The 55,325-nt window shown below is 64.1% G+C and carries 53 protein-coding genes and 1 tRNA gene (2 of these 54 running past the window's edge); 24 read left to right on the top strand and 30 right to left on the bottom strand.

Annotated features, from left to right (window positions below; all coding sequences use genetic code 11):
• On the top strand, positions 1 to 480 hold the 3' portion of the coding sequence (locus tag AB2B41_RS05300; protein ID WP_367876708.1) for a peptidoglycan-binding domain-containing protein. It extends 78 nt beyond the left edge of the window; only the last 480 of its 558 coding nucleotides appear in the window; its start codon lies beyond the left edge, outside the window; the stop codon is at positions 478 to 480.
• Between the two features lie 53 nt (positions 481 to 533).
• On the opposite strand, the gene AB2B41_RS05295 is transcribed toward AB2B41_RS05300, so the two are convergent.
• The 6 genes from AB2B41_RS05295 to rpiA form a co-directional block, all read right to left on the bottom strand.
• Positions 534 to 2,042, bottom strand: coding sequence for a DegQ family serine endoprotease (locus tag AB2B41_RS05295; protein ID WP_367876707.1), 1,509 nt, complete (start codon positions 2,040 to 2,042; stop codon positions 534 to 536).
• 257 nt (positions 2,043 to 2,299) lie between these two features.
• Positions 2,300 to 2,494 (bottom strand): DUF2065 domain-containing protein, encoded by a 195-nt coding sequence (locus AB2B41_RS05290; protein ID WP_367876706.1) that lies wholly within the window; start codon positions 2,492 to 2,494, stop codon positions 2,300 to 2,302.
• Positions 2,491 to 3,390, bottom strand: coding sequence for a protease modulator HflC (hflC, locus tag AB2B41_RS05285; RefSeq protein WP_367876705.1), 900 nt, complete (start codon positions 3,388 to 3,390; stop codon positions 2,491 to 2,493). Before hflC ends, AB2B41_RS05290 begins: the two co-directional genes overlap by 4 nt.
• Positions 3,390 to 4,595 (bottom strand): FtsH protease activity modulator HflK, encoded by a 1,206-nt coding sequence (hflK, locus tag AB2B41_RS05280; protein ID WP_367876704.1) that lies wholly within the window; start codon positions 4,593 to 4,595, stop codon positions 3,390 to 3,392. The genes hflC and hflK overlap by 1 nt, the downstream gene beginning before the upstream one ends.
• Before the next feature lie 91 nt (positions 4,596 to 4,686).
• Positions 4,687 to 6,162 carry an FAD-dependent oxidoreductase gene (locus tag AB2B41_RS05275; RefSeq protein ID WP_367876703.1) on the bottom strand — a complete coding sequence of 492 codons (1,476 nt, stop codon included), beginning with the start codon at positions 6,160 to 6,162 and terminating at the stop codon, positions 4,687 to 4,689.
• Positions 6,163 to 6,173: 11 nt separating this feature from the next.
• Positions 6,174 to 6,962, bottom strand: coding sequence for a ribose-5-phosphate isomerase RpiA (gene rpiA / locus AB2B41_RS05270; RefSeq protein WP_367876702.1), 789 nt, complete (start codon positions 6,960 to 6,962; stop codon positions 6,174 to 6,176).
• 282 nt (positions 6,963 to 7,244) lie between these two features.
• Between rpiA and AB2B41_RS05265 the strand changes: the two genes are divergently transcribed.
• Genes AB2B41_RS05265 through AB2B41_RS05255 form a run of 3 tightly spaced genes read left to right on the top strand, consistent with a single transcriptional unit; the run spans position 7,245 to position 9,832 of the window.
• A complete protein-coding gene (locus AB2B41_RS05265) occupies positions 7,245 to 7,940 on the top strand; it encodes a glutathione S-transferase family protein (protein WP_367876883.1) in 696 nt (231 codons plus the stop codon).
• Entirely contained in the window at positions 7,940 to 9,313 is a 1,374-nt protein-coding gene (locus AB2B41_RS05260) for an L-serine ammonia-lyase (RefSeq protein ID WP_367876701.1), read from the top strand. The genes AB2B41_RS05265 and AB2B41_RS05260 overlap by 1 nt, the downstream gene beginning before the upstream one ends.
• Before the next feature lie 3 nt (positions 9,314 to 9,316).
• Positions 9,317 to 9,832 carry a Pycsar system effector family protein gene (locus AB2B41_RS05255; protein ID WP_367876700.1) on the top strand — a complete coding sequence of 172 codons (516 nt, stop codon included), beginning with the start codon at positions 9,317 to 9,319 and terminating at the stop codon, positions 9,830 to 9,832.
• Between the two features lie 22 nt (positions 9,833 to 9,854).
• Here AB2B41_RS05255 and AB2B41_RS05250 read toward each other — a convergent pair whose 3' ends face one another.
• The 4 genes from AB2B41_RS05250 to AB2B41_RS05235 all read right to left on the bottom strand — a co-directional run bounded on the left by AB2B41_RS05250 (position 9,855) and on the right by AB2B41_RS05235 (position 12,993).
• Positions 9,855 to 10,043: a hypothetical protein gene (locus tag AB2B41_RS05250; protein ID WP_367876699.1), complete on the bottom strand. Its 189-nt coding sequence runs from the start codon at positions 10,041 to 10,043 to the stop codon at positions 9,855 to 9,857.
• A gap of 9 nt (positions 10,044 to 10,052) precedes the next feature.
• A complete protein-coding gene (locus AB2B41_RS05245) occupies positions 10,053 to 11,687 on the bottom strand; it encodes a methyl-accepting chemotaxis protein (protein ID WP_367876698.1) in 1,635 nt (544 codons plus the stop codon).
• The gene (locus AB2B41_RS05240) at positions 11,684 to 11,983 is read right to left on the bottom strand and encodes a hypothetical protein (protein WP_367876697.1); all 300 of its coding nucleotides are present in this window, start codon (positions 11,981 to 11,983) and stop codon (positions 11,684 to 11,686) included. The genes AB2B41_RS05245 and AB2B41_RS05240 overlap by 4 nt, the downstream gene beginning before the upstream one ends.
• A gap of 65 nt (positions 11,984 to 12,048) precedes the next feature.
• A complete protein-coding gene (locus AB2B41_RS05235) occupies positions 12,049 to 12,993 on the bottom strand; it encodes an NAD(P)-dependent oxidoreductase (protein ID WP_367876696.1) in 945 nt (314 codons plus the stop codon).
• 230 nt (positions 12,994 to 13,223) lie between these two features.
• Here AB2B41_RS05235 and AB2B41_RS05230 point away from each other — a divergent pair, with 230 nt between their 5' ends.
• The 4 genes from AB2B41_RS05230 (at position 13,224) to AB2B41_RS05215 (ending at position 16,698) form a co-directional block, all read left to right on the top strand.
• Positions 13,224 to 14,396 carry a reductive dehalogenase gene (locus AB2B41_RS05230; RefSeq protein WP_367876695.1) on the top strand — a complete coding sequence of 391 codons (1,173 nt, stop codon included), beginning with the start codon at positions 13,224 to 13,226 and terminating at the stop codon, positions 14,394 to 14,396.
• Positions 14,393 to 14,800 (top strand): FosX/FosE/FosI family fosfomycin resistance hydrolase, encoded by a 408-nt coding sequence (fosX, locus tag AB2B41_RS05225; RefSeq protein WP_367876694.1) that lies wholly within the window; start codon positions 14,393 to 14,395, stop codon positions 14,798 to 14,800. Before AB2B41_RS05230 ends, fosX begins: the two co-directional genes overlap by 4 nt.
• A 102-nt stretch (positions 14,801 to 14,902) precedes the next feature.
• Positions 14,903 to 15,814: a pirin family protein gene (locus tag AB2B41_RS05220; RefSeq protein ID WP_367876693.1), complete on the top strand. Its 912-nt coding sequence runs from the start codon at positions 14,903 to 14,905 to the stop codon at positions 15,812 to 15,814.
• Between the two features lie 182 nt (positions 15,815 to 15,996).
• Positions 15,997 to 16,698 (top strand): hypothetical protein, encoded by a 702-nt coding sequence (locus AB2B41_RS05215; RefSeq protein WP_367876692.1) that lies wholly within the window; start codon positions 15,997 to 15,999, stop codon positions 16,696 to 16,698.
• A 65-nt stretch (positions 16,699 to 16,763) separates the two neighbouring features.
• Here the strand turns inward: AB2B41_RS05215 and AB2B41_RS05210 are convergent, their stop codons facing one another.
• On the bottom strand, positions 16,764 to 17,360 hold the full coding sequence (locus AB2B41_RS05210) for a TetR/AcrR family transcriptional regulator (RefSeq protein WP_367876691.1): 597 nt from the start codon (positions 17,358 to 17,360) through the stop codon (positions 16,764 to 16,766).
• Between the two features lie 76 nt (positions 17,361 to 17,436).
• Here AB2B41_RS05210 and AB2B41_RS05205 point away from each other — a divergent pair, with 76 nt between their 5' ends.
• From AB2B41_RS05205 to AB2B41_RS05180, 6 genes are all read left to right on the top strand, one after another.
• Positions 17,437 to 17,724 (top strand): hypothetical protein, encoded by a 288-nt coding sequence (locus tag AB2B41_RS05205; RefSeq protein WP_367876690.1) that lies wholly within the window; start codon positions 17,437 to 17,439, stop codon positions 17,722 to 17,724.
• A 71-nt stretch (positions 17,725 to 17,795) separates the two neighbouring features.
• On the top strand, positions 17,796 to 19,082 hold the full coding sequence (locus AB2B41_RS05200) for a homoserine dehydrogenase (protein WP_367876689.1): 1,287 nt from the start codon (positions 17,796 to 17,798) through the stop codon (positions 19,080 to 19,082).
• Positions 19,083 to 19,748: a ceramidase domain-containing protein gene (locus AB2B41_RS05195; protein ID WP_367876688.1), complete on the top strand. Its 666-nt coding sequence runs from the start codon at positions 19,083 to 19,085 to the stop codon at positions 19,746 to 19,748.
• Positions 19,745 to 20,713: a class II fructose-bisphosphatase gene (gene glpX, locus AB2B41_RS05190; RefSeq protein ID WP_367876687.1), complete on the top strand. Its 969-nt coding sequence runs from the start codon at positions 19,745 to 19,747 to the stop codon at positions 20,711 to 20,713. The genes AB2B41_RS05195 and glpX overlap by 4 nt, the downstream gene beginning before the upstream one ends.
• Before the next feature lie 106 nt (positions 20,714 to 20,819).
• Positions 20,820 to 22,568: a single-stranded-DNA-specific exonuclease RecJ gene (recJ, locus tag AB2B41_RS05185; RefSeq protein WP_367876686.1), complete on the top strand. Its 1,749-nt coding sequence runs from the start codon at positions 20,820 to 20,822 to the stop codon at positions 22,566 to 22,568.
• A gap of 76 nt (positions 22,569 to 22,644) precedes the next feature.
• Positions 22,645 to 22,719, top strand: a tRNA-Glu gene (locus tag AB2B41_RS05180).
• A gap of 58 nt (positions 22,720 to 22,777) precedes the next feature.
• On the opposite strand, the gene AB2B41_RS05175 is transcribed toward AB2B41_RS05180, so the two are convergent.
• Complete coding sequence (locus tag AB2B41_RS05175; protein WP_367876685.1) at positions 22,778 to 25,339, bottom strand: sensor domain-containing protein; 2,562 nt, start codon at positions 25,337 to 25,339, stop codon at positions 22,778 to 22,780.
• 127 nt (positions 25,340 to 25,466) lie between these two features.
• Entirely contained in the window at positions 25,467 to 27,647 is a 2,181-nt protein-coding gene (locus AB2B41_RS05170; protein ID WP_367876684.1) for a DUF4214 domain-containing protein, read from the bottom strand.
• A gap of 347 nt (positions 27,648 to 27,994) precedes the next feature.
• On the opposite strand from AB2B41_RS05170, the gene AB2B41_RS05165 reads away from it, so the two are divergent.
• The 3 genes from AB2B41_RS05165 (at position 27,995) to AB2B41_RS05155 (ending at position 31,003) form a co-directional block, all read left to right on the top strand.
• Positions 27,995 to 28,906 (top strand): MBL fold metallo-hydrolase, encoded by a 912-nt coding sequence (locus tag AB2B41_RS05165; protein ID WP_367876683.1) that lies wholly within the window; start codon positions 27,995 to 27,997, stop codon positions 28,904 to 28,906.
• Positions 28,907 to 28,908: 2 nt separating this feature from the next.
• Positions 28,909 to 29,856, top strand: a complete 948-nt coding sequence (locus tag AB2B41_RS05160) for an MBL fold metallo-hydrolase (protein WP_367876682.1) — start codon at positions 28,909 to 28,911, stop codon at positions 29,854 to 29,856.
• 82 nt (positions 29,857 to 29,938) lie between these two features.
• On the top strand, positions 29,939 to 31,003 hold the full coding sequence (locus AB2B41_RS05155; RefSeq protein WP_367876681.1) for a YeeE/YedE family protein: 1,065 nt from the start codon (positions 29,939 to 29,941) through the stop codon (positions 31,001 to 31,003).
• Between the two features lie 103 nt (positions 31,004 to 31,106).
• Here AB2B41_RS05155 and hemA read toward each other — a convergent pair whose 3' ends face one another.
• The 13 genes from hemA to AB2B41_RS05090 all read right to left on the bottom strand — a co-directional run bounded on the left by hemA (position 31,107) and on the right by AB2B41_RS05090 (position 42,816).
• Entirely contained in the window at positions 31,107 to 32,324 is a 1,218-nt protein-coding gene (gene hemA / locus AB2B41_RS05150) for a 5-aminolevulinate synthase (protein WP_367876680.1), read from the bottom strand.
• Positions 32,324 to 32,758: a DUF302 domain-containing protein gene (locus tag AB2B41_RS05145; RefSeq protein ID WP_367876679.1), complete on the bottom strand. Its 435-nt coding sequence runs from the start codon at positions 32,756 to 32,758 to the stop codon at positions 32,324 to 32,326. Before AB2B41_RS05145 ends, hemA begins: the two co-directional genes overlap by 1 nt.
• Positions 32,759 to 32,844: 86 nt before the next feature.
• Complete coding sequence (locus AB2B41_RS05140) at positions 32,845 to 34,113, bottom strand: FCSD flavin-binding domain-containing protein (protein WP_367876678.1); 1,269 nt, start codon at positions 34,111 to 34,113, stop codon at positions 32,845 to 32,847.
• Positions 34,114 to 34,135: 22 nt separating this feature from the next.
• Complete coding sequence (locus AB2B41_RS05135; protein WP_367876677.1) at positions 34,136 to 34,840, bottom strand: c-type cytochrome; 705 nt, start codon at positions 34,838 to 34,840, stop codon at positions 34,136 to 34,138.
• A gap of 5 nt (positions 34,841 to 34,845) precedes the next feature.
• Positions 34,846 to 36,177 carry a c-type cytochrome gene (locus AB2B41_RS05130; RefSeq protein ID WP_367876676.1) on the bottom strand — a complete coding sequence of 444 codons (1,332 nt, stop codon included), beginning with the start codon at positions 36,175 to 36,177 and terminating at the stop codon, positions 34,846 to 34,848.
• Positions 36,161 to 37,429, bottom strand: a complete 1,269-nt coding sequence (gene soxC, locus AB2B41_RS05125; protein ID WP_367876675.1) for a sulfite dehydrogenase — start codon at positions 37,427 to 37,429, stop codon at positions 36,161 to 36,163. Before soxC ends, AB2B41_RS05130 begins: the two co-directional genes overlap by 17 nt.
• Before the next feature lie 19 nt (positions 37,430 to 37,448).
• Positions 37,449 to 39,146: a thiosulfohydrolase SoxB gene (gene soxB / locus AB2B41_RS05120; RefSeq protein ID WP_367876674.1), complete on the bottom strand. Its 1,698-nt coding sequence runs from the start codon at positions 39,144 to 39,146 to the stop codon at positions 37,449 to 37,451.
• A 95-nt stretch (positions 39,147 to 39,241) separates the two neighbouring features.
• Positions 39,242 to 40,099 carry a sulfur oxidation c-type cytochrome SoxA gene (soxA, locus tag AB2B41_RS05115; RefSeq protein WP_367876673.1) on the bottom strand — a complete coding sequence of 286 codons (858 nt, stop codon included), beginning with the start codon at positions 40,097 to 40,099 and terminating at the stop codon, positions 39,242 to 39,244.
• Positions 40,100 to 40,120: 21 nt separating this feature from the next.
• A complete protein-coding gene (gene soxZ / locus AB2B41_RS05110; RefSeq protein WP_367876672.1) occupies positions 40,121 to 40,450 on the bottom strand; it encodes a thiosulfate oxidation carrier complex protein SoxZ in 330 nt (109 codons plus the stop codon).
• A gap of 21 nt (positions 40,451 to 40,471) precedes the next feature.
• Positions 40,472 to 40,894: a thiosulfate oxidation carrier protein SoxY gene (gene soxY, locus AB2B41_RS05105; RefSeq protein ID WP_367876671.1), complete on the bottom strand. Its 423-nt coding sequence runs from the start codon at positions 40,892 to 40,894 to the stop codon at positions 40,472 to 40,474.
• A 24-nt stretch (positions 40,895 to 40,918) separates the two neighbouring features.
• A complete protein-coding gene (gene soxX, locus AB2B41_RS05100; protein ID WP_367876670.1) occupies positions 40,919 to 41,389 on the bottom strand; it encodes a sulfur oxidation c-type cytochrome SoxX in 471 nt (156 codons plus the stop codon).
• A 107-nt stretch (positions 41,390 to 41,496) separates the two neighbouring features.
• Complete coding sequence (locus tag AB2B41_RS05095) at positions 41,497 to 42,057, bottom strand: thioredoxin family protein (protein WP_367876669.1); 561 nt, start codon at positions 42,055 to 42,057, stop codon at positions 41,497 to 41,499.
• 18 nt (positions 42,058 to 42,075) lie between these two features.
• On the bottom strand, positions 42,076 to 42,816 hold the full coding sequence (locus AB2B41_RS05090) for a cytochrome c biogenesis CcdA family protein (RefSeq protein ID WP_367876668.1): 741 nt from the start codon (positions 42,814 to 42,816) through the stop codon (positions 42,076 to 42,078).
• A 78-nt stretch (positions 42,817 to 42,894) separates the two neighbouring features.
• Between AB2B41_RS05090 and AB2B41_RS05085 the strand changes: the two genes are divergently transcribed.
• The 6 genes from AB2B41_RS05085 to AB2B41_RS05060 all read left to right on the top strand — a co-directional run bounded on the left by AB2B41_RS05085 (position 42,895) and on the right by AB2B41_RS05060 (position 48,467).
• On the top strand, positions 42,895 to 43,263 hold the full coding sequence (locus AB2B41_RS05085; RefSeq protein ID WP_367876667.1) for a hypothetical protein: 369 nt from the start codon (positions 42,895 to 42,897) through the stop codon (positions 43,261 to 43,263).
• A gap of 5 nt (positions 43,264 to 43,268) precedes the next feature.
• Positions 43,269 to 43,655 carry an ArsR/SmtB family transcription factor gene (locus AB2B41_RS05080; protein ID WP_367876666.1) on the top strand — a complete coding sequence of 129 codons (387 nt, stop codon included), beginning with the start codon at positions 43,269 to 43,271 and terminating at the stop codon, positions 43,653 to 43,655.
• A gap of 42 nt (positions 43,656 to 43,697) precedes the next feature.
• Positions 43,698 to 44,753: a YeeE/YedE family protein gene (locus tag AB2B41_RS05075; RefSeq protein ID WP_367876665.1), complete on the top strand. Its 1,056-nt coding sequence runs from the start codon at positions 43,698 to 43,700 to the stop codon at positions 44,751 to 44,753.
• A 489-nt stretch (positions 44,754 to 45,242) separates the two neighbouring features.
• Complete coding sequence (locus tag AB2B41_RS05070) at positions 45,243 to 45,995, top strand: sugar transferase (protein ID WP_367876664.1); 753 nt, start codon at positions 45,243 to 45,245, stop codon at positions 45,993 to 45,995.
• Positions 45,996 to 46,043: 48 nt separating this feature from the next.
• The gene (locus AB2B41_RS05065; protein ID WP_367876663.1) at positions 46,044 to 47,000 is read left to right on the top strand and encodes a CpsD/CapB family tyrosine-protein kinase; all 957 of its coding nucleotides are present in this window, start codon (positions 46,044 to 46,046) and stop codon (positions 46,998 to 47,000) included.
• Positions 47,001 to 47,168: 168 nt separating this feature from the next.
• The gene (locus AB2B41_RS05060; protein WP_367876662.1) at positions 47,169 to 48,467 is read left to right on the top strand and encodes a GumC family protein; all 1,299 of its coding nucleotides are present in this window, start codon (positions 47,169 to 47,171) and stop codon (positions 48,465 to 48,467) included.
• Here the strand turns inward: AB2B41_RS05060 and AB2B41_RS05055 are convergent.
• Positions 48,464 to 49,810: an oligosaccharide flippase family protein gene (locus AB2B41_RS05055; RefSeq protein ID WP_420014280.1), complete on the bottom strand. Its 1,347-nt coding sequence runs from the start codon at positions 49,808 to 49,810 to the stop codon at positions 48,464 to 48,466. The genes AB2B41_RS05060 and AB2B41_RS05055 overlap by 4 nt on opposite strands.
• 103 nt (positions 49,811 to 49,913) lie before the next feature.
• Between AB2B41_RS05055 and AB2B41_RS05050 the strand changes: the two genes are divergently transcribed.
• The gene (locus AB2B41_RS05050; RefSeq protein WP_367876660.1) at positions 49,914 to 51,098 is read left to right on the top strand and encodes a glycosyltransferase family 4 protein; all 1,185 of its coding nucleotides are present in this window, start codon (positions 49,914 to 49,916) and stop codon (positions 51,096 to 51,098) included.
• Positions 51,099 to 51,207: 109 nt separating this feature from the next.
• Here AB2B41_RS05050 and AB2B41_RS05045 read toward each other — a convergent pair whose 3' ends face one another.
• The 3 genes in view from AB2B41_RS05045 to AB2B41_RS05035 are tightly spaced (each overlapping or abutting the next) and all read right to left on the bottom strand, a layout consistent with a single transcriptional unit that may run on beyond the window.
• Positions 51,208 to 52,041, bottom strand: a complete 834-nt coding sequence (locus AB2B41_RS05045; protein ID WP_367876659.1) for a glycosyltransferase family 2 protein — start codon at positions 52,039 to 52,041, stop codon at positions 51,208 to 51,210.
• The gene (locus tag AB2B41_RS05040) at positions 52,038 to 54,554 is read right to left on the bottom strand and encodes a hypothetical protein (protein WP_367876658.1); all 2,517 of its coding nucleotides are present in this window, start codon (positions 54,552 to 54,554) and stop codon (positions 52,038 to 52,040) included. Before AB2B41_RS05040 ends, AB2B41_RS05045 begins: the two co-directional genes overlap by 4 nt.
• Positions 54,551 to 55,325, bottom strand: the 3' portion of a protein-coding gene (locus tag AB2B41_RS05035; protein WP_367876657.1) for a hypothetical protein. The gene runs 170 nt beyond the window's last position; the window shows 775 of its 945 coding nt (coding positions 171-945); its start codon lies off the right edge, out of view; the stop codon is at positions 54,551 to 54,553. The genes AB2B41_RS05040 and AB2B41_RS05035 overlap by 4 nt, the downstream gene beginning before the upstream one ends.

Genomic DNA, 55,325 nt, shown 5'->3' with positions numbered 1-55,325 from the left:
AGCGCGTCACCGACCGCGCAGGCACCCGCAGCGGAGCCCGGCGTCTTCACGCCGACGCGCAACGGGCCGGAGGGCGCGGCAGCCGGCACTTGCTGGGGCCGCACGGTCAGCCCTGCGGTCGTGGAAAGCGTCAGCCAGCGGGTGCAGGTCAAACCGGCCAAGGTCAACCCCGACGGCACGGTGGCGGAATTGCCGGTCTACCGCACGGAGAACCGCCAGGTGATCGTCACTCCCCGCCGGGACAACTGGTTCGAGACGCCCTGCCCCGACGTGCTGACACCCGAGTTCATCTCGTCGCTGCAACGTGCGCTGCAGGCGCGCGGCACCTTCGGGGGCATCGTGACGGGGGTGATGGACGCGCCCACCCGCGCCGCCGTGCAGCGGTTCCAGAAGCCGCGCGGGCTGGACAGCGGTGTGCTGTCGCTCGACAGCGCGCGGGCGCTTGGTTTGGTCGCTGTCGACCGCGCCACGTCGGGCTGAAAAAAGAAGGGCGCCCACGGAGGGCGCCCCACTTCAGAAAATCGCTTACCGGATCATTCTTCGAGCGAGAGCGCCACGAACCGCGGATCGCCCGCGCGGCGCACCAGCAGCAGAAGCGACTTGCGCCCGGCGTCGCGGGCCGCCTTCACCCGTGCCTCGAGGTCCGAGATGCTGGCCACCTGCTGCTGACCAGCCTCGGTGATGATGTCGCCGGTGCGCAGGCCCTTCTCATAGGCCTCGGACGCCTCGTCCACCGCCGTGACCGCCAGGCCGACCGTGTCGCCGTCAACGCCCAGCTCCTCGCGCAGGCTGTCGGTCAGGGGGGCCAGCGTGAGGCCGAGCAAATCTTTGGTTTCTGGCTCTTTCTCCTGCTCGGGCTCATCGCTTTCGCCAGGTTCGGCCCCGTTGGCGTCCTCGCGGCGCCCAAGGGTCACCTTGAAGGTCTGGCTCTTGCCTTCGCGCATGACGGTCACGCGCACGGTTGCGCCCACCGGGCTGTTGCCCACCTGGCGCACAAGCCCGCGGGTATCCTCGACCTCGACCCCGTCGAAGGACATGATCACATCGCCAGTCATCAGCCCGGCGTCCTTGGCCGGGCCGTCCGGCACATCGGTGATCAGCGCGCCCGCGGCCTTCTCAAGCCCCATGGCGTCTGCCACGTCCTCGGACACGTCCTGAATGCGCACACCCAGCCAGCCGCGCCGGGTCTCTCCGTACTCCTTGAGCTGATCGACGACCCGCGTGACCACGTTGGAGGCCATCGAAAAGCCGATGCCGATTGAGCCGCCGTTGGGCGAAAGGATCGCGGTGTTCACGCCGATCACGTCGCCGTCCATGTTGAAAAGCGGCCCGCCCGAGTTGCCGCGGTTGATCGCGGCATCGGTCTGGATGTAGTCGTCATAGGTTCCCGACAGCGCGCGGTTGCGGGCCGAAACGATGCCCGCGGAAACCGAAAAACCCTGACCCAGCGGGTTGCCCATGGCGATCACCCAGTCGCCCACACGAGCGGAATTGCTGTCGCCAAATCTGACGAAGGGCAGCGGGCCGTCGGCCTCGACCTTGAGAAGCGCGATGTCGGTGTTGGGATCGGTGCCAACGACAGTGGCCTTCAGCTCGTCGCCCGAGAAAAATTCGATGGTGATTTCGTCCGCCCCGTCGATCACGTGGTTGTTGGTGACCACAAAGCCGTCTTCCGAAATCACAAAGCCGGAACCCAGTGCCGAGGACCGGCGCGGGCGCGGGCCCTCACCATCGCGGTTGCGGTCCTGGAATTCGCGGAAGAAATCCTCGAAGGGCGAGCCCTCGGGCACGATGCCACGCGGTCCGGTGCGACCCTCGACCACAGTCGAGGTGGTGATGTTCACCACCGAGGGGCTGATCTTTTCGGCAAGCGGCGCAAGGCTTTCGGGCTTGGCGAAGGCCGCAACGGCCTGCGCGACGACAAAGGCGAGTGCCAGCAGGGCCATCGCCACGGCGCGCATGGTGCGATCAGACTGCTTTGATCTGGTGACGGCCACGGCCTTTGCCCGGTGCCGCGACGGCATGAAGCCCCGTGATTGCATGGGTTTTCTCCTGCTTTGGTCTCTTGGGGCCGGTCGGCCCGGAATGCTTGGGTAGCAGAGTGCATCGCGGACGCCCCTGCCGCAACAGATAAGATGTGGGCGATCACGCGCATTTCAACGATTGCACAAGCAGCAATCCGCTCTTTCCCGGCAACTCTTCACTCTTTCTGGCCAAATCAAGTCCCGGGGTTTGGGGCAGCGCCCCAACCAATAATGTAGTGCGGGCTTGCCCGCGCAATCAGGTCACTTTCGGACCCCTAGACCCCGATCTGGAAGGCGACCCAGACGAGGATCAACCCCATCACAATCACCAGCGCGCCGATCTGCCGCACCGCGCTTTCGGGCATCGCGCGCAGAACCTCGAGCATCCGTTCCAAAAGCGAAGGGGCCAGTGCGTACACCAGCCCCTCGAAAATCATCACCAACCCGAGGGCCAGCAGCAGAAGGCTCACTGGCTTTCCCCTTCTGCCGACCGGCTGCCCTGATCCGAGCGCAGGTAGTTGAAGAACTCGCTGTCGGGCGACAGAACCATGGTCGAATTCTGACCGCGCAGTGCCTCTTCGTATGCGGCAAGGGACCGGTAGAATTCAAAGAACTCCTGATCCTTGCCATAGGCTTCGGCGAAGATGCGGTTGCGCTCGGCGTCCGCCTCACCTTCGATGATGCGCGCGTCTCGGCGGGCCTCTGAGAGGATTTCCTCGTAGGTCCGGTCCGCCAGCGCGATGACCCGCTGCGCGGCTTCCTGACCGCGGGCGCGTTCGTCTGTCGCTTCACGGTCCCGCTCGGCGATCATACGCTGCAGCGTCGCATCAAAGTTCTGCTCCGGCAGGTTGGTCTGGCGCAGCCGCACCTCGACCACGTCCAGCCCCAGTGCCTGGGCACGTGCGTCGGCCTGTTCGCGGATTTGCCCCATCAGGCGCGCACGTTCCGGCGACAAGATGGTGTTCGAGGTCACACCCTGCGAACCCAGAACCGCCCGGATCTGCGATTCCATGATACCAGCCAGATCGTTCTCAGCCTGGCGCTGACCGCCGACACCGATGGCCTGGCGGTATTGAACGATGTCGCCGATGCGGTAGAGCACGAAGGCATCGATCACCAGACGCCGGTCATCGGCGGGGGTGACCTCGATCAGCTCGGTCTCGAGGCTGAGGATACGGTCCTCGAAGCGCACCACCTCGTCGAGCAGCGGCACCTTGAAGCCGATGCCCGGCTCCGTCACGACCTGCTTGATCTGGCCGAAACGCAGCACAAGGGCCTTCTCACGCTCGTCCACCACAAAGATCGCAGAGAGCGCGGCCACCACGGCCACCACGACAACGGGCAGCAAAAATCCCATCTTACGCATCAGTTGTTCCCTCCCGACCGGCGCAGTTCATTGAGCGGCAGATAGGGGACAACGCCCTGTCCACCGGCAGCACCCGTCTGACCTTCCAGAATGATCTTGTCCACGTCACCCAGAACCTTCTGCATCGTCTCCAGGTAGAGACGTTTGCGCGTGACCTCGGGTGCCTGTTTGTACTCGTTCAGCACCGCTTCGAAGCGGCTGGCCTCACCGACGGCGTCGTTGACGACACGGGCACGGTAACCTTCTGCGGCTTCGAGCAACTGCGCGCTTTCCCCGCGCGCTTCGGCCGTCCGGCGGTTGGCGTAGGCGTCGGCCTGACGTTCCACACGGTCACGCTCCTGTTCGGCCGCCTGCACGTCGCGGAAGGCATCCACCACGCTGGCCTGTTCGGTCGTGCCGTCGGCCTTGGTCACGATGACCGACTGGCTGGGCGGGTCCACCTTGTTGAGGTTGACACGCAGGATGTTGATGCCGGTCTGGCGGTCATCCAGCGTGGTCTGGATCAGATCCTTCACGCGGTCGGACACAGCCCCCCGGTCCCGGCTGAGGATCGGTGCGAGTTCGGACTGCGCGATCACCTCGCGCATGGCGGATTCGGAAATCGCGCGCACCGAGGCGTCGGGATCACGCAGGGAGAACTTGAAATCCTTGGCGTTCTTGATGTTCCAAACGACCTGGAAGTCGATGTCGACGATGTTCTCGTCCGTGGTCAGCATCAGACCGTCGTTGTCGCTGCTGCCGCGGCCCACACCGATTTCCTCGGTGCGGTTGGTGGTCACGTCGAAGACCTCCGCGGTGACCAGCGGCCAGGGGGCGAAGTTCAGACCTTCGGTGCCGATCTCGGAGAACTCGCCGAGGAAAAGCTCGATCGACTGCTGTTCGGGACGGACGGTATAGAAGCTTGCGAAGGCCCAGGCCACCACGGCCGCCAAGAGGCCAAGGCCCACGGTGCCACGGGTCAGCACCGGGCCGCCGTTGCCCTGTCCGCCGCCGCCGCGACCGCGATCACGGCCACCGCCGCCCATCAGGACGCGCAGCTGCTCCTGGCCTTTTCTTACCAACTCGTCGATTTCGGGGATCTGCGGCTTGTCGCCGCCTGGGCCGCGCCCGCCGCCCGGGCCACGCGGGCCGGGGCCGTCGTCGCGGGGGCCGTTGCCTCCTGAATTTCCACCGCCGCCCCAGGGGCCACCATTGTTACCAGCCATGTAGTCCTTTTCCCTTGCTGTGCCGCGATCCTGCCGCGACCGTCTTGTCGTCTTCGTCCGTGCCTGTGATGTGTGTGCAAAACAAGCGAATTCAAGCAGTCCTGAGCGGATTACGCATGGTGACAAGCTCTTCGGACATGGTGGGGTGAACCGCGCAGGTCGCGTCGAACTGTTCCTTGGTCAGCTTGTTCTTGACCGCGATCCCCGCCATCTGGATCAGCTCGCCCGCGTTCGGTGCGACGATATGACAACCCAGCACCACGCGGGTTTTCTTGGACACCACCAGCTTCATCAGCACCCGGTTGGACTTCCCCGCGAAGGCGGTCTGCATCGGCTTGAAGGACGTGCAGTAGATGTCCACCGGTTCCGCATCGCGCGCGTCTTCCTCGCTCATCCCCACGGTGCCCATCTCGGGCTGGGTGAAGATGGCGCTAGGGATCAGCTCGTGATCGACCGGCGTCTTGTTGCCGCCGAACACGGTTTCGACAAAAGCCATCCCCTCGCGGATCGCGACGGGCGTGAGGTTCACCCGGTCTGTCACATCCCCGATCGCGTAGATCGAGGGCACGTCCGTCTGGCTGTATTTGTCGACCACGATCTCGCCCCGCCGGCCCAGCTTCACACCGACCTCTTCGAGCCCCATGTCCTTGGTCGAAGGATCGCGGCCCGTGGCGAAAAGCACCATGTCGAAGACCTTCTCGCCGCCGTTGGTGGATTTCACCCAGATCGGTCCGGTTTGCCCCGCCTTCGCCCCCGCCGATTGCTTGCGCAGGACTTCGGCCTGCTGCGCGGAGGCCCCCATGGAGGCGTCCGAAGCCGTGGGCTGCGGTCCGTCCTCGTGGTCGGAGGCCAGCGACATTTCCACGATGTTGCTGCCCACGTGCAAATCAATGCCGTTGTCACGCATGCTTTCGGCGACAAGGCCCCGCGCCTCGTCATCAAAGCCGCGGAGGATCTGCGCGCCCCTGTAATACTGCGTCACCTCGACGCCCAGCCCGTTGAAGATACAGGCGAATTCGCAGGCGATATAGCCGCCGCCGATGATCAGGATCGACTTTGGCAGCCGGTCGAGGTGAAAGATATCGTCCGACACGATCCCAAGATCGGCGTTTGGAATGTCGGGACGGACCGGATGACCACCCGTCGCCACGAGGATGTGCTTGGCGGTCTTGGTGCTGCCATCGGCCAGTTCGACCGTATGGGCGTCTTTCAGTACCGCGCGCTGGTCAAAACGGTCCACACCGGAGCCGTCGAGCAGCTTCTTGTAGACACCTTCCAGCCGGTCCAGTTCATCGCTGAGCTTGGATTTGAACTTGTGCCAGTCGAAGGGCCCGGCCTTGAGATCCCAGCCATAGGCGGCCGCCTCTTCGGGCACATGGGCGTATTCGGAGGCAAAGACCATCAGCTTTTTCGGCACGCAGCCCCGGATCACGCAGGTCCCGCCATAGCGGTTGTCCTCTGCCAGGGCGACCTTGGCGCCGTATTCCCCCGCCGCGACCCGCGCGGCCCGAACCCCGCCGGAGCCTCCCCCGATGACGAAGAGGTCGTAGTCGAATGCATCAGCCATGAAGAATGTCCCTAGTCACTGAGGTCGGAGAACAGGTTGTCCGTCTCCACGAAATCCAGCCGCTCGGTCGCGACCGTCCCCTCGTTGATGTCGCGCACCTCGACCCGCCCGTCACCGTAGCCGATGACCACCGCGTCGCAGATGTCGATGAAGAGCCCGTTTTCGACGACCCCCGGCATCTGGTTGAGCACCAGCGCCAGCTGCCGCGCGTTGCTGATGCGGTTGAGATGCAGATCGAGGATGTGATTGCCTTCATCCGTCACGAAAGGCACCTCGCCGTTCATCCGCAGGGTGGAGGTCCGGCCCAGCACGTCCATTGAAATGAGCGTCTCCTCCACCAGCGCCTGCGTGGTCTGCCAGCCGAAGGGGATCACCTCGATGGGCAGTGGGAAGGCGCCGAGCGTCTCAACCTCCTTGCCCACGTCGGCGATGACCACCATCTGATCCGAGGCCGTCGCCACGATCTTTTCCTGCAAAAGCGCGCCGCCGCCACCCTTGATCAGATTGAGATCGCCGTCGAATTCATCCGCGCCGTCGATGGTCAGATCGAGCCATTTCGCCTCGTCCAGCGAGATCACCTCGATCCCCACTTCGCGCGCAAGCTGTGCGGTGCGGGTCGAGGTCGGCACGCCCTTGATGCGCAGCCCGTCGTCGCGCACCATCTCGCCCAGGCAGCGCACCAGCCAGGCCGCAGTGCTGCCGGTGCCAAGCCCCACGCGCATGCCGTCCTCGACGAATTGCGCGGCACGCTTGGCCGCGACGAATTTCGCCTTGTCGATGGGGGACAATTCTCCGGCCATGGGCAGCTCCGATCGAGATGGGTCTCGGGGCGTTATAGGCAGATTCCCTTAAACGTGCGAGACCGCCGCCGGCTTTTTTTCCCGCTCCCCGACACGGCACGCTCCCAACCTCCAGAACTGCTGGTTTTGGTGAGCCCGCAGCCCCCGCGACAGGCTGTGCGGTGCCAACCGATTGCCCAAGGGTCCCGGCGGAGAGCGGCAGCGATGAGCCATGCCCGAAACATGCCGAAACCGGTCGCTTTCGGCGCCTGTAGCAAGGCTCTGCGGGAGTATCACCCCACCATGACCTACGTGCTGCATTACGCCCCTGACAACGCCTCGCTGATCGTGCGCCTCGCGCTTGAGCATCGCGGCCTGCCCTACCGCACGGCGCTGGTGGACCGTGCCGCGCGGGCGCAGGACAGCGCGGCCTATCGCCGCCTCAATCCGAACGGTCTGATCCCGGTGCTGGAAACCCCGCAAGGCCCCCTTTTCGAAACAGCCGCGATCCTGCTATGGCTCAACGACACCCATGGCGGCCTTGGACCCGACCCCGATGCCCCCGGGCGGGGGGCCTTCCTGAAATGGCTCTTCTACCTGTCGAACACCACCCACGCCCTGTTCCGCCAGCTCTTCTATACCCACCGTTACATCGGCGCAGACCACGTCGCGGCGCTGCGCGACGGGCTGGCAAGACAGATCGCGCGCAGCTTCGCGACGCTCGACACGCTCGCGGACGATCCTGCCGCTTGGCCCGGCACAGACATGCCCGGCGCGCTCGACTTCTATCTCTCTGCCCTGCTGCGCTGGTCGGCGCTCTACCCCCGCGACTGGGACCGTGCCTGGTTTGCCCTCTCCGATTATCCCGCTCTGCACGATCTTTGCACCCGGATCGAGGCGCTGCCCTGCACCGCCGTCTTGCAAAGGGCCGAAGGTCTGGGCGATACCCCCTTTACCGCCCCGCAACCTCCAAACCCGCCAGAAGGGAGTGCCACCTGATGTTCCTCTCGGTCTTCGACATGTTCAAGGTCGGCATCGGCCCCTCGTCATCGCACACGATGGGTCCGATGGTGGCCGCCGCGCGGTTTCTCGACCTGATGCGCGCCTCGCCCTTTCATTTCGCGGGGGTCCGCGCCTCGCTGCATGGCAGTCTCGCCTTTACCGGAGTGGGCCATGCCACAGACCGCGCCACGATCCTTGGGCTTGCGGGCTTCACGCCCGAGACTTACGACGCAGAAGAGGCCGAACGCACGCTGGCGGGGATCAGGGAAAGCCACCGGATCGAGGTCGATGGTCTGGCACCCCTCACCTTCAATCCTGAAACCGACCTGATCTTCGATTACGACACGCGCCTTACGGGTCACGCGAACGGCATGATGCTGATGGCCACCGACGCGCAGAGCGACGTGACCCTGCGCGAGACCTATTACTCCATCGGTGGCGGCTTCGTGATGACCGAGGCGGAGCTTGCCGCGGGCAAGGACACCGACGAGGGGGCGCCGGTACCCTTCCCGTTCAAGACCGCCGCCGAAATGCTTGAAATGGCAGCCCAATCCGGCAAGACCATCGCGCAGATGAAACGCGCCAACGAGATCAGCCGCAATGGCGAGATCCGGCTCAGAACCGGCACCGCGCGGCTTTGGCAAGTCATGAACGACTGCATCGACCGGGGGCTCAGCACCGATGGCATCCTGCCCGGCGGGCTGAGCGTGAAGCGCCGCGCAAAGGGTATCCACGACGCGCTTCAGGCTGAACGCGGCATGAACCTGAACGCGCCGCATACCATCAACGACTGGATGAGCGTCTATGCCATGGCGGTGAACGAGGAGAACGCCGCCGGTGGGCAGGTCGTGACCGCGCCGACGAACGGGGCCGCAGGCGTGCTGCCGGCGACGCTGCGCTACTACCTCGACCACGTGCCCGGTGCCTCCGAGGCGCATGTCGAGGATTTCCTGCTGACCGCTGCCGCCATCGGTGGGCTGGTCAAGTTCAACGCCTCGATCTCGGGCGCGGAAGCGGGCTGCCAGGCCGAGGTCGGCTCCGCTGCCGCCATGGCCGCCGCGGGCCTTTGCGCGGTCATGGGTGGAACGCCCGAGCAGGTGGAGAACGCCGCCGAGATCGCGCTGGAGCATCATCTCGGGATGACCTGCGATCCGGTTAAGGGGCTGGTGCAGGTGCCCTGCATCGAACGCAACGGGCTGGGGGCGATCAAGGCGGTCTCGGCGGCGAGCCTCGCGCTCAGGGGCGATGGCACCCATCTCGTCCCGCTCGACGCCTGTATCGAGACCATGCGCCAGACCGGCGCGGACATGAGCGAGAAGTACAAGGAAACCTCGCTCGGCGGTCTGGCCGTGAACGTGCCGAACTGCTGAGCCATGGCGGATCGTGACGAGGCCCTGCGCTTTCTGGAACTGACGCTGGCGGAGGCGCAGGCCACCGTGCGCGGCTATGACACCAAGGCGCAGATTGTGGGCATCGGCTATACTTTCGCGCTGAATATCGTGGCCAACGTGGGCCAGGGTTTTCCACGCTCCGCCGACGGATCGCTTTTGGCGTTGGTCATCTTCTGGGGCATCGTGATGGCGCCGCTCTTCCTGTTTGGCGCGGTGCTCTACCCCTCGCGCAAGCTTGCCCCGAAAATTCACGCGGGCGACGCGGAACCGCGCCGCCTGATGTATGTGGAGACGGCCCGTTTCGAGGATGTCACGGCGCTCAGCAACGCCACGCAGGGGGCCGACTGGCTCAATGAAATCAGCTATGAAGTGCTCAAGGTCTCGCGTCTGCGGGAAAAGAAGCGCGGCCGCTTCATTCGCGCGCTGGCCGCCACCGCGCTTTCCTTCGTCGTGCTCTGCGCGCTGGAGCTTTCGGTGATCCTGGCCGCCGCGCCGTAAACTGACCTCCGCCCCGGGCCTCTCAGAACTCCTCCCAGCCCTCTGTGTCGCCCGCCGGTCCCGGATTGGCAATCGCCAGCGCCGTATTCCCCGACACCGCGCGCGGCAGGGCGGTGACCGGCGCCTTGCGGCGGGCTGCGGCCCGCTGGCTCCCCGTCGGCTCACCGCGTCCGCCCGAGCCGATATCGAACTTGCCGATGGCCTCGGACAATTGCTTGGCCTAAAGGGCCAGGGATTGCGTGAAGGAATTCGTTTCCTCGAACATCGCGGCGTTCTGCTGGGTCACCCCTTCCAGATGCTGCATCGCTTCGCTTGATTCGGTGATCCCGTGGGCCTGTTCCTTGGCCGAGCTTTCGATCAGGGCGACATGTCGCGCAATGTCCTCTACGGCAGCAACGATGCCGTCGAGCGCATCGCCGGTTTCACGCACCAGCCGGACGCCGTCGGTCACCTGCTCGCGGCTTGCCGAGATCAGCGAGGCGATCTCCTTGGCCGCCTCGGAAGATCGCAAGGCAAGTGCGCGCACCTCCGATGCCACGACGGAAAAGCCGCGCCCGGCCTCGCCCGCGCGGGCCGCCTCGACCCCGGCGTTCAACGCCAGCAGGTTGGTCTGGAACGCGATATCCTCGATCAGGCGCACGATCTTGCTGATCTCGCCCGAGGAGTCCTCGATCTTCGACATGGTTCCGATGGCGTTCTGGACCACCTGCTCGGAACGTGCGGCCTTTTCCTTGGCGTCTCCCACCGACCTGCTTGCTTCCTGGGCGCTGCGGGAGGTGGTGCGGGAATGCTCTGCGATCTGGGAAATCGCGGCGGTCGTTTCCTCGAGCGTCGAGGCCTGGGATTCGGTCCGGCGCGCGAGGTTGTCGGCGGCCTCCTCGATGGCGAAGACATCGCTGATGATGGTGCCCGCCCGTGTATCGACCAGCGCCATCGCTGACAGCAGGGCTTCGCTGGCCTCGTTGAAGTCGCGGCGCAGATCTTCGTATTCCTCCGGGAAAACGGCCTCGATCCGGTTGACAAGCTGGCCCTGCGACAGCTGATGCAGGGCGGTGCCCAGCGCCTTGACCACCCGCGCGATCTCGGCCTCTGACTTGGCCTTGCGCGCGCGCTCCTCCTCTTCGAGGGATCGCGCGCGGCGGTCCGCCTCCCGCGCCTTTTCCGTCTCGGCCTCCGCCGCCCTGCGCGAGGCCTCTGCGGCCTCCTTTGCCTGCCGCGCATCGCGTAGCGCCGCTTCCGTCTCGGCGGTGGCTGCCTTTGTCTCGGCCAATGCATTCTGCGCTTCCTCCGCCGAGGCGGCCGCGCGGGCGCCGGACTCCGCTACCGATTCTTCCGCCGCGATCTGCCGCCGCAGCGCGGACCAAATCACCGCCGCCTCGACCACGACGATGATCCCGTGCAGTGCCGTACGTTCGAGGCTGACGAAAAGATCACCGGTTGGATAGACAAGACGCGGCATCAGCAGGGCAAGGCTGAGGTGATGGGCGGCAATCATCCCCGCCGCAGCGATGATGACAACTGGTTCACCGAGGTAGAGGCACATCGCCAGAAGCGCGAAGAACAGCATGTGGCTGTCGATCTGCAGCGGATGGCCTGACAGGGCCGCCGTGATGCAGATTGCCTGGCCGATGAGGCCCATCCCCACATAAATGCGCCCGGCGACGGAGCCGAGCCGCGCGCCCCAGAGTGCGAGGAGCGCGAAACAAAGCGCGGCGCCGCCCGCAAGCAAGACCGCGCTGTCGGCGATCAAGGCGGCGAACACGGCAACCGGAACCAGTGCAAGGCTGCCCCAGGCGATCTGCCAGGCGTCCCGCGCCTGCCGTGCCGCGCGTCCCTCTGCAACCGCGCCGATCATGTGGCGGCCCCGCACAGCAGCGCGGCCCGGCGACCGTCAGCGACCCACCAGGCACCCGCCGCGCGCAGCCGGTCGGCAAAGGCCGGGTCGTCCGAATGCGCAAGCATGGCGAAGGGGACCGCGCCCGGTCCGATGGCCCGGCCACCGGCATCGGCAAGCATAGCCTCCCTGGCGGTCCGGGGGGACAGAAGGATGAGGACGATCTCGCCCGGAAGCGGCCGACTGACCGCAAGGGTCAGGACCGGCGCCGCCGCACCGAGGAAGATGGCCAAGAGAAAATGAATGGACAGGGGCACGGTGAAGCTCTCCTTGATGCCTCTCCGCCATAGGCCCTATTCCTTAAGGACAAGGTAACACGCGACTAACGGCGCACCGGCACCTCGTAGCCGCGCTCTTCGGGTTCGTCGTCGATCAACTCCGTCGGAAAGCCCGGTGCGGTGATGGAGAGCCCCGTCGCCTCTTCCAGCCGCTCGATCATCCGGTCGGACTGCGCCTTGTCGCCGTAGCGGCGCTGGCCGTCAGTCAGCATCTCGATCACCAGGGGCGACAGTTCGAGCGGCACGTTGTGATCGTCCGCCAGCTTCTGGAAAAGCCCCACATCCTTCTGCACTAGGTCGAGCGTGAAGTTCACGTCGCGTGAGCCCGAAAGGATCAGCTGGCTTTCGGTTTCATGGACAAAGGAGTTTCCGGAGGACGCGGCAATGGCCTCGTAGGTGACACCGAGGTCCATGCCCGCGGCTTTCATCACGGTCAGAGCCTCGCATAGGCTCAGCAGGTTGATCGTGGCGAGGTAGTTCGTCATGACCTTGAGCGTGCTCGACACCCCCACATCGCCCACGTGCAGGATGCGGCGGCCCATGTGCGTCAGGATCGGCAGCACCTTTTCGAAGGTCGGACGCGTGCAGCCGGCGTAGATCGAGATGTTGCCGGTGTCCGCCCTGTGACAACCGCCCGAGACGGGGCAATCCACTGCCTCGCCTCCCTTGGCGATCACGGCCTCTGCATGGGCCTTGATCTGGTCGGCGTCAGTGGTGGACATCTCCATCCAGACCTTGCCGGGGCCCACATGCGGCAGCATCTCGGCCAGCACGGCGGCACAGGCGGCGGGGCTGGGCAGGCAGGTGATCACCACGTCGCAGGTCTGCATCAGCTCTGCGGCTGAGCTGCCGGCCCGCGCGCCGCGTGCGGTGAAACCCGCGACGAAATCGGCGTTGAGATCATAGACCGCCAGGTCGACCCCGTTGCGCAACAGCGATCCTGCGAGCTTGCCGCCCACGTTTCCCAATCCGATAAAGCCGACTTTCATGGCCATTCTCCCCGTTCGTTTGCGCCATGAGCGGGGACCGGGCGCGACATGTCGCGTTCAAACGCGACCTCTGGGCCTAGGCGCCCGAATTCTTCTAAGAATTCTGTCCGGACCCTGCGCAGGGTCCGACCGCCGGTTGCAACCGGGCGCCTCCAAATTTCTTGCAAGAAATTTGCCAAGGCCTTTGCAAAAGCCTTGCCCCGCCCGGCCGCAACAGTTCAACTCCGCCCATGGCCTATCCCTCTAACCAACCGCCCCAGCGCCCCGGCGACGCCGCCGCCGGGATCGAGGTCACCGACGACTTCGAACGTTTCATCCAGCGCAACGACATCTTCACCCGCGCCTTCTGGGACGACCGCATCCGCAACAAGAAAACGGACGCCTTTTTCGCCTCCTACCGGATGGAGGCCACGCCCCGGCGCGGTGACGGCTTCACCCAGCGCGACTTTGCGCTCAGGAACGCCAGCTGGCTCATCTCCGACCTGATCTCGGAGCGTGACGCCGAGAATGGCAGGCGCGAGGGCTTTCAGTCAGCGATCCGCAATGACACGCCCGTAGCCCCTATGCGGCAGGAGGTCGAGGATCCCGCGCGCATGGCCGCCGAGATCAAGCGCATCGCATTGTTCTTCGGTGCGGACCTCTGCGGGATCACGGAACTGGACGAGCGTTGGCTTTATGTCAGCCGCGTGGACACCCGCGATTTCTCGGAAGCGCCGAACACGCTGCCCGACGGGATGACCTCGGTTATCGTGATGGGGCACCAGATGGAGGAGGAACTCGTTGCCACCTACCCTTCGGCGCTGGCCGGGGCCGCCACGGGGCGAGAGTACAGCCACGAGGCGGCCATCGTGATGCAGCTTGCCGCCTATATCCGCAACCTCGGCTACGAGGCCGTGGCGAGCATGAACGACACGGGCCTCGTGATCCCCTACGCCATCAAGGCGGGGCTGGGCGAATACGCGCGCAACCAGATGGTGATCACGCCCGAGTTCGGACCCCGGCTGCGGTTTTCCAAGATCTTCACCAACCTGCCGCTGGCACATGACGCACCAAAACCTCTCGGCGTCCGGGCCTTCTGCGACATCTGCACGAAATGCGCCGATGCCTGCCCGGTGAAGGCGCTGCCCTACGGCCCACCCCAGACCAGCACCGATATCTCAGCCATCAAGGGCGTGCGGAAGTGGACGTCGGACGCGGAGAAATGCTTCGGTTTCTGGGCCAAGCTCACCTCGGACTGCGCGATCTGCATGCGGGTCTGCCCGTTCAACCGCGACTTCTCGCGCTGGTACCACCGGCTTTGGCTGAAACTCGCGCTCTCGCCCTGGCGCAGGCTTGCGCTCTGGCTCGACCGCAAGCGCGGCGGACGCCGCAAGCCGGCCGACTGGTGGAAGGCTGCGCGATGAGCCAAGGCCTCAGCCACATCACGTTCATCGTCCGCGACCTTGACAGGATGGAAGAGATCCTGACCACGGTGCTGGACGCGCGCAAGATCTACGACAGCGGAGAGAACACCTTCTCCCTCTCGCTCGAACGCTTTTTCGACATCGGCGGTGTCTGGGTCGCCACGATGGAGGGCGATCCGCTGCCCATGCGCAGCTACAATCACGTGGCGTTCCGGATGGCCCCGGATGAGTACGACGACCGGCTTGCCCGGATCAGGGCGCTTGGCCTCGACGTTCGCGAGGGGCGGTCCCGCGTCGCGGGCGAAGGTCATTCGATCTACTTCCACGATCACGACAACCACCTGTTCGAACTGCACAGCGGGACGCTTGAGGACCGGCTGAGGCGCTACGCCCAAGGGCGCTGATCATCTTTGTGCGCCATTGCACAATACCCGTGTTGCGGCGGGCCTTGGTCCTGTGCATCGAAACGCCTATCTCTGGGCCAACGCAACGCAAGGAGACACGACATGTCCCTCAGACCGACCCTTGAGACCCGCCGCGCCATTCCCACGCTTGAGGGCGCGGGCGTCAAGCTGCATCGCGCCTTCGGGTTTCAGGACCCGTCCGAACTCGACCCGTTCCTGCTCTTCGACGATTTTCGCAACGAACGGCCCGAGGATTTCGAGCGCGGCTTTCCGTGGCACCCGCACCGTGGGATCGAGACCATCACCTACGTTCTGGAAGGCACCGTCGAACATGCGGATTCGCTTGGTAACACCGGCACGCTGGGCGCGGGCGACGTGCAGTGGATGACCGCCGGGCGCGGCATTCTGCATCAGGAGATGCCGCATGGGAATACCAAGGGTCAGATGCACGGCTTCCAGCTTTGGGGCAACCTGCCGTCAAGCCAGAAGATGACCGCGCCGCGCTACCAGGACGTGACGTCCAAGGACATTCCCGAGGTGATCGACGACGACGGCACCAGGGTGCGCGTGATCACGGGTGAATTCTGGGGCAAGACCGGCCCGGTCGATGGCATCGCCGCCGATCCGCAGTATCTCGACGTGACGGTGCCCGCGGGCGTGAAGAAGACCTTCAAGATCGACACCTACCGTCGTGCTTTCGCCTATGTCTTTCAGGGGGCAGGGGCGTTTGCCGATGCCTCCCAGCCCACCGGCGTCCTGCTGGAAAAGGAAGTGGCCGGCGAGGAGGTCAACATCCGCGACCTCTCGGGCGACCGGACGCTCATTCGCTTCGGGACCGGTGACGAGGTGACGGTGCAGGCGGGCGAGGAAGGCGTGCGCTTTCTTCTGATCTCGGGTGCGCCGATCGAGGAGCCGGTCGCCTGGCACGGTCCGATCGTGATGAACACCCGCGCCGAGCTTGAACAGGCCTTCGCCGAGCTGCGCAACGGAACCTTCATCAAGCCCGCCCATTAGGCACGACATTGATCCGCTGCAGGCCGGGCCGGATGGTTCGGCCTGCTTTCGTTTGCGTTAACCGGCTTACCTTTTAACCACCTGTTTAAATTCAACTTTCCACAAATTCTCAAATCAGCGATACCGGCCCGGACAGTCATCGGGGCCCGGTACAATCGTGATCTCGCGAAAGGAAAGTCTCCATGTTTAGAACGCCCCTCCAGGCCACCGCCCTTGCCCTTCTGACCGCCCTGCCCGCCACCGCTGACACCCGCCTCGGCATCATCGGTACGGAACTGCGGCTGGGCTTCTCCGATCAGGAGAGCGAGGGCGGTTTCGTCTCGCGCACCGTGGACGTGGCGATCACGCCGTATCACGGGGCTCAGTTCGATCTGCAGTACGAGGAACGCAGCACCGGCGGCATCGGACGCGTGGGCACGGTTCTCTACATGACCCCGCGCGCCGGGCAGAAATACGGGCTATCGCTGATGGTCGCCGATAAGAACGACGCCTCCGCGACCTACGGTCAGGTCGGGGCTGCGGGAATGGTGGCTCTTGCCCGGGACTGGACGCTTGAAGGACGCCTCTCGGCGGGGCTGTCGGCGGACAACGATCTGGACTGGCTCGGCACGGGTGCCGGGCTGCACTTGCAGGCCGGCAGGGCGACACGACTTTACGCGCATTACGACATCGCCCATTTCGACGAGCAGGATTTCGGAGCCATGGCCCACGAGATAAGCTTGGCCCTCAGACCCGGCTGGGCGACAGTCCTGCATCGCTTTTCGCGGAGGTGTCGCGCGATTGGCTCAACGGACGCGATGCCTCTGGCGCTGACACGACGATCCGTGCGGGGATTTCAATCGCCTTGGGCCACACCGGCAACGACATGCCCGCCTTCCGGATGAGCGACCCGATGCGGCAGCTTCTGCGGCGCGGTTTGTACTAGGGCTGGGCGCTGGTAGGCCGCCTATCATCGTTCGACCTGCGCCCCCACGGCCCGGCGCACCATGTCCCAGTACTGGCCGACCACCTGGTCGAGGGAAAGCCGCCCGCCCGTACGGAACCAGGTGTTGACCCCGGTCAGCATGGCGATGATCGCCAGGGTCATGATCTTGCTGTCCTCCACCGCGAAGACCCCGTCCCGCGCGCCGTCTTTCAGGATCGCCTCAAGCCCGTCCTCGTACCGCCGACGCAGGGCTTCGATCTCGGCGAAATTCGCGGGATCGAGGTTGCGCAGTTCCATGTAGGCAATGAAAACCTCGTCGGGCCGGTCAGCGTGAAAGCGGATGTGGAATTCGACGAACCGTCGCAGCCGGTCTAGCGGATTGCCCGCGCCCGAGAAATCGGCCTCGCTCAGCAGTTCTGTCATATGCCCGCGCATCAGGTCGAAGAGCAGCGATTGCTTGTCCGGCGTGTAGTTGTAGAGCGCACCGGCCTGCACCCCGACCTCGGCCGCGATGGCGCGCATCGACACCGCCGCGTAGCCCTTTTGTGCAAAGAGCCGCAGCGCGGCCTGCCGCACCCGTGGGCCAGTGATATCGGCGTGTGAACCGGTTGTCCGTGCCATGGATGCAGATTAATGAACAAGCGTTCAAAAGCAATGCCCGCTTGCGCGGTCGGCGGGGCTGGTGCAGGAATGTCCCATGACACGCCTCGCAGCTCTTCTTGCCCTTACAGCGCTCGGCGCGGCCTGCACGCAGTTTCCCGAACTGGATTTCACGCAGACGCCAGAGCTTGAAGCGGCAGAGTATCCCGCCCTCGTGCCGATCGAGCCCATTCTCGCGCGCGACGCTGTCCCTGGCCCAGATCCCGAGGCGCTGGAGGCCAATACCGCGGCACGCCTCGCGGCCCTGCGCGGCCGCGCCAACCGTCTGCGCAGCGCGGTGCTGAGCGAAGACGAGAAGAAACGGCTGGAAGACGGCGCGGGCTAGGCCTTTCGCGCGTTGCGCGCGCGCTTCGAACCGGCTACATCGCCCCCGAACAGCCACGAAAGGACCCCTCCATGTCTGATCCGCTTCGCCTTGGTATTGCAGGTTTGGGCACCGTGGGTGTCGGCGTGGTGCGCATCATCCGACAGCAGGCGGTCCTGCTTGAGGCGAGGACAGGGCGCAAGATCACCATCTCCGCCGTCTCCGCCCGCTCGCGCGGGAAGGACCGTGGCGTGTCGCTGAAAGACTACGCTTGGGAAGACGACCCCGTCGCCCTGGCCACACGCGACGACGTGGATGTCTTTGTCGAATTGATGGGCGGCGAAGACGGCCCGGCCAAGGCCGCGACCGAGGCGGCGCTGAAGGTGGGCAAGGACGTGGTGACCGCCAACAAGGCCATGCTGGCAATCAACGGTCAGGCGCTGGCCGAACTCGCGGAGGCCGAGGGCCGCAGCCTGCGCTACGAGGCGGCCGTCGCGGGTGGCATTCCGGTGATCAAGGCGCTGATGGAAGGGCTTGCCGGCAACGAGATCACCCGCGTCATGGGCGTGATGAACGGCTCTTGCAACTACATCCTCACGCGGATGGAGAACTCCGGCAAGACGTATCAGGAGATCTTTGCCGAGGCCGACGGGCTGGGCTATCTCGAAGCCGATCCGCAACTGGACGTGGGTGGCATCGACGCCGCGCACAAGCTGGCGATCCTGTCGGCCATTGCCTTTGGCACCAAGGTCGACTTTGACGGCATCCAGCTTGAAGGGATCGAGCGGGTCAGCATCGAGGACATCCGCGCGGCCGCCGACATGGGCTACAAGATCAAGCTGCTGGGCGTCGCACAGAAAACCGGCCGGGGGCTGGAACAGCGCATGCAGCCCTGCCTCGTGCCGGACACCTCGCCGCTGGGCCAGCTTGAGGGCGGGACCAACATGGTCGTGCTCGAAGGCGACGCGGTGGGGCAGATCGTGCTGCGCGGGGCCGGGGCGGGCGAAGGCCCGACCGCCAGCGCCGTGATGGCCGATGTCTGCGACATCGCGCGCGGGCTGCGGCTGCCGGTCTTCGGTCAGCCGGCCACCAGCCTCCAGACATCGACCGCCGCGCAGTCCCAGACCCCTGCCCCCTATTACCTGCGCATGGCGCTGGTGGACAAACCGGGCGCGCTGGCCAAGATCGCCGCCGTTCTGGGCGAGGCGGGCGTGAGCATCTACCGAATGCGCCAGTACGAGCACGACAGCGCCTCGGCGCCGGTGCTGATCGTGACCCACAAGACCACCCATGCCGCCCTTCGCGACGCGCTGTCGAACATGGACAAGACGGGGGTGATGGCGGGGGAACCGGTGGCGCTTCGGATCGAAGAGCTCTGAATGGACTGGTCCGCGCCGGTCGACATCTATTGCGAACGCACCGATGCGTCCTTCTGGTCAGAACCGCTGAACGCGGTCTCGAACCTTGCCTTCATTCTGGCTGCGCTCTGGGCCAGCCGCGAGGCGTGCCGGCGGGGGATCGGGCGCGCGTCAGTCTGGCTGTTGATCGCCCTGGCCTTCGTGATCGGCACCGGCTCGTTCCTGTTCCACACCTTCGCGACACGCTGGGCAGGCATGGCCGATACGCTGCCGATCCTCATTTTCATCCTTGCCTATGCGGTGACCGCGCTGGCGCTGATCGGCCATGCGACGCCCGAACGGGTCACGCTATATACCGTCACGATGGCGGGCTTTTTCACAGCAACGGGCTTTGGGATCGCGCAACTCAACCTCGATCTCAACGGCACCGAGGGCTATTTGCCCGCGCTGGCCGCGATGATCGTCATCTCGGCACTCACCTGGTCACGCAGCCATCCCGCGACACCGTGGTTCGTTGGCGCGACGCTCACCTTTGCGCTCTCGCTCACCTTCCGCAGCTTTGACATGGCCCTTTGCGATGTCTGGCCCTATGGTACCCACGTCTTTTGGCATCTGCTGAACGGCACCGTGATCGCCCTGCTGCTGCAGGCGCTCATCCGCAATACGACAAGGACTGAACACCCATGACCGCCACCGCCAAATTCGAAGACCGCATGCTCTCACTCGGCCTTGCCCGTGTGTCCGAGGCGGCTGCCCTCGCCTCCGCCAAGCTGATTGGCAAGGGAGATGAGAAAGCCGCCGACCAGGCCGCCGTGAATGCCATGCGCACTCAGCTCAACATGCTCGACATCGCGGGCGTGGTGGTCATCGGCGAGGGCGAGCGGGACGAGGCTCCGATGCTCTACATCGGCGAAGAAGTGGGCACCGGCAAGGGGGTCCCCGTCGACATCGCGCTCGATCCGCTTGAGGGCACGACCCTGACGGCCAAGGATATGCCCAATGCGCTGACCGTGATCGCCATGGGCCCGCGCGGCTCGATGCTGCATGCGCCCGATACCTACATGGACAAGCTGGCCATTGGGCCCGGTTACGAAAAGGACGTTGTCACGCTGGAGATGTCGCCCGGCGAAAGGGTCCACGCGCTCGCCAGGGCCAAGGGCTGCGATCCGGCGGACATCACGGTCTGCATTCTCGAACGCCCCCGGCACGAACAGATGATCGCCGAAGTGCGCGCCACCGGGGCCGCGATCCGGCTGATTACCGATGGCGACGTGGCGGGCGTCATGCATTGCGCCGATCCCAAGACGGGCATCGACATGTACATGGGTGCGGGTGGCGCGCCCGAAGGCGTTCTCGCCGCCGCCGCGTTGAAATGCATGGGCGGCCAGATGTACGGACGGCTCCTTTTCCGCAACGACGACGAGCGGGCCCGCGCGACCAAGGCCGGGATCGAGGATTTCGACCGTATCTACACCCGTGACGAGATGGTGACCGACGACGTCATTTTTGCCGCGACCGGCGTGACCGACGGCGCGATCCTGCCCGGCGTGCACCGCGAGCCCGGCTGGCTGACCACCGAGACGCTGATCATGCGCTCCAAGACCGGATCGGTGCGGCGGATCAACTACCGCACACCGGTGGACAACGGCTAGAATGGCGCACCGCCCGGGCGGCAGATCACCGTGGCTGGGGTGGCATTGAGTTGTAGTGGAAAGATGAAGCAAGAGGGCGGCGCGCAGGGGGCTGCCGAGGGGCGACGTGGCTGAGGCAGCTTTTCTGGGGGTAGATTCCTCTCTGACCGGACGGCGTTGGGTCGGCCCCGGCGTGGAGGTGGAGCGCGCGGCGGAACTGCTGGTGCAGCGCACCGCCCTGCCCGCCCCGGTGTGCCAGGTCCTCGCCCGGCGTGGCGTGGCACCCGATGAGGCCGAAGCTTTCCTCGTCCCCGCCCTGCGCGACCTGCTACCCGATCCGCGATCCCTGAAGGACATGGAGAAGGCCGCGTCGCGGTTCCTGCACGCGCTCGACCGGCGCGAACATATCGCGGTGTTTGCCGATTACGACGTGGATGGCGGCTGTTCCGCCGCGCTTCTGCTGATCTGGCTGCGCGAGATGGGGCACCGGGCGACACTCTACGTGCCCGACCGCATCGACGAGGGCTACGGGCCCAACGAGGAAGCCATGGCAAACCTCGCGGCCGCGCACGACCTGATCGTCTGCGTCGATTGCGGGACGCTGTCTCACAGGCCCATCGCGGCGGCTGAGGGGGCGGATGTGATCGTGCTCGACCACCATCTGGGCGGCGAGACCCTGCCCGAGGCCCTGGCCGTGGTGAACCCCAACCGGCAGGACGAGGACGGCGCCTGCGCCCATCTTTGTGCGGCTGCGGTGGTCTTCCTGATGCTGGTGGAGGCAGGCCGCCAGCTGCGCGAGGCGGGCAAGCGCGGACCGGACCTGATGGGCCTGCTGGACCTCGTGGCCCTTGCCACCGTCGCGGACGTCGCCCCGCTCACCGGCGTCAACCGCGCCTTCGTGCGGCAGGGCCTGCGCGTCATGGCGCGGCGTGAGCGACCGGGGCTCACGGCGCTGGCCGATGTCGCGCGATTGGAAACGGCACCCACCGCCTATCATCTCGGTTACCTCTTGGGACCCCGCATCAACGCGGGTGGCCGGATTGGCCAGGCCGACCTTGGCGCACGCCTGCTGGCCTCGGACGATCCGCACGAGACCGCCGCGCTGGCCGAACGGCTGGACACGCTGAACACGGAACGGCGCGAGGTCGAGGCCGCGGTGCGCGCCGCCGCGCTTGCGCAGGCCGAGGAACGTGGGTTCGACGCGCCGCTTGTCTGGGCGGCGGGCCCCGGCTGGCACCCCGGCGTGGTCGGCATCGTCGCCGCGCGCCTCAAGGAGGCCGCCAATCGCCCCGCCATCGTGATCGGGCTTGAGGACGGTGTGGGCAAGGGATCGGGCCGCTCGGTGAGCGGCATCGACCTTGGCGCGCCGATCCAGCGACTGGCCGCGGAAGGGTTGCTGATCAAGGGCGGCGGGCACAAGATGGCCGCGGGCCTCACCGTGGCCGAGGACAAGATCGAGGCGGCGATGGCGCGGCTTGGCGAATTGCTGGCCAGACAGGGCGCGCATCTGGCGGGGCCTGCCGATCTGAATGTCACCGGCCTGCTGATGCCGGGGGCCGCGACAGTGGAACTGGCCGAGATGATCGATGAGGCCGGCCCGTTCGGCGCCGGTGCGCCCGGCCCGCGCTATGCCTTCGCCGAGATGCAGATCCTGCACGCCCGCCGGGTGGGCGAAAGCCACCTGAAAGTGAGTTTTGGAGACGGGCTGGGGGGGCGCATGGACGCTATCGCCTTCGGGGCCTACGACGGGCCGCTCGGCGCGGCGCTGGAAGGTCACGGGGGCCAGCGGTTCCATCTGGCCGGGCGTCTTGACATCAATATCTGGCGCGGGCGCCAGTCGGTTCAGCTCCGTCTCGAGGACGCGGCACCCGCCTGACGGTTTTTGGAGATCGGGGCAAAATTTCCACTTGCGCAGCCCACGGCCTTTCCGTAATGAACCGCTCACGGCCAGTGGCCCGTTCGTCTATCGGTTAGGACGCCAGGTTTTCAACCTGGAAAGAGGGGTTCGATTCCCCTACGGGCTGCCACTCATTCACCCCACATCTTTACCGCCCCGATGCGCCCGCAGGTTTGCCGGCTCCTGCCTCAGGCGACCTCGCCCTTGTCCGAGAGCCAGTCCGCGCGGTGCCCCCGCGCGAAGGCGAGCGTGTCCTCGCGGTTCATCGGGCGGGCGAAGTAATATCCCTGGAAGGCGTCGCAGCCCAGCTTTCGCAGGATATCGACCTGCGCGCGCGTCTCCGTGCCCTCTGCGATGATCCCGATGCCGAGCGCCTTGCCCATCTGGATGATGGCGCCAAGAAGTTCGCGGGACTGGGTGCTTTCGGCCACGCCACTGATCAGGCGCCGATCGATCTTGAGCGTGGAGGGCATGATCTGCTGGAGCGACACGATCGAGGCATGGCCCGAGCCGAAATCGTCGATCTCGATCTCGAAACCCGCATCACGGGCCTTGTCGAGGTTGAAGCGAAAGATCGCGCTTTCCTCCTCGATCAGAATCGATTCAAACAGCTCGAAGGCGACGACCGTCTCTGCCGCCATCAGGCGGGGGGCAATTGCCATCAGGTCGGGATCGTTGAGCCGGCCCGAACTGACGTTGAAGGCCAGCTTGCGGGGCCGCAGACCCTGGTCCCGCCAGAACAGCAAATCGTCCATCGCCGCCTCGAAGATCGCCTTGTCGAGATCGGCAAGGATGTTGAGTTTCCGCGCGACGGGAATGAAGCGGTCGGGAGTCTGGATGCCGTGATCACCCCTGTTCCAGCGCGCCAGCGCCTCGAACCCGCTGATCTCGCCGGTGACCGCGTCGATCTGGGGTTGGTAGAAACACTCGAACTCCCCCGCCTCCAGCCCAAGCTGGATGTCGACCGCCAGCCGCCGCTCCGACAGGACGGTCCGGTGCAATTCCGGCGTGAACATCTCGGTCCGGTTGCGCCCCTTGCCTTTCGCCTCGTAAAGCGCGACGTCAGCGAAGGTTAGCAGTTCGGCGGTGGTCCCCTTGGTCGCGGCGGAGGTCGCGATGCCGATACTGGCCCCGAAACGGCAGGGTTTACCCTCGAAGAAGAAGGGCTCCGCCAGGCGGTCGCGCAGCCGGTCGATGACCTGTTCCACGTCGTTCATGTTGGTGTCGGGCGCCATCAGGACCGAGAATTCGTCCCCGCCGACGCGGGCGGGGAAATCACCGACACGGGTGCATTCACGCAGCATGTCGGCGACATGCTTCAGGACCGCGTCACCGGCTTCGTGCCCCAGGGTGTCATTGACGTACTTGAAATAATCCAGATCGATGCGGAGCAGCACGCAGTCGGCATCGCCCCCGCTCCGCTGGCGCGCCTGGATTTCCTCGTCAAAGGCGCGGCGGTTGTAGAGCCCTGTCAGACTGTCCGTCAGTGCGGCACGCTCGACCTCATGCCGCAGGCGCATCTCGTTCCTGTGCAGGGCCGCCAGTTGCTGCTCGCGCAGCATGTCGCTCGTGACATCGAACAGGAAGCCGTACCAGCGGATCGAGCCATCCGCATCGCGAACCGGATTGGAAGAGGCCAGTATCCACCGTTCGCCCCTTTCGGGATGATTGACCCGGTATTTCACCTCGAACTTGCTCAGCCCGCCGGAGGATTCCTCGATCGCCTGGCTCATCCTGGGCATGTCACGCTCGTCGATATTGGCGAACATCTGTTCGGGGTTCTGATCGACCTGCTGCTTGGAGACCCCCAGAAGTTCGAGCACGACCGGATGCGCGTAAGGCAGCGAAATGCGGCCCTCGCCATCGACGTGGTATTCGAAGAAGCCCCCCGGCGCGTTGTCCGCGAGGCGCACCAGCCGCTCTGTCGCGAAGCGGGTTCCGGCGAAGGATTTCTCAAGTTGCAGCTCCGCCTCCTTGCGGCGGTCGATCCGCGCCTGGGTGCCGCAGATGAACACCTCGTCGGGGCTCGTGCTCGAAATGAACCGCGCGCCGGTCGCGCCGATCCAGACCCAATTGCCGTTGGCATGTTTCATGCGAAAATCCGCATGGTAACGGCCGGCCTTGCCGTCCATCAGGGGCTGGAGCGCGGCCATAACGGTGGGCATGTCGTCGGGATGCACCAGCTCCGCGAAGGTCTCGAAAGAGGCGGCGAACTGATCTACCTCGTAGCCAAGGGTTTCGTACCAGAGACCGCTGAACCAGGTGTCTCTGGTCGTGATGTTCAGATGCCAGAGCGCAAGCTGACTGCTGTTGATCGAGGCTTCGAGCTTGCCGATGTATTCATCCCTGGCGCGCAGGTCGGCCGCGCGACGGCCCGCATGACGCAAATCGGAAAGCGGCCAGGCGCGGGCGAAGACGGCTTTCTCCGGGGCGCGCCGGTCGGCGAAAAGCTCGAGAAAGACCCTGGCCGATGGATCATGGGCAAGCTGTGCCCGCAAGCCCAGACCGGGGCCCGTTTCCGTGTCGGTGCCTCCGACCTGGGCGAGAATGACCTCAAGCGCGCTTGGCAGAATGATGTAGTCCTCGAACAGCCGGTGGAGCGGCTCATCGATCTCCATCCCCACAAGCCTTCGAAAGGCGGCATTTGCCGACAGCGCCGTTCCGTCGCGCGCGATACGGAGGGCCGCGATTTCGCGCACCTCATCTGCATCTGCTGTGCCTGTCCGGACGGTTCCCGCACCGTCGATCATCCCTGACCCTTCTGAAACACTCCACGTGACGGGAGCGTTTTTAAGAGGCAAGCGTTAAGGAGGTTTTAGACAACGCAGAAAATAAGAAACGTCTTGGAACGAAAGGCCGCAATCGGTTGCGGTTTTCTCAGAACCAGATGCCGTCGGCGATCTGCCCGGCGACGTTGGCAACGTTTTCTGCGCTTTCCGAGAAATGCACCAGCATATCGGCACGGGTGAGACCGCCTGCAAGCTGCTCTTCCCAGAAGTCATAGCCCGCCTGATCGGGTCGGCGGTTCAGCACGTTGAGGTAGACCAGATCGAGAAAGGCGGCATCGCCCAGCGAGGCCTCGTTACCGTAGGCCGACTGGAATTCCTGTGAGGCGATGAAATGCCGCGCGGCCCCGGCAAGCGACACCGCCCCGCTGTCAAGCTGCCCGATCCAGAAGCCGAGACCGGCCGCGTCCGGGGTCCGGTCAAAGCCCGCCTGGTAGAGACGGTAGGCCTGTCCGGCAAGGCCCATGGTGTCGAGCGCGAGCGTACCGTCGGAAAAGGCAAGTCTTTCCACGCTGTCGAGCGTCACGGCGGTGGGCAGGGCATCGGCATAGAGTTCGGCCCAGCCGTAGCCGTTGAAAAGCACATCGACCGCGTCACGCGCGAGGTTCAGCGCAAGCGTGTCGGTGCCCCCGCCGCCCGAGACCCTGCTGACGTTGCCCGGCAGCTCGATCCAGTCATTCCGATCGGAGCCCGCAAGCTCGCCGTATGACACCGGTTCCGCCACGATAACCGGCGCGAACGGGACGTCGATCACTGGCGCGGGCACGGGCGCGGGTTGAAAAGCGGCTTCCTGACCGGGGCGCAGGGTCAGTTCCACCACCTCGAAGGGGTTCAGCGTCAGGTCGATCCGGCTGGCGTCAGCAAAGGTCAGATCGGTCAGGATCACGTCGGCGTCGTGTTCGTTATAGAAATAGTCCGCCCCATTCACGATCAGCCTGTCGGCGGCCTCGCCGTTGACCCACTGGCGGCCGTCGGTCGATCCGGGGTCGAGAGAGACCTGCACACCGGTCACGGTTTCGGCACCGGGCAGCGCATTGGTCAGGTCAAGCGTAAACGCCGTGGTTTCGGTCGAGCGGGAGGAGACATAAAGCGTCATCTCCGTGCCGGCAGCATAGGCCGAGACGTCGATCCCAGGCATGGCGCTGTCGAAGCTGGCCGAGACCAGCTCCTTGCCGACAAGCGCATCAGCCATCAGATCGAAGATCGCCCCGTGGGCTGAATTGATCAGCCGTCCCTCCCCGTCCAGCCGCACGCCCCCGTCGGTGTCAAGCGTGAGCGCGGTGCGCGAATGGTAATCAAAGGTCCAGACATGGGCACTGTCGACGCCAAGATCGATCATGTTCTCGAACTGGCGCACCATGGTCGAGGCGGCGACGAGGCCGTGCAGCTCTTCCGCCGTGGTGCGGATGTTCCATTCGGTGATGTGGAGGCTCAGGTCCTTGGAAAAAGCCGCGTCCCAGACTGCGTAATCGCGGTCGATGCTGCGCAGGTCGGTGCGGGCATCCGGAAATTCGAAGTCGGTGCGGTTGTAATAGTAATGCTCGGTCACGCCATCGATGGCATCGCGCGCCTCGGCGCTGAGCTGGGCGATGATATGGGCATTGGCGGCATCGGTCCGGGCGTTGTAGCTGCCACTGGCAAGACCCGCGCCGAATTCCGAACCATTGTTGCCTGCCGTGGCCATCTGAATCAGGATCTCGGGCTGGTCGCGTTCGGCGACCCCGGCCCATGACATCCCCTGCGCGATGGCGGTCGCGGCGATCGACGCCTTCTGGCCGTAGGCCGTCTCTCCCATTTCCCAGTATTCGTTGCCGATCTGAAAGGCCGAGATCAGCGGCCCGTATTGCTGCATCACGGTCTGGACAAAGACCGCGATCTCATCGGCAAATGCGGCGTATTCCGAGACGCCCAGATGCTTGGTCGGGATGATCAGCGTGGTCTGGACCGGGTGCCCAGACAGGGTGCTTGCCGCGCACCAGTCGAGGAAATTGACCAGTTCCGGCCGCAGGCTGCCGCCGGGCATGTCGACGATGTTGATCGCCGAAACCCCGTCCACCGGCAGGCTGCCGTCGGCATTGGCGCGTTGCGGATCGAGATCGGACTGCCCGCCGCCGAAACGGATGTTCTGGACCCCGAGGGTGCGCGCGGCATCCACAAAGGCCGTCGTCGGAGTGCCATCGAGCGTGCGCTCGAACACGGCGTTCGCGCCGAACATGTCCGCCGAGACGTACTGCCCCGTCCCCTGAATATCTGTAAGCGCAAAAAGCGGCATAAGTGGCAACCCAAACCGATGTGACGCGGACTTCCCCAAGTCCTTGGGCGCCCCACCCTGCCTCAAAGCTGCCTCAATTCTGCCGCGGTTCGCAACATCTACGGCCAAAAGAGGCGAAATTGGGGCAAGATAACAAGATATGGCCACGTTTGGGGCCGACAATCGGCCCGCGTTGCGGGGATTTGTTGCCGCGACAGGGACAATCGCGATACGGGAATCGGTCGCTCAGCTACAACGGCCGGGCCTTCCGGGCCACGACAGCGGCGGATTGCGCCATCCGCCGTAATTCCTTGCGGTTTGCGGGTTCCTCATTCATATTCAAGTTTGAGAATTTATAGGAGGTCGCCATGTCCATCACCCGCCGCCGATTCCTTGCAGGCACTGCCGCCCTGCCCCTAGCCGGCGCGCTGCCGCGCCTTGCCATCGCGGAGATGTCCATTGGCGCGGCAACGCTGACCACGGTCAGCGACGGCACCCTTGTCCTGCCCGGCAGCTTTATCTTTGAGCCGATGCCCAAGGACGCGCTGGCCCCGATCCTGACGGAATTCGGCCTCTCCGCGGATCGGCTTGAGCCCGAGTGCAACCTCGCCCTTTACCGCGACGGCTCAAACACGGTGCTTTTCGACGCGGGCTCCGGCCCCGATTTCATGCCCTCGGCGGGTATGCTGACCGACAGTCTCGATGCCCTTGGGCTGACGCCTGCCGACATCACCCACGTCGTCTTTACCCACGCGCACCCCGATCACATCTGGGGCCTGCTCGACGATTTCGACGAGCCGCTCTTTTCCGAGGCCACCCACATGATGGGCCGAACCGAATGGGACTACTGGTGGAATCCCGAAACGGTGAACGAGATCGGGGAGGCCCGTGCCGCCTTTGCCGTGGGCGCGAAACGCCGGATGGAGGCTATCGAGGATCAGGTCGAGCTTTTCGACGCGGGCGACGAGGTGCTGCCGGGCATCGCCGCGGTTGCAAGCTTTGGCCACACTCCGGGGCACATGAGTTTTGAGGTGCGCAACGGCTCGGACAGCCTGCTGGTGGTGGGCGATGCCATCGGCAACCACCATGTCGCCTTCCGCAAGCCCGAATGGGCCAGCGGGTCGGACCAGGACGCCGAAATGGCGGCCGCCACACGCAAGGTGCTTTTCGACCGGATCACCGCCGAGCAGATGCCCATCGTGGGCTTCCACCTGCCGGACGGCGGCATGGGCCGGGTCGAGGCCGCCGAAGAAGGCTACCGCTTCGTACAGGAGGGATGAGAATGCGCCGCGCCCTGATCGCCCTTCTGGCGTCCCTCGCCCTGCCCGCCCTGGCAAGCGAGGACATCCCCGACCAATATCCCGGCTCCCCGCTCTATTCGAAGCCGGTGGAGTTCATCCCCAACGTCTGGTCCGCCATCGGCGCCACCGCACCGCCCACCTACGAAAACACGGGCCACAACAACAACCTCAGCTTCATCGTCACCGGCGACGGGGTGATCGTGATCAACGGCGGCGCGGCCTACGTGCTGGCCAAGGCGCTGCACGAGGAGATCAGGCAGATCACCGACCAGCCCGTGAAACTGGTGATCAACGAGAACGGTCAGGGCCATGCGATGCTGGGCAATTCCTACTGGTCGGAACAGGGGGTGCCGATCCTGGCGCATGTGGACGCGGCCCACGAGGTCGAGGAGAACGGCCATCGTATCCTTGAAGCGATGCAGCGCTACAACCGGGACAAGGCCGAAGGCACCTTCGTCGCGCCCCCCACCGAGACCTTCGAGGACAAGCGCGTCATCGAGATGGGAGATTACACCATCGAGGTCCTGCACCTTGGCCCCGCCCATGGACCCGGCGACACCCAGGTCTGGCTGCCGGCGCAAAGCCTTGTGATCGCGGGCGACATGGCGTTTCACGAACGGATGCTGCCGATCTTTGCCGATACCATCGCGCTCGACTGGATCGAGACGTGGGAAAACGGGTTCGAGGCACTGAACGCCACCTACGTGATCCCCGGCCACGGGCATCCCACGAACATGGACCAGGTGCGCCGCTATACGCACGACTATCTTGTCTACCTGCGTGAGAAGATCGGTGAGCATATCGACAATGGCGGCGATCTTTCAGAAGCCTATTACGTGGACCAGTCCCCCTACAGGAACCTCGACACCTTCGAGGAGCTGGCGACCAAGAACGCGGGCCGCGTCTACGAGCAGATGGAGTTCGAATAAGCCACCCGGATTTGAGCCACATCAAGGAGGCGCGCCGTCCCTTGGGCCATTGAAGGCCAGTGGAATCTGAAGGTGCGCAACGATGGAAGCTCTGATCGACCGGTTTGGAGAACCCGGCCTGCTGGTGGCAGCGGGCGCGTTCGTGGGAGTGTTCTTTGGCATCTCCGCCTATCACTCACGCTTCTGCCTTCGGGCGGCGACCGCGGAAGTGGCGGGCGGCAGCTTGGGGCCGAAGCTGTCGATCTGGCTGGTTGCATTCCTCTCCGCACTGACATCGGTGCAGATCTTGATCCTTCTCGGCCTTCTCGACGTTTCCTCGGCGCGGCAACTGGCGGCAACGGGCAGCATGTCGGGGGCGATCATCGGCGGGCTGATGTTCGGCTGCGGCATGATCCTCGCGCGCGGCTGTGTGAGCCGCCTGCTGGTCCTGTCGGCCTCGGGCAATCTGCGGGCGATCATCACGGGGCTTGTCGTCACCCTGACGGCGCAGGCGGCCCTGAGCGGCGTTCTGGCCCCGGCGCGCGAAAAGCTGGCCGGTCTCTGGACCGTGGCAGGTGGGCAGGGGCGTTATCTGGTGCATCTCGATGCCACGACCCTTCCAGTCGCGGCGGCCCTTGGCCTCGGGGCGCTCATGCTGGCCTTCGTCTTCGGTCGAAACAAGGGCGTGCGGGCCTCTGAACTGGTCGCCGCCGCGGGCGTCGGACTTGCCGTGGGGCTGGGCTGGTGGCTGACCTTCGCCATCGCGGCGGCTTCTTTCGAGGTCGTCGCCGTTCAGTCGGTCACCTTCACGGGCCCCTCCACCGACACGCTGATGGCGCTGGTGAACGAACGCGACCTGCCGCTGAGCTTCGGCCTGGGGCTGGTGCCCGGTGTCTTTCTCGGCGCGCTGATCGCAGCGCTGGTCAAGGGCGAGGCGAAAATTCAGCGGTTCGGCCCGGATGTGCCGATGGAGCGCTACCTGATCGGCGGCATACTGATGGGCTTCGGGTCAATGCTCGCCGGGGGCTGCGCGGTCGGCGCGGGTGTCTCGGGCGGGGCGATCCTGGCGCTGACGGCATGGGTCGCGGTGTTCTGCATGTGGGTCGGCGCGGTTGCGACGCAGCTTGTGGTGAACGCGCGGGTGGCCGGTCAGGCTGCGGCAACCTAACGGAAATTCACCAAAAAATGGGCCCCGGAGCTGATCCAGGGCCTCATCTTTTCCGTCTAGGTCCCGGATCAGGTCCGGGAGACGCAGAATTTACAGCTTCGCTTTATTGCGCCGCCATCGGCATCCGGGCCAGTTCGCACTGGGTCCAGAGATGCTCCAGCGCGCCGACCAACCGGTCGATATCCTCTGCCGAATGCACCGGCGACGGGGTGATGCGCAGACGTTCGGTGCCTTTGGGCACCGTGGGATAATTGATCGGCTGGATGTAGATCCCGTGCTCTTTCAGCAGCACGTCCGAGATGTATCTGCACTTCACCGGATCACCCACCATCACCGGAATGATATGGCTTGGGTTGTCGATATGCGGCAGGCCCATCGCATCGAGACGCGCACGCACCTCGGCAACTTTTTCCTGTTGGCCCTCGCGTTCAATCGAGCTTTCCTTGAGGTGCCGGATCGACGCCGCCGCCCCCGCCGCAATTGCGGGCGGCAGTGCTGTGGTGAAGATGAAACCGCTGGCAAAAGAGCGGACGAAATCGCAGAGCTCGGCGCTCGCGGCGATATAGCCGCCGACCACGCCGAAAGCCTTGCCCAGTGTGCCCTCGATGACCGTCAGGCGATCCATCAGCCCTTCACGCTCGGCAATACCGCCACCGCGCGGTCCGTAGAGCCCCACGGCGTGCACCTCGTCGAGGTAGGTCATGGCGTTGTACTTGTCCGCCAGATCGCAGATTTCCCTGATGGGGGCGATGTCGCCGTCCATCGAATAGACGCTCTCGAAGGCGATCAGCTTGGGCTGCTCCAGCGGCAGCGCGGCAAGCTTGGCCTCGAGGTCTTCGACATCATTGTGCTTCCAAATCACCTTCTTTGCGCGGGAATGGCGGATGCCCTCGATCATCGAGGCATGATTCAGTGCATCCGACAGCACCACGCAATCGGGGATGCGCGACGCAAGCGTGCCAAGGGCCGCCCAGTTCGACACGTAGCCCGAGGTGAAGAGCAGCGCCGCTTCCTTGCCGTGCAGGTCGGCCAGTTCCGCCTCCAGGAGCACGTGATCATGCGTCGTGCCGGAGATGTTGCGCGTACCGCCTGCCCCTGCCCCGGTGCGGTCCAGCGCCTCGTGCATGGCCTCCAGCACCTGCGGGTGCTGGCCCATGCCGAGGTAGTCGTTCGAGCACCAGATGGTGACCTCCCCCGGTCCGTTGTGGCAGGTGGCATGGGGAAAGGCGCCGCGATGGCGCTCCAGCTCCGCAAAATTGCGGTAGTTGCCGTCCTCACGCAGTGCGTTCAATTCGGACCGGAAGAAGTCTTGGTAGTTCATCAGTTCGCTGTAGCCTCGGATACGATTTCGGAAAGCAGGTCCTCGACCTGCTGCATGGTGCCATCGGGGTAGTCGCGATAGCCGATCATCACCCCGTCGTCGCCCTCGGCGACAAAGATGCCATAGGGGCAATGCTGGATGTTCATCGGGTCTGCCTCCATCACCTCGCGCGAGACGACGGCAGAGCAGAACAGGAAGACATCGGCGGATTTGAAGATCATCGCGTCGCTGCCCACGTCCGCACCCGTGCGGTTGAGCATCTCGCCCACGTGGCTGACGTAGTCGATGACAAGCCCCTTGCCCACGATCGCGCTTTCTACCGCGAAGGTGGCGTCCTCGAAGGAGCCGTCAAAGGGAACGGTGATCGGTGCTTCGGCCAGAGAGGCGGTTGCCGTCACAAGGCCAAGGGCAGTCGCAAGAATAGTAAGTCGCATGGGTTTCCTCCTTATCCTGCGCAGCAGTCTCGCAGGGGGATGCGCCCCGGTCCTTGAGCAAGATCAAAACCGGGGCGCAGAGGGGATTAGCCGAACATGTCCGCCACGATACCGGCGTACCAGCCTTCGGACTCCTCATAGGTGGCCTTGCGGGTTGCGCTGTCCTCGCCGGTCTGGCTGATGAAGCTTTCGACCGAGGCGATCTTTTCGGGTGTCGCCTCGTAGGCCGCGCCCACCTTCACACCATCGTTCGCGCTGATAAGCGACCAGCAGGTGTTCGAGAACTTCGCCGGGAAGACCTTGGAGCCGGTGAGCGCGCCGCGCACCGCGTTGGCGCAGACCTTGGCCTGGCTGTTCGCCGCGAAGCCCGATTTCGGCATGTCGCCCTGAGCCGCGGAATCGCCCAGCACATGCACGTCCGGATCGGCTTTGGAGGACATGTCAATTGCATTCACAGGGGCCCAGTTGCCGTCGGTCACACCGGCCATGTCCGCGATCCTGCCCGCCTTCATCGCGGGGATCACGTTACAGGCATCGACCGATGTTTCCTCGCCGTCGATGGTGACGGTCATGTTGGCCGGATCGACCGAGACGTTGCCACCGCCGAACTCCGCACCGATCCAGTCGATCATGCCGGCGTAGTGGTTGTTCCAGCCCTCCTGAAAAAGCGCCTGCTTTGAGAATTTCTCCTTGGGGTCCGCGACGATGATCTTGGCCGTCGGATTGTTCTGCTTGAGCTGGTAGGCGATCATCGAGATGCGCTCATAGGGTCCCGGCGGGCAGCGGTATGGGTTCGGCGGCGCGACCATGGCGAAAGTGCCCCCTTCGGGCATGGCGAGAACCTGAGCCTTCAGAAGCTCCGTCTGAGAGCCCGCCTTGTAGGCATGGGGCATGGCGTTCTGCGACGCGATGGACCAGCCCTCGACCGCGCCATCGACAAAGTCGATGCCGGGGCTGAGGATCAGCTTGTCGTAGGGCAGCACCGCACCACCGGCGAGGCTGACAGTCTTGCTATCGCGGTCCACATCAACGGCCCAGTCATGCACGACGTTGATGCCATAGGCGGCAGCAAGGTTACCGTACGTATGGCCCAGATCGTCCATCTCCTTGAACCCGCCGAGGTAGAGGTTCGAGAAATAGCAGGTGAAATAGGTGCGCGATGGCTCGACCAGCGTGACGTCGATCGCGCCCTTGCTGTCCTTGGCAATATAACGCGCGGCAGTCGCACCGCCCGAACCGCCGCCAATCACGACGACGCGCGGCTTGCCATGGCCATCGGCCAAGAGGGCCGGTGCGCTGAGTGCAGCTGCCGCGGCAGCGGATGTACCAATAAATGTCCTTCTACTAATAGTCATTTCGCTCTCTCCCTATTGAGCTTCAGTTTTCAAGCTTGGCGAAATACGCCGCGAGGGCCGCGATCTCTTCATCGCCAAGCCGCCCGGCCACCATTTGCATGACCGGGTGGTTTCTTTGTTTGTTCTTGTATGCATGCATGGCCACGACAAAATCTTCTTCGGGCCAAAGGGTGATGGAGGGAATGCCAGCATCCCCCCCAGAAGCCTGGTGACAGGTGGTGCACTCGCCACTCAGGTATTCGCCGTATTCCGGATCCCCTACGAGGGCGAGGATCGCCGGATCAAGGTCATGGTCGGACGCTTTTGCCGTCGGATCGGCACTCGGAATATCGCGGGGATTGTCCGAAAAAGTCCGCAGGTAAGCGATCAGGTTGGCGCGGTCGGTGTCATCCTTCACACCCCGAAAGCTCATGCGCGTGCCTGACGTCATAGCGCGCGGGTTCTCGAGGAACACATCAAGCGTATCCGCGTGCCATTCCAGCCCGCCGGCACCCGCGCGCTGAAAGCTCTTGGAATAGCGGAAATCGTCGAGGCTTGCCGCCTTACGCCCGAAAAGTCCATTCAGGTGCGGACCGATCCGGTGCTCTGCCCCCTGCCCGACCTGGTGACAGCCGCTGCACTGCTGGAATATTTCCTTGCCGGCCTCGACGCTCGCCGTATCGGCAGCAACCGCCCCCGCCACAAGGGCGAAGGCGGCAGCCGACAGGGAGAGGCGTTGCGCGCGCACCGGGCCTACTCGGTCGCGGCGCGCAGGTAGGCGATCACGGCTTCTATGTCTTCATCGGATTTCAGTCCGGCAAAGCCCATCTTGGTGCCGTTCATGTATTCCTTCGGATTGGCAAGGAAGGCAGCCATGGAGTCCTCGTCCCAGACGCGCCCTTCTTCACCGGCGGTGTTGAAGACGTTGGAGTACTTGAAGTCTTCGACCGCGGCCATCTGACGCCCCATCACGCCGTTCAGCTGCGGACCGGAGCGGTTCTTGGCTCCTGCACCGATCTGGTGACAGGACTTGCACTTGCGAAAGACCTTCTCCCCCGCATCGACAAGTGCCGCATCGCCACCCGCCTCTTCCGCAGGCTGGGATGCCGGGGTTGCCTGTGCCTCCTCCGTCTCCTGAACGGCAGGCTTGGTTGCCGCTTCGGGAATGAAGGACGGACCTGCCGAGGTGAAGGTCGGCAGACCCTCGACCGTTGCGGTGTTCATGTGCGAAACCGATCCCCCTTCGGGCGGCGTATCGACGATAAAGACCGATCGCATTGTCACCTCTACCTCTTCCTTGCAGTTCTCCATGCAAGGCTCGGCGCGCCATTCGGCATATTCAAGCTCAGGGCGGTCGTCGATCACGAAACCGTCCACGTTGTACATCTCGAACTCGGCAAAATTCTCGTGGCTCAGTTCAAAGTCGTCGTCGACGAGGCTGTTCGAATAGAGGATGTAGGCGGTGATGGCATAGGTCTCGTCCGCCGTCAGCGTTCCTGCCTCGCCAAAGGGCATGGAGCGGTGAACATAATCCCACACCGTTGAAAGATAGGGCCAGTAGGACCCAACGGTCTTGACGGGGTCTTTGCGCGCCAGGGTGTCGAAACCGCCAGCCAGAACCGGCCAGTTGTCCACGCCCTCGGCGAAATCGCCGTGGCAGGAGGCGCATTTTTCGGCAAAGACTTCCTCGCCGTCAAAGACGTTGCCCGACCCTTCCGGCAGGCCGCGACCGTCCGGCAGGACATCGACATCCCATGCCGCGATCTCCTCGGGATGCGCCTCGCGGCCCAGACCGAAGCGACCGTCGCGCTGGGGCGCGGGCGCGGTCAGATCGGCGCTTGCCATACGCGTTTCCGCAGCAGCCTGTACTTCCGCGATCTGCGCCTGCAATTCAGCTGCTCGGGCAGCCTCGGCAGCCGCTTTCTCGGCAGCGGCACTCGCGTGGCCCTCGACCTGGTCGATACGCTGCTTGAGCGAGGCGATCTCGCTTTCGCCGGAGTTGCGATGCATGGAAGCGACCGCAAGCCCGCCCACCAGCGCGATGCCACCGACCGTCGGGATCAGATAGTTAAGAGACTTCGACATTTTCGGCGACCCCCTCTGCGTTCACGTACCAGGTCTGGATACAGTTATTGTGATAAACGGCGTTCTCGCCACGCTTGTCGCGCAATTGGTCCTTGGTCGGCTGAACATAGCCGGTCTCGTCCATCGCGCGGCTTTGCAGCAGCATGGGCGCACCGTCCCATTCGATGTCCAGGTAGAAGCGGGTGAGCGCCTTGGTATCACCCTGCTTGCCCAGACGCGCGGTCTCCCAGGTGATGCCACCATCGCGCGACACGTCCACGCGGGTGATCTGGCCATGGCCCGACCACGCAAGACCCGAAATCACCAGCGGGCCTGGGCCGTGCTTGATCGGCATCTGCGGGCTGGGTGAGGTGATGACGGATTTCGCATCCATCACCCAGGTCCACTTGCGGGCAATGCCGTCTTCGTAGACGTCCGTGTACTTGGACGTCTCCTCGCGGCTTTCCACCGCGCGGTCGACAACCTCGATCCGGCGCAGCCACTTGACCCACATGTTGCCTTCCCAGCCCGGAACGACGAGGCGCACTGGGTAACCGTGCTCCATACGCAAAGCCTCGCCATTGGCCTTGAACGCAACGAGCACGTCGTCCAATGCCTTTTCCATCGGGATGGACCGTCCGTTGGAAGAGGCATCCGCCCCCTCGACGTAGACCCATTTGTCAGCCGACATATCCGCACCGGCCTCCGCCAGCAGGGTGCGCAGCGGCACGCCCGTGTATTCCATGTTGTGGATCATGCCGTGTGTGAACTGCACGCCGTTCAACTGCGCGCCCGCCCATTCCATTCCGGTGTTGGCCGCGCATTCGCAGAAATAGACGTGGTTTTCACGCGGGAAACGCTCGATATCGTCGTAGGAAAAGACCAGCGGCGTATCCACCAGGCCGTTGATCATCAGGCGGTAGTCTTCCTTGCGCAGCTCGATGGCACCCGAGTGGTGACGTTCGAACGCGCAGCCCTGCGGCGTGATCGTACCGTCCAGCGCATGGATCGGCGTGAAGTTGATCGACGAAATCGGCGAGGCCGTCAGCCATTCAACGTTGCGGCGCACCACGTGGGATTCGAATTCGATCGGCATGCCATAGGGCACTTCGTCCACGCCCACGCCCGTGTAGGACGCCCAGTCCTGCAGGTCCGTGATCAGCGGGTCGGGGCCCGTCTGCGCGGCTGCTGCACCGGCAACAGTACCAGCCGCCATCGCGGCAGAGCCCTTGAGGAAGGCCCGGCGTGACGGTGCTTTGAGTGCATCATCCATTTTTGAGGTCTCCTGTGTTTCAGATACCCGTCACAGTGACGGAGTTGTTTTCTTCGACTTTGACGGTGCCCATCTTGGCGATGTGGCTTTCCACGACGTCCCAGATTTGCGGGCCTTCAGTGCCTTCGTTCACACTCGCCCAACCGGCGACCACGTAGGCGCGCGCGGGGTCGATGGGCTCGCCCGTCTTCAGCAGCGTCATATTGCTGATCCGGCTGCCCTGCGGCTGGCTCACGTCGATGTGGTAGCCAAGCCCGCCGGTGCGCACCATGTCGCCCCCCTGCTGGTAGTAGGGATCGGGGTTGAAGATGTTGTCGGCCACGTCTTCCAGCACGATCTTGAGGAATTCGCCTGTCATTTCAGTGCGATACGCCTGCCCGTAGGTCATGGAGGTGACGTTCCAGATGTCCTCCCGCGTGATGTCCTGACCGGGGATCAGCGACGGACCCCAGCGGACACCGGGGGAAAGCGCGATCTCGGCATCCCGCTCGGACATAAGCGCGTCGCAAATCAGATCGTCCCAGGTGCCGTTGAAGTTTCCGCGGCGGTAAAGCAGGCTATCGGTCTGACCGATCACCTCGCTCATCTCCGCCTCATAGGGCGCACGCTGTTCGTCGATCAGCGCCGTCATCTCCGGGTCGGGCGTGATCACGTCCGAGAAGATCGGGATCAGCTTGTGACGGTAGCCCATCATGCGCCCGTCGCGGATGTCTAGGTCGACGCGGGAAACGAACTTGCCGTTGGAACCCGAAGGCACGATGATTGTCTCGCCCGACAGCACGGGCTCGGGCAGCGCGTCGTGGGTATGCCCCGACAGGATCACGTCGATGCCCGACACAATGGTCGCCATCTTCTTGTCCACGTCAAAACCGTTGTGGCTCAGGACGACAACGCATTCCGCACCCTCGGCGCGCACCTCGTCCACCATGGCCTGCATGTTTTCGTCCCGGATGCCGAAGGCATATTCGGGGAACATCCAGCCGGGGTTGGCGATGGGCATGTAAGGGAACGCCTGACCGATCACGGCGATCTTGGTGCCGCCGCGCTCGAACATGGTGTAAGGGGGGAAGAGATCCGTCGGCTCGTCCCATTCGGCGTCAAAGATGTTCTGGCCAAGTGCTGCGAAGGGCAGGCTTTCCACCAGTTCCGTGACGCGGTCGGAGCCCAACGTGAACTCCCAGTGGAACGTCATCGCATCGGGGTTCAGCGCGTTCATCACGTTGACCATATCCTGGCCCTGCGTCTGGAAGCAGGTGTAGGAGCCGTGCCAGGTGTCCCCGCCGTCAAGCAGGATGGCATCGGGCCGGTCGGCGCGGATCGCCTTGATGACGGTCGCCACACGGTCCAGACCGCCGACGCGGCCGTATTCCTTCGCAAGCGCCGAGAAGTCGCCGGAACTCAGCGCATAGTGGCTGGGGCTGCCGTCGTCGATCCCGTAGAGGCGGCGGAAATCCGCGCCCGTGACATGGGGCACCGCGCCCTTGTTGTCCCCGACCCCGAGATTCACCGAAGGCTCGCGGAAATAGATCGGCTTCAGCTGCGCATGAATGTCCGTCACGTGGATGAGAGAGACATTGCCGAAGGTATCGAACTGCAACAACTGGTCCTGTGTCAGCCGCTGCTGTGCCGCCAGACGTGCCCAGTTACCAAAGCCAGAAGCCCCGTAAAGGGCCGAGGCCGCCATGCCGACCTGAAGGAAATCGCGCCGCGAGATCATGTCAATTCCTGCTCCTTAGAACATATGCGCATATTTGAATTTGATACGCCAGAAAAAGCCCCGCACCGGCAAAGGTGCGAGGCCCGTTGTCGAAATCAGTTGCGGACCGACGGGCCCTCGACGCTCAGGCCGTTGCCGCGCGAGGCGACATAAAGCTCCAGCGCCACGAACTCCGGAGAACCGGGGCTGAAGGTCTCGGCGCGGGTGTCCCGCACGCAGCCCTTGAAGCGGGCGTGGACCGAGTTCAGCTTGGTGTTCTTCAGACGATACGTCGGAAAGCCGTTGATCTGACCCTGGGACAGATGGTCGGCACGGATCATCATGCCGTAGTTGTCCTCGTGGCAGTTCGCGCAGGACAGCTCAAGCTGGCCGAAGCGGGTGTAGTAGATTTCCTTGCCCTTTTCCCATGTGGACTGCGCCGGACCGTCGATGGCGACGTTCACAGGCATCCCGCGGGAAACGGAGGAAATCAGCGCAACCATGGCATCCATGCTGCCACCGGCGTACTTCCACTTTTCGGCACCCATGCGGTTCTCGCGGCAGTCGTTGATCTGCATCTCGAGGGTGCGGACCTCGCCTGCCGTTTCGTTCCACTTCGGATAGACTGCGCGGACGCCCTTCAGCGACTCCACGTCGTTGTGGCACGAGGAGCAGGATTTGCCCTCGGACCCATCAGCGGCATTCCACGCCTCGGCAGCCGCCTCGACGAAGATCATCGCGGGGTTGTCGAAGTCGTCCATCTGAACGGCCTGCGTCTCGTCAGAACGGAAACGCCAGCCCGAATAGATCGTCTTGACGTTTTCCATATGCGCGGGCGCGGCCGTCTCGGTCACGATCTCGATCTCTCCGTTGATGACAAGGTTGTCATCGTCCGGATCGGCCCAGGACATCGTGGCCATGCCAGCGGCCGCCGCAAGGGCGAGTGCGCTCGTGAGTTTTCTCGTTGTGTTCATTTTTCCTCCCTGTCGCGCGCGTTAGCCGATTGCGATCTTTTTGGTCTCTTCGTAGACCGATCCGTCGTCATCGTACCACTTGAACACGAACTCACCCGCTTCCGGCACGAGCGAGTCGAACTGGAAGTAAGGGTTGGTCGAGATCGCGGGTTCAAGCGTGATGTCGATGACGTTCTGGCCGTTGAAGTCGGCCGTGAACCGGTTGATGATCGAACGCGGGATACGGTTCCCGTCGTCGTCTTTGCGCTGACCGCTTTCCATCTTGTGGCTGATCAGGGTCTTGATGGTAATCGTTTCACCAGCGGCGGCCTTGCTCGGGACCTTGACGCGGGGTTTTACACCAGATGCCATGTTTTCTCTCCTCGTCTCTGATTAGCCGCCGCAGCCGCCAATGGTGACTTTTACGTTCGCCGACGCCTTCTGGAAGGAACCGTCCTCCATCTTGGCGATGGCGACCACGTTCTGAGTGCCCGCAAGGCGAATCCGCGTGGATGCCGCATGGGTCGGGTTCAGGGGGCCGAAGTTGATGGTCGCGACCTTGGGGGTCGGGTTGCCATCGGCAAAGAGCGCCACGAAGGTCGCGCCGGGGGCGGCCACTTCGATCGGCACCGTGTTGCCGTTCTCGGCGATTTCGGGCGCGGTCAGCGTGATCGCACCCTCGGCGGTGTCGGCACCCCCGGTGATCTTGGCAATTTCGTCGTCCGTCATCGAGGCAAACGCAGGCAGCGCGCCAAGGGCGGCCGTCAGGGCTGTGCCAGAGCTGATGACGAGCATGTTACGCCGTGTCAGTTCCATGTTTATCTCCTTTGCTCGACGCTTCTATTCTTTCAGCGTCATCAGATACGCCACGACATCTTCGACCTGCTGGGCCGTCAGAAGTGGGTCGACCGGCCCTTCGGGAGCCTTGCCGGTATAGGCGTCGCCAATGCGGATAAAGCCTTCCGTCTTGTAGAACGAAGGCATCATCGTTCCCTCGAACATGATCTTGGCGTTCGACACGATCCCGCGCAGCTCGGCTTCGCTCCAGCGGTCGGCGGCACCGTCGAGCGGCGGGCCGATTTCGCCGTGGAAGGCCAGATGGCTCAGCGCGGAAACCTGGTGGCAGGCGATGCAGTTGCCCGCGCCCTTGTTCATGATTTCCTCGCCGGCTTTCGGATCGCCCGCCACACCGGTCAGCGATGTGGCCACCGCCCCGTCTTCGTATTTCACTTGGGTCGGGGCGATCGTCTCCGCCGCAGCTGCTGTCGCCAGCACCGCGGCAACTGCCGCCCCTGTCATCAGGTTCTTCATGAGGCCTCCCTTGGTTTTTTGGTACACTACTGCACACAGAACGATTCACGCAATAACAAATTCAAGTAAGTGAATTTTTAGATTTGTTTGCAGGTGCAGCAAATAGGTCAGCCTTGTTGCTCTGCGAACTTGCGGGCGTGATATTTCTGGAACGGCTCGTCCCCGTCGTAGCCCTTTTCTACCACCCAATTCAGCATGTTGAAGGTCGTGTGGCGGCCGAAGGCACCGGGCATGTTGGCAACCGCGGCCTGGCTTGCCATCATGTCATCCCCCACCTCTTCGGGAAAGAAATAGATGCTCGGCGTGAACAGCGCGCCCCAGCGTTTGACCATGTCTTTCTCCGGCAGGACGGTGCCATCGAAGTCGGTCACTTCCACATCGCCGAACATGTTGATCTGCACGACAAAGAAGTTGTCCTCGATGAATTGCGCGATCTCGGGGATCGGAAAGACCTCCTCGTGCATCTTCTTGCAGTAGATGCAGCCGCGCTGTTCGATGATCACCATCAGCCGCTTGCCCTCGGCATTGGCATCGGCAAGGTCCTCGGAAAGATCCTTGAAAGTATCGCGCATCCAGGGCGTCTTGTGCAGCCCGTCATCGCCCAGTTCCGCCGCCTGAAGCTGGAAAGCGAACAGGATGGCCGTCAAAACAGTCAGAAGTCTTCGCATGTGTCGTTCCTCCGAAGGTTATCCAATGCTACCGAACCACGGGATGTGTTCCAGCATCCATTGCGCGATATAATTGATCGAATTTGTGGCGATGAGAACGCCGAACAGGATCAGGAGCAGGCCCATCAGCTTCTCGACCAGCGGCAGGTGCCGCCGGAACCGCTGCATGAACCGCATGAAAGGGCCAATGAAGAGCGCCGCGATCACGAAGGGCAACGTCATGCCCACCCCGTAGACGAAGAGAAGCCACGCCCCCTGCCCCGCCGTCTCCTGCCCCGCAGCGGTGAAAAGGATGGCCGCAAGCACCGGCCCCACACAGGGTGTCCAGCCAAAGGCGAAGGCCAGACCGATCACGAAGGCACCGATATAGGTCACGTTCGAGGTGTTCCCCGCCTCGGCCCGCAGTTGGCGATAGAGAATACCGATTCGAATCACCCCCAGGAAATGCAGCCCCATCGCGATGATGATCGCGGCGGCGATCCAGCGCAGGATGTCGAAGTACTCGCGTACCATCTGGCCGAAGACACTGGCGGTCGCGCCCAGCCCCATGAAAACCGCGATTACCCCAAGGGCGAAAAAGACCGCGGAAATGAAGGCCCGCCGCCGCACCGCGCCCGTGACCTCCGCCTCGGCGGTGATCTGGTTCATGCCGACGCCCGCCAGATAGCTGAGGTAGAAAGGAACGATCGGCAGGATACAGGGTGACAGGAAAGACAAAAGTCCGGCTATAAGCGCTCCCGCGAAACTCACGTCGAACATCGGCAGGACACCTCGTGCCTTGATAAATTCAAATATTAGGATATGTTGACAACAGATCACCGTCAATCGGAGCGTGACATGGTGCGCATCACGATTTTCCTCCTGGCCCTGGCCTCGTTTCTGCCTTCCAAAGCGGCGGCCGAAACCTACCTGCTGATGGCCGAGGAGATGGGCTGCGTCTGGTGCGAGCGGTGGAACACCGAGATCGCGCATATTTATCCGAAAACGCCGGAGGGGCAGGCAGCGCCTTTGCAGCGCTACGACCTGCACGGCGAGAATCCCGATGTGGAATTTGCACGGCGCGTGCATTTCACCCCCACCTTCATCCTCGTGAAGGACGGTCGCGAAATCGACCGGATCGAAGGCTATCCGGGGGAAGACTTTTTCTGGGGACTTCTGGCCATGATGCTGGATCGCGCCAAGGTTCCCATAAAGGAAACGGGGTAGACGGCATGACTTTGGACGCAAGCGGCGGAACCACCCCTGAACCCCAGGCATCGTCACGGTTGCCTGTCTTCGACGTGAACATGTGCGCCGACGATATGCAGAAGATGATGGAGAACGCCCAGGCCGCCTCGAACTTTCTCAAGGCGATCAGTCACGAGGGGCGGCTGATGATCCTCTGCCACCTTGCTTCGGGGGAAAAGTCTGTCACCGAACTCGAAGACCTGCTTTCGGCACGGCAGGCCGCCGTCTCTCAGCAGCTCACCCGCCTGCGCCTCGAGGGGCTGGTCACGCCCCGCCGCGAGGGCAAGGCCATCTACTACAGCTTGACAGACGACCGGCCGAGGCAAATCATGGAAGTCGTCTACGACCTGTTCTGCAGGAACGACGACTGACCGGATGCCTCGCCAGTTTCCGGTTTAGGGGAGGACACCGGTATGCTGGAAGTGCTTGGTGAAGCGAACGCTGTCGCGCTCGTCGGTCTGATCGGTGGGATTGCCCTCGGGCTTGCGGCCCGGATCGGTCGTTTTTGTACCCTCGGCGCAATCGAAGACCTCCTCTATTCCTCCGACGACCGCCGGATGCGGATGTGGGGCCTTGCCATCGGCACAGCGATCATCGGCACCCATATCGCACTGGCCACGGGCCTTCTGAACGGTCCCGACACCGCCTATCTCGACCGGGTCTGGAACCCGCTTGGCTCGATCATCGGCGGGCTGCTCTTCGGTTACGGCATGGCGCTCAGCGGCAACTGCGGCTACGGCGCGCTCGCGCGGCTGGGCGGCGGCGACCTGCGGTCCTTCTTGATTGTCATCGTGATGGGGCTGTCGGCCTATTTCGTGATGTCCGGCCCGCTTGCCTACGCGCGGGTCTGGCTGTTCTCGGTCGAGGAGAACGCCACGTCCCCTCAGGGCCTCAGCCAGTTGATGGAGGTCGCCTTCGGCATAGGCCCGCTCGTCACCGGCTTGGTCGTCGGCGGTGCCCTGATGATCGTAGCCTTGGCCAGCCGGTCGATGCTGCGCTCGCCCAAGCATATCTTTTGGGGCATCGTGGTGGGCCTTGCTGTGGTTTCAGGCTGGGCAGGCACCGCTTGGGTTGCCGCCACTGGCTTTGCCGCCGAACCGATCCAGACCCATACCTTTGCCGCCCCAATCGGTGACACGATCTTCTACTCCATGACCGCCTCGGGCACCGCACTGTCTTTCAGCGTGGGCTCCGTCGTGGGGGTTCTGCTGGGCGCATTCCTCGGCTCCTTCTCGGAGGGGCACTTCCGCTGGGAGGCCTGCGAAGACCCGCGCGAGTTGCGCCGGCAGATCCTCGGGGCTGCGATCATGGGACCGGGGGCGATCCTCGCCGTAGGCTGCAGCGTGGGTCAGGGCATATCCGCCTTTTCGCTGCTCGCCTACAGCGCGCCCGTCACCTTTATCGCGATCTTCGTCGGGGCGGCTTTCGGCCTGCGGCAACTGATCACCGGCTTTGTTCCCGCCGAATGAATTAATCATGTCCAATTTGTGCCTTGGTTGACGCCGCCCCGATTGCGGCGCGCGGCCACTGGTTTTGCCCCATTCTCGGCCAGATTTCGGACCGCACCGGCGATTCTTGTCGGGATCAGAATCCTCATCAACCCCTTATTCGGGCTGGATTTTCACATAATTCAGAAACAATGCGGTTTGTTCAGGCTCTTTGTTACACAAACAGGGTAGAAACACATTGTTTCTGCGAACTTTCATCAAATGAGGCAAAAAAATGTTATAGCTGCGGCGAGATTACTGCGACCGTGCCGAATGTGCCTCATTCTAATCGCAATCGCGTCCAGAAAATGACGCAGCGTTTATTGTGAGGCAGGCATGAAGTCCTGTAAGAAGAGAAGGTAAGCCTGCCGTTTTCCCTCTCTCCTCCAGGACACGGCACCGGACCAGTACCCGCCAAGACCAGATCGGACGCGGGATTTTTTGAGTAGCTTTTGACCCTGGGGGGTTAAGATGAAAGACAATGCGACGGATATCGTCGACTTCGGCGTGTTCCCGATCGGGGAGCCCGGCAGACTGACGGTTCGCACCGACACCCTGACGGTCAACCCCAGCCGCGCCTTTGCGCAGGTTGCCGCAAAGGCCCGGGGCCCCTTCCGCCCCTATCGCCACCTCGGCAAGCGCGCGCTTGATATCGCCTTCGTTCTGCTGACGCTGCCCTTCTCGCTGACGATCATCGGGCTCTGCGCGCTGGCGCTCTGGATCGAGGGGGGCAACCCCTTCTACACCCAGCCGCGCCTCGGCCGGAAGGGCAAGCAGTTCCCGATCCTGAAGCTGCGCACCATGGTGCGCGACGCCGATGCGGTGCTGCGGGACATCCTCGCCCAAGATCCCGAGATGCGCCAGGAATGGGAGCAGTTCCAGAAGCTGCGCAACGATCCCCGCGTGACACGCGTGGGTCACATCCTACGTGTGACCTCCATGGACGAACTGCCCCAGCTTTACAACGTGCTGCGCGGCGACATGAGCTTCGTGGGTCCGCGCCCGATGATGCCCGACCAGCTTGGCATGTATGGCGATTCCTCCGCCTATTTCGCGCTCCGCCCCGGCATCACCGGCCTGTGGCAGGTGTCGGCGCGTAATGCCTCGCGGTTCAACTACCGCAACGAGGTCGATGCGGCTTACGAACGTGGGCTGAGCTTCAAACTGGACCTGACGATTTTGTTCAAGACGATCGGCGTGGTCCTGCGCCCCACCGGGCACTGACCATGATGCGTTTTGTTGAGACAGCCCCGCAGGGCCTGGTGATGACCTATGGCGAAGAACGGACAGGAGGATACGATGCGTGACACCTACGCCACCGATGACCTCCGGACCGAGACAGCCGTGACGCCCGCCCGCCTGTCCAAGCTGGGCATGCGCCACAGCATCCGCCCACGCCGCACCCTGCCCGCCCGCGCCCGCAGCCAGGTGGCCGAACAAGCCCCCGAGCGCGAGGAAGAGGCACCGCTTATCCTCACCGAAGAGGTGAAGGCCAAGCACAGCTACATGCCCCAGCCCGACATGCCGCGCTGGCACGAACTGGCCATGGTGCAGGCAGGCTCCCGCCGCAGCCGTGGCGCCGCGATCCCGGTCGTCGATGCCGACCGCGACAGCGCGTCGGTCCGTGCCTTCGACCTGCTGCGCACCCGCTTGCGCCAGACCACGCAGGAACACGGCTGGACCAATATCGCGATCACCGCGCCGACCTCGGGCTGCGGCAACACCTTCACCGCCGTGAACCTCGCGCTGAGCCTGTCGCGCATCGCGGACTCGCGCACCGTGCTGATGGACTTCAACCTGCGCGACCCCGGCGTGGCCAAAGCCTTTGACATCACCCCGCGGGGCTCGATGCAGGATTTCCTGGCGGGCCGCACGGCCATTGGCGATCACATGGTGCGCGTCAGCGAAACGCTGGCGCTGGGTCTGAACGATGCGCCCGACCATCATTCCTCGGAAACGCTGCTGGAGACCGAAACCGCCCGCACGCTTGAGCGGATGCGCGCCGCGATCCAGCCGGAACTGGTGATCTACGACATGCCCGCGATGCTCGCACATGACGATGTCTCGGCCTTCCTGCCGCAGCTTGACGGTGTTCTGCTTGTCTCGGACGGTACGCAGACCATGGGACGCGACCTGATGGAATGCGAACGCATGCTTGACGGTCAGGTCCCCCTGCTGGGCGTCGTTCTGAACCGCGCCCGCGCGGATTCCGTCGCGCAATACGCGTGAATCTGCCGGGCGGAGCCATAGTGAACGCCCATCCTCTCATCTTTGCGCCACCCCTGCCCTATATTGGCCCTATTGTTCTGGTTAGAGAAACGTAACCTTGGACGGTGAAATCCCGATCCGGGACAAAAAGGTTTGAAATGAGCAGCGCAGATGGGTCCGATCTATTCATTGGCTGATTTCTTGGACATGGTCCGCCGACGGCTGGGCCTGATCCTTGCCGTGACGATCCTGGGCTGCATCGGGTCGGTGTTCTTTGCCCTGTCGCAGGCGCATGAGTACGAATCCTCCGAAGTCATCCAGATCGAACAGCCCAAAATCTCGGACGAACTGGCGCAATCCACCGTGGAAAGCTCCGCCGCGCGGCGGCTTCAACTGATCGAGCAGCAGTTGATGGCGCGCGGCAATCTACTGGCACTGATGGAAGAATTCGACATCTACACGAACCTGCCCGGCCTGCGCCCGACCGAAAAGGTAGATCTCCTGCGCCGCTCGATCACCATCACCGGCGTCGCCGCCGCCCGAGAGGGATTTGCCGACGACGGCGCGATTTCCGTGCTCACGATCACCGCCCGGATGGACAGCCCCGAGAAAGCCCGCGCCGTCGCCCATGCGCTTGCCGATGCCACCCGCGAACTGGCCGCCAAGCAGCGCGAGGAACAAACGCGCGAGACGCTGGCTTTCTTCCAGAACCAGGAACGGACCCTTCTGGACGAGATCGCCCGCGTCGAGGCGGAACTTGCGACGTTTCGGTCGGAAAACGATATATCCATCGAAGGCAGCCTCGAATTCCGCCGCTCGGAACTCAGCAGCCTCAACGACGCGCTGCTTGAGTTGGACCGCGAGATCATTGCCGCCCAGCTTGAACTGCAGAGCCTCGACCGCAGCGGCAACACCCGCGCCGCCACCATCGAGCGGCAGCAGGAAGAACTGACCCGCCTTCTCGATAGCCTGACCACTCAGCGCCAGTTGCTTCAGGACCGCCGCGCAGCACTGAGCGCGAGCATCGAAACCACGCCAGAGGTGGAACGCACCCTTGCCGATTTCGACCGCCGCCTCGACCAGCTACGCGACCAGTTGGAAGAGGTCTCCGAGCGGCGCACCGCCGCCGAGGTAGGCTTTTCGGTCGAAAGCGCCGCGCGCGGCGAGCGGCTGATGACACTGGAAGAAGCAAACCTGCCCGATTATCCCGTGACCACCAGCCGCAAGCTGATGGTGGCGGCTGGCACCGTCGCGTCGATCCTTCTGGGACTTGGCATCGCTTTCCTGCTCGAACTGCGCCGCCCGGTGATCCGCACCGCCCGGCAGATGCAGCGGGAGACCGGGTTGATGCCCGTCGTCTCGATCCCCGACACGACTACCGAGAAATCCCGAAAGTCCCGCAACTCCCGCTGGGAGGAACGCCGCGAGGCAGGTCTGCAAGGTCGTGCCGCCCGCCTTGCGCGCAACGGCGGATCGACAGGGCGCTAGCTTGTGGCGGCCATCAGCGCCGCGATCACATCCCAGTGCAACCAAAGCGCCAGCGCCGCCGCACCGCAGCCCAGAACAGCGAACAAGGCGTCGTGCCGTCCGTCCCAGACCCCATGCGCCCGCGCCAGCCAGATCAGCACGACATGCGCCAGCACCATCGACAGGCTCATGCCCACGATTGCTCCGGTCAGCCCTGCCAATACGACGCCCGTCAGCAGCAGCGCCACTTGCAGGCTCGACCGCACCGCGTTGTAAATGAAGAACCGCCGTGAATCCCCTGCGGCCAGCGCCGCCTGATCGTAGGTCATCCCGATCACCTGCGGGATCAGTCCCACGCCCAGAAGCACGACGATCCCCCCTGCACTCAGGTAACGTGGATCGTAAAGCAGATCGACGAGCCACGGCCCCGCCAGAGCCATGAGGACCAGAAGGCCGATCACGCCGCCGCTGATCCCGTAGCGCAGCCGCGCCAGCCGGGCGGGTGCCGCCCCTTCGCGATATACCGGGATCATCACCCGGCTGGTGACGTTCTGGCCCAGAAGCAGCGGAAAGCTCGCGAGGAAGAAGCCGATGTTGTAGATGCCCAGTGTCTTAAGGCTCAGGAATTTGCCGAGGATCGCCTTGTCGCCCTGGCTGGCGAAGAACCAGAAGACGGTGGACAGGAATATCCACTTGCCGAAGGTGATCAGCTCCTTGACCGCAGGCCTTTCCCAGCGGAAGCGGTTCGCGTCACCCGGCAGGTAGAAATGGGTCAGCGCCAGCTTGGCCACCGCCCCGCAGACGCCGCCAATGACCAGCGCCGCCACCGATTGCATAAGGATCGCCAGCACGATCATTACCGCGATGCCGATCACCTGGCTGATCAGGTCAAGAACCGTCAGCCGCCCCATCAGCAGATGCCGGTGCGCCGTCTCGATCCGCGTCGGATTGAAGCCCGCGATCAACAGCGACAGCGCCGCGATGGGGAGATAAGTGGCAAGGTCCGGCTGCGCGTAAAAGAGCGCCACCGGATAGGCCAGCACGCAGGCCACAACCCAAAGCGCCGCCCCTCGCATTACCTGTATCGTCCAGGCGGTGTTGAGAAAGTCGGGATCATCCCCGCGCTTGGATTGCGCAATCGACGGCGCGATACCCACGTCCGAGAACAGCGTCAGACCCACCGTCACCACACTGATCAGCGCCATCAGGCCAAAAGCCTCGGGGAAGAGCAACCGCGTCAGGATCAGGTTCGACGCCAGCCGGATCGCCTGGCTGGCCCCGTAGCCAAGGATGATCCACGAGGCCGAGCGCGCCACGCGCGCCATCAGGCGATTGCCACCCATGACCTGGGAGATACGTGCCAACACGTCGATTTCGCCTCACTTCTGCCGCGTAATCCTGATAGAACACGCGGGCTTACGCGTCCATCTTGGTCTTTTTCCGCTTCGCCGTTTGAGGAAACCCGTTTTGAAGATCGCATACATCCTCAACACCTACCCCCAACCCTCGCAAAGTTTCATCCGCCGCGAAATCCGCGCGCTCGAGGCGCAGGGCCACGAGGTGCTGCGTTTCGCCATGCGCAGCGCGGATGTGCCGCTGGTCGATGTGCAGGACCGGGCCGAGGCGGACAAGACCGAATACGTGCTGGCCGAGGGCAAGGCCGCGCTTGCGGGTGCCGTTGGACGTGCGGTTCGGCGGGACGCGGCGCTGGTGCGCGAGGCGTTGAAAGGGGCGCTGGCCATGGGCGCGGTTTCCGAGGTCGGGCGGCAGCGGCACCTGATCTACCTCGCCGAGGCGGCATACGTCGCCGAGCGCTGTGCGGCGGAAGACGTGGATCATGCCCATGCGCATTTCGGCACCAATGCCGCCGCAGTGGCGATGCTGGCGCATCTTCTGGGCGGGCCGAAGTACTCCTTCACCGTCCACGGCCCCGAGGAATTCGACGCGCCCCGCGCCCTGTCGCTGGGCCGCAAGATTGCGCATTCCACCTTTACCGTGGCGATCAGCCAGTTCGGCCGCTCGCAGCTTTGCCGCTGGGCCGAGCCCGGCGACTGGGACAAGATCCACGTTGTCCATTGCGGGATCGAACCCGCGAAATTCACCGACCCCGCCCCCCTGCCCAAAGGTCCCCGCCGGCTGGTCGCCATCGGGCGGCTGGTGGAGCAGAAAGGCCAGCTGGCGCTGATCCGCGCGATGGCTCAGACCACCGCGCCCGTGCACCTGACCCTGATCGGCGACGGCGAAATGCACGGGCAGATCGAGCAGTTGATTGCCTCTTTGAAACTGAAGGACCGCGTCACCCTCACCGGCTGGGTGTACGAGGCGCGGATCAAGGCGGAACTGGCCGCCGCCCATGCGCTGGTGATGCCGAGCTTTGCCGAAGGCCTGCCGATGGTCATCATGGAAGCCATGGCTGCCGCCCGACCGGTGATCGCCACCTACATCGCGGGCACACCCGAACTGGTGCAGGAGGGCAAGACCGGCTGGCTGGTGCCCGCAGGCGATACGAGCGCACTTGCAGAGGCGATGGATGCGTTGGCCGAGACGTCGCTGGAGAAGCTCGCCAAGATGGGCAAAGCGGGCCGCGAACGCGTGCTGGAGCGGCACGACGTGGCGCGGGAGGCGGAGAAGCTTGCGGGGCTCATGCGATAGGGTGCGTTCCTGTCCCCACGGGGACAGAAAGGCTTTTCTCAACGGACTCAGACGCTTCGGCCTGAATTAAGGCTCAAGTAGGGATTTGTTCCCACTGTGCTGGCGCAGTTTAGCGCCCGCGCACCCAGCGGTTTTGACTGCGCAGCACTGGCAAGCGCACCGCCAGCCGGACCGAGACATAGGCCACGAAAGCCACCGGGTCCCTCAGCGCCCTTCGCCACATCGGCACCGTGCGGTCATGTCGATCATCATTCGCCATCAGGTCAGGATACCGCGAAGCGATCTCGGCCACGCCGATGTCTTGGCGCCTGCGCACCTGCACCAGCCGCTTGAACCCTTCGATCATCGGCCAGTCATAGGTGGCGGACACCGCGATGCGCTCTTCCGGGGTGAAATTCAGCCGCGCAAAGGTGTCGTCCGAGATGATGTCGGGCCAGTCGCTCCAACGCGCGCGGCCGGAACGGTTCATGGCAAAAACCCCAAATCCCGGCACGCCATGCACCATGAAGGGCGTCGTCAGCCAGAAGCGCGTATAGTGCCGGGTCAGCGCATCATCGCCCGACACGGTAACGTTCGGCCTACCACTGGCATAGCGTGGCTGCGCGGTATCGAGCGCCGCCGCGATCTGGCCGATCAGCGGGGCCGAAACATGGACATCCGCATCGAGATAGATCAGCGCGTCGCCGGTCGCCGCCGCCTCGCCCTTGTTCCAGGCATTGAGCTTGCCGCCCTCCCTCAGGTCCAGAACCTGCATCTCCCAGCCGTGTGCCTCGGCCTGCTGCACGTAGCCGCGCGCGATCTCGGCGGTGTTGTCGGTACAGCCGTTGGCGATGACGATCACCTCCACATCGCCCGCAACCGCGTCGGAAGCCAGAAGCGCATCGAGGCAGGCGGGCAGATAGGCGGCCTCGTCATGGGCGGGGATCAGAACGGAGGTCTTCATCGGAAAGCCACCAGCGCGTCCCAGCGGGGATTGGTGTCATCAAGATGCCTGAGCGCACCCCAGGAACCCCATTTCGTCGGCGCATAGACGTCGGAATAGGCATTGAACAGCTGTCCGCCGACAGCCTTCCACCCCTGCAGAAGGGTTTCGTAGAGCACACCCATTTCCGCGGAATAGTTGAACTGCTGCAGGAACTCGGTGATCTGCCCATCCTCCACCATCGGCCCGATGCCAGTGGCGTGAGAGCCGCCCTCGTACATGATCAGGTCAAGGCCGTTGGCGCGCGCCACGGCGGCGTGATGCGGCCAGACGCGACCGATGAGGTCCGCAAGCGTATCGGCCACCTTGCCGCTGATCGCCCCGTCGGTCAGCTCGCGCCCGGCCAGCGCGTTGGCCAGATCATAGCGGTGCTTCTTGACGAAATCATCGGCTGCATCGCCGCTCAGACCCTCATCCTTTGCCCGTGCCTCCGCTGCCGTCGCGCTCTCGGCGATCCAACCCTTCACCATCGACGCATTCTCTTCGAGGCCCAGGACCCCGCCGAAATAGCCGGTGATCGCATAAGCGTCGAACGCATTTGCCGGGGCTGGCAGACCTTCCGCCACGGCAAGCGGCGCTTCCAGCACCTCGGTTTCCAATCCCAGCCAGCCCGTCTGGCTTGAGATCACGTTGATCAGGCGCCCCTCTGGTGCCCCGGCAAAGACGTCGGACCAGATGCGCGCCACTTCGGCGGCCCGCAGTCCATAGAACTGCATCCACTTGTCGGCCTGCCCCCAGCGCGCTTGCGCCCGCGTGTCGGCCCAGCGGGCCTGTTCGAATTGCCAGTTCCAGACCTCGTTGGAAAATTCGACGTAGACGGTAAGTTGCGGATCGAGCCGGTCGCGCACCATTTCGGCAAAGCGGCGGACGAAATCGTCGGTCGCGAGATGGGGGATATTGAACCAGACGTCGCTCTCAACGGTATTGGCAAGATCAATCATGACCTCCAACGGCACACCCCCGGCATAGGTGACATCCGCCGTTTCGGGGCGGTCCGCCCAATCCGACAGATGGCTGTTGTTCGTCTCCATCCAGTCCATGAAACGCAGCGCGTCGAAGCCCGCGATGCGGTCGGTCCATGCCGGGTTGAACCGCGCGCCACCGTAGAAAAGGCGCAGGTGATCCTCCTTGACCACGGTGATGTTGCGGGGCGGGTCGGTGCGGTTGATGCGCTGGATGCGAATTTCGACGCTGCCGGGGCCCGGCGTGTAGTCGAAGGAGACCTGGTTGGCCGCGTAGCGCAGGTTCGTCGCGCGTCCCAGCACCTCGACAATGCCCTTGCCCTCGTAGCGCAGGATGTAGCGACCGGCGAGCGAGACCGCCTGCTCAGGCATGTCGGTCAGGATGACGGTGCCGATACTCCCGAGGCTGCGGGGCATTTCCACCGGCCAGCCCTCGGCATCGAGAAATCCGCCCTCGCGCAATTCTCCGACCTCCATTCCGCCCCATTGGCCGGGCCGGTGCCCGATCCAGGGCCGCGCGGTTTTCATCAGGTCGAGGAAAGGGACCTGCGTGCTCCAGTCCGTGACGGCGGCAAGGCCAATGGCGACGGCGTTGGTGCCCTCGACCGCGCCCTCCGGCTGCTCTGTGCGGTCGGGGATGGGGGTTGCGGGCGGCGCGCGGGGGGCGATGGGGGCTGTCTCTGCCAAAGTTGGCTGGGGGACCTGCGTTACGTTCGCGCTGCTGGCGGTATAGGTCTGAACGGCCTCCCAGGCGACCTGCTGCAGCGCTTGGGCAAGCGCGGCATCGGGCGTATCGAAGGGTTTGCCGTAGCGGTCCTTGAAGGCGCGCGGCAGTCCCACCGGGCTTTCTCCGTTGAGCGCGGCATATTGCACCATCGCAACGAAGTAGTGGCCGGTATCATTGAGGTGGATATCGTCATCGAATAGCGCGGAGATATCCGCGAGACCCGCTATCCGGTCGGCCGCGACCCGGTCATGCAGGAGCGCCATGGCCTGCCCGGCAGGGATCAGGCGCACCTCCGCCTCCAGCCCCCGCGCGGCCTCGGCGACGATCCCCTCCCAGACCGGCAGATCAAGGTCGAGCCGTTCGCGCCAGGGGATATGGGCCTGCGCGTCGTATTCGATTGCCGCGCCCGTGCCGCTTTTCAGGCTGTGCCATGTCTCCTGAACGAAGATGCGCGTTTCTGCATTGCCTGCCTCCGCCAGCTCGGCAAAGGCACGGGCGTAATCACCGCTCTGGGACCATTGGACGTGGTTGGCGAGCGGGATCGCCTCGGTCAGGATGAGATCGGTCACGCCGCCCCGCGGCAGCACGGCGCGCGCATCGACCCCTTGGGCGCTGGCGGAATTCTCCCAATTGTACTTGAGCGGCGCACCGTTGATGATCTGCGCCTCGACACGGGCTCCGGCAGTGCCCGCCTGCAAGGCCTGTTCAAGCATCGTGGGCCCCGTCGTGCCAAAAAGGCTGTGGCCCACCATCAGGACCGAGAAGACCGCCCCCAGTCCGCTCATGCCGCGACGCCGGTTTCCGGGTGGCGCTGGATCACCTCCCAGACCACTTCTTGCATCAGGGCCGCCGCCTCAGTTGACGGCGCATTGGCGGGAGAACCATCGGCCCGGTTCAGGCGATGACGCAGACCCACGGGCGAGCGGTGGTAAAGCACCGCGTAGTGTGTAAGTGCCACAAGGTAAGCACCCAGGTCGTTGAAATGGATGGTGTCGGGCGTACCGTCCGGCTGGCGGGCGAATAGATCATCGACACCCGCGATCCCTTCAACGCCACCGCGACCCTCGACCGCGCGGACGAAGGCGGCCTTGACCTGTCCCGCAGGGATCAGGTGGATCGGTGCGTCAGAGCGGGAAAGCGCGGGGTATTTGACTCGGCCCTGCCAGAACTTGCGCAGGTCCCGGTCGATCCGGTTGAGCCAGCCGCGCGTGTCGTCCGTATGGTGCCAGGTCTCGTAGAGATAGATGCGTGTCTGCGTGTTCGCATCCCAGGCAAGACCCGCCCAGCGGGCAAGGTAATCGGCGCTGTCGTGATAGCGAATGGCATCCGCGATCTCGACCATCTCGGTCAGCACGATCGCGTCGTAGTCACCCGACCCTATGGCCTCCTTTGCCGGGCGGAAGCGGGGATGACCGTTCTCCACATCGAAGCCGTTGATCGGAAGGTCCGGCTCCCAGTGTTCTTTCAGCGAGGTGCCCCAGCCAAGCTGGCTGGCGTAGTCGTGCCCCTGCCCCCCCAGTTGCGCCAGCATCGCGGGCATGTCTCGGCCCACGAGC

The organism is Sulfitobacter sediminis (assembly GCF_040811725.1).
Lineage (GTDB): Bacteria > Pseudomonadota > Alphaproteobacteria > Rhodobacterales > Rhodobacteraceae > Sulfitobacter > Sulfitobacter sediminis.
Note: the sequence above shows the minus strand (reverse complement) of the source record. Positions and strands in the feature narration are given on the sequence as shown.

What these genes read in the sequence shown, in the direction of transcription:
- hflK (WP_367876704.1), bottom strand. Translation starts at nt 4,595, where the DNA reads ATGGCTGGTAACAATGGTGGCCCCTGGGGCGGCGGTGGAAATTCAGGA.
- AB2B41_RS05260 (WP_367876701.1), top strand. Translation starts at nt 7,940, where the DNA reads ATGTTCCTCTCGGTCTTCGACATGTTCAAGGTCGGCATCGGCCCCTCG.
- AB2B41_RS05235 (WP_367876696.1), bottom strand. Translation starts at nt 12,993, where the DNA reads ATGAAAGTCGGCTTTATCGGATTGGGAAACGTGGGCGGCAAGCTCGCA.
- AB2B41_RS05095 (WP_367876669.1), bottom strand. Translation starts at nt 42,057, where the DNA reads ATGCGAAGACTTCTGACTGTTTTGACGGCCATCCTGTTCGCTTTCCAG.
- AB2B41_RS05130 (WP_367876676.1), bottom strand. Translation starts at nt 36,177, where the DNA reads ATGTCGAAGTCTCTTAACTATCTGATCCCGACGGTCGGTGGCATCGCG.
- AB2B41_RS05220 (WP_367876693.1), top strand. Translation starts at nt 14,903, where the DNA reads ATGTCCCTCAGACCGACCCTTGAGACCCGCCGCGCCATTCCCACGCTT.
- AB2B41_RS05165 (WP_367876683.1), top strand. Translation starts at nt 27,995, where the DNA reads ATGTCCATCACCCGCCGCCGATTCCTTGCAGGCACTGCCGCCCTGCCC.
- soxX (WP_367876670.1), bottom strand. Translation starts at nt 41,389, where the DNA reads ATGAAGAACCTGATGACAGGGGCGGCAGTTGCCGCGGTGCTGGCGACA.
- AB2B41_RS05045 (WP_367876659.1), bottom strand. Translation starts at nt 52,041, where the DNA reads ATGAAGACCTCCGTTCTGATCCCCGCCCATGACGAGGCCGCCTATCTG.
- AB2B41_RS05160 (WP_367876682.1), top strand. Translation starts at nt 28,909, where the DNA reads ATGCGCCGCGCCCTGATCGCCCTTCTGGCGTCCCTCGCCCTGCCCGCC.
- AB2B41_RS05245 (WP_367876698.1), bottom strand. Translation starts at nt 11,687, where the DNA reads ATGATCGGCGCGGTTGCAGAGGGACGCGCGGCACGGCAGGCGCGGGAC.
- hflC (WP_367876705.1), bottom strand. Translation starts at nt 3,390, where the DNA reads ATGCGTAAGATGGGATTTTTGCTGCCCGTTGTCGTGGTGGCCGTGGTG.
- AB2B41_RS05145 (WP_367876679.1), bottom strand. Translation starts at nt 32,758, where the DNA reads ATGCGACTTACTATTCTTGCGACTGCCCTTGGCCTTGTGACGGCAACC.
- AB2B41_RS05215 (WP_367876692.1), top strand. Translation starts at nt 15,997, where the DNA reads ATGTTTAGAACGCCCCTCCAGGCCACCGCCCTTGCCCTTCTGACCGCC.
- AB2B41_RS05170 (WP_367876684.1), bottom strand. Translation starts at nt 27,647, where the DNA reads ATGCCGCTTTTTGCGCTTACAGATATTCAGGGGACGGGGCAGTACGTC.
- hemA (WP_367876680.1), bottom strand. Translation starts at nt 32,324, where the DNA reads ATGAACTACCAAGACTTCTTCCGGTCCGAATTGAACGCACTGCGTGAG.
- AB2B41_RS05230 (WP_367876695.1), top strand. Translation starts at nt 13,224, where the DNA reads ATGGCCTATCCCTCTAACCAACCGCCCCAGCGCCCCGGCGACGCCGCC.
- AB2B41_RS05075 (WP_367876665.1), top strand. Translation starts at nt 43,698, where the DNA reads ATGCTGGAAGTGCTTGGTGAAGCGAACGCTGTCGCGCTCGTCGGTCTG.
- AB2B41_RS05205 (WP_367876690.1), top strand. Translation starts at nt 17,437, where the DNA reads ATGACACGCCTCGCAGCTCTTCTTGCCCTTACAGCGCTCGGCGCGGCC.
- AB2B41_RS05210 (WP_367876691.1), bottom strand. Translation starts at nt 17,360, where the DNA reads ATGGCACGGACAACCGGTTCACACGCCGATATCACTGGCCCACGGGTG.
- AB2B41_RS05155 (WP_367876681.1), top strand. Translation starts at nt 29,939, where the DNA reads ATGGAAGCTCTGATCGACCGGTTTGGAGAACCCGGCCTGCTGGTGGCA.
- soxB (WP_367876674.1), bottom strand. Translation starts at nt 39,146, where the DNA reads ATGATCTCGCGGCGCGATTTCCTTCAGGTCGGCATGGCGGCCTCGGCC.
- AB2B41_RS05140 (WP_367876678.1), bottom strand. Translation starts at nt 34,113, where the DNA reads ATGACTATTAGTAGAAGGACATTTATTGGTACATCCGCTGCCGCGGCA.
- fosX (WP_367876694.1), top strand. Translation starts at nt 14,393, where the DNA reads ATGAGCCAAGGCCTCAGCCACATCACGTTCATCGTCCGCGACCTTGAC.
- glpX (WP_367876687.1), top strand. Translation starts at nt 19,745, where the DNA reads ATGACCGCCACCGCCAAATTCGAAGACCGCATGCTCTCACTCGGCCTT.
- AB2B41_RS05195 (WP_367876688.1), top strand. Translation starts at nt 19,083, where the DNA reads ATGGACTGGTCCGCGCCGGTCGACATCTATTGCGAACGCACCGATGCG.
- AB2B41_RS05065 (WP_367876663.1), top strand. Translation starts at nt 46,044, where the DNA reads ATGGCGAAGAACGGACAGGAGGATACGATGCGTGACACCTACGCCACC.
- AB2B41_RS05295 (WP_367876707.1), bottom strand. Translation starts at nt 2,042, where the DNA reads ATGCAATCACGGGGCTTCATGCCGTCGCGGCACCGGGCAAAGGCCGTG.
- AB2B41_RS05040 (WP_367876658.1), bottom strand. Translation starts at nt 54,554, where the DNA reads ATGAGCGGACTGGGGGCGGTCTTCTCGGTCCTGATGGTGGGCCACAGC.
- rpiA (WP_367876702.1), bottom strand. Translation starts at nt 6,962, where the DNA reads ATGGCCGGAGAATTGTCCCCCATCGACAAGGCGAAATTCGTCGCGGCC.
- AB2B41_RS05255 (WP_367876700.1), top strand. Translation starts at nt 9,317, where the DNA reads ATGGCGGATCGTGACGAGGCCCTGCGCTTTCTGGAACTGACGCTGGCG.
- soxC (WP_367876675.1), bottom strand. Translation starts at nt 37,429, where the DNA reads ATGGATGATGCACTCAAAGCACCGTCACGCCGGGCCTTCCTCAAGGGC.
- AB2B41_RS05200 (WP_367876689.1), top strand. Translation starts at nt 17,796, where the DNA reads ATGTCTGATCCGCTTCGCCTTGGTATTGCAGGTTTGGGCACCGTGGGT.
- soxA (WP_367876673.1), bottom strand. Translation starts at nt 40,099, where the DNA reads ATGAACACAACGAGAAAACTCACGAGCGCACTCGCCCTTGCGGCGGCC.
- AB2B41_RS05085 (WP_367876667.1), top strand. Translation starts at nt 42,895, where the DNA reads ATGGTGCGCATCACGATTTTCCTCCTGGCCCTGGCCTCGTTTCTGCCT.
- AB2B41_RS05175 (WP_367876685.1), bottom strand. Translation starts at nt 25,339, where the DNA reads ATGATCGACGGTGCGGGAACCGTCCGGACAGGCACAGCAGATGCAGAT.
- soxY (WP_367876671.1), bottom strand. Translation starts at nt 40,894, where the DNA reads ATGGAACTGACACGGCGTAACATGCTCGTCATCAGCTCTGGCACAGCC.
- AB2B41_RS05070 (WP_367876664.1), top strand. Translation starts at nt 45,243, where the DNA reads ATGAAAGACAATGCGACGGATATCGTCGACTTCGGCGTGTTCCCGATC.
- AB2B41_RS05275 (WP_367876703.1), bottom strand. Translation starts at nt 6,162, where the DNA reads ATGGCTGATGCATTCGACTACGACCTCTTCGTCATCGGGGGAGGCTCC.
- AB2B41_RS05090 (WP_367876668.1), bottom strand. Translation starts at nt 42,816, where the DNA reads ATGTTCGACGTGAGTTTCGCGGGAGCGCTTATAGCCGGACTTTTGTCT.
- soxZ (WP_367876672.1), bottom strand. Translation starts at nt 40,450, where the DNA reads ATGGCATCTGGTGTAAAACCCCGCGTCAAGGTCCCGAGCAAGGCCGCC.
- AB2B41_RS05080 (WP_367876666.1), top strand. Translation starts at nt 43,269, where the DNA reads ATGACTTTGGACGCAAGCGGCGGAACCACCCCTGAACCCCAGGCATCG.
- AB2B41_RS05265 (WP_367876883.1), top strand. Translation starts at nt 7,245, where the DNA reads ATGACCTACGTGCTGCATTACGCCCCTGACAACGCCTCGCTGATCGTG.